The following is a 57329-nucleotide window of genomic DNA, read 5'->3' on the forward strand; positions in this document are numbered from 1 at the left end:
GAGGTGGTCTACGACGGTGAAGTCGAGGGCGCCATCGCGCTGGTGGACGCGTGATCCTCGACTGGCTGGGCGCGGTGCCGGCGTTCGCCGTCGCCGTGCTGATCGTCTTCGGTCCCGGTCTTCTCGCCCTCGCCGGCGTGGGTCTGCGGGGTCTCGCCCTGGTCGCCTACGCGCCGTTGTTCAGCATCGCCGCGACGGCGATCGCCGCGCTGGCCTTCGGCGCCGTCGGGGTGGCGTGGACACCTCTCGCCTGGTGCGGTGCGATGGTCGTCCTGATCGCCCTCGCCTGGATCGTCGGCCGTGTGACGCGCGTCGAGAGCGTGCGGGAGAGCTTCCCGCTGCGATCTGTCCTGGTGGTCGGGCTGGCGCTCGGAATCGCCTTCGGCGTGTGGCGCATCGTGTCGTACATCGGCGATCCCGCGGGGATCTCGCAGACCAACGACGCGATCTTCCACATGAACGCCCTGCGCTACATCCTCGAGACGCAGGATGCATCCTCGCTGCACGTCAACGCCGTGATCGGCGGACGCAGCTTCTATCCGGCCGCATGGCATGGGATCGCATCGCTCGTCGCCATCGCCAGCGGAGCGGGCATCCCCGTTGCCGCGAATGTGCTGAGCGTCGTGATCGGCGCGGTCATCTGGCCGCTCGGTCTCGCGTGGCTCGCCCGCACGGTGTTCCGATCGAACGTGATCGCGGCGTACGCGGCCGTGCTGGCGTCCGCACTCCAGGCGTTCCCGCTGCTGATGTTCCAGTGGGGCGTGCTGTTCCCGAACGCGCTCTCGACGGCGATCCTGCCGGCGGGGATCACGGCGGTCATCGTCTTCACGCGGCGTCTCGCCGACTCCCGCGCCTGGCAGGATGCCGTGCGCCTCGCGCTCTTCACTGCGGTGACCGTCGCGGCGATCCTGCTCGCGCAGCCCGCTGCCATCCTGGCGTGGGGTGCGATCTGCGCCGTGTGGCTGACGTTCTTCGCGTTCTCGGCGCGGAGCGGGCTGTCGAGGGTCTGGGCCGCCGTGACGAGCGCCGTCCTCTGGATCGCTCTCGCTCTGTCGTGGGTCTATCTGTCGAGCGGCACGTCCGGCTCGCACTGGCCCGCCTTCCGCGGCAAGCTCGAGGTGCTCGTCGACGTGCTCCTGAACGGCCAGGTGCGGATCCCCGTCGCCGTCGGGGTGAGTGCGCTGATGATCGTGGGTCTCGTCATCGCCGTCCGACGTGTCGAGCTGCGGTGGTTCGCCGTCGCGTGGCTGGGTATCTCCGGACTGTACGTGCTCGTCGCCGCGATCGGAAACCCCTGGGTGCGCGAGACGATCCTGGGCGCCTGGTACGCGGATCCCTACCGCATCACCGCGCTCGCGCCCCTCGTGGTGATCCCGCTCGCCGCGCTCGGGCTCGATGTGCTGGTCCGCCTCGGGGCGCGGGTCCTGGGAAGAGACGGGGACTCCGCCGCCGTCTCCGCGACAGGCCTCGTACTCGCGGCCGTGGGCATGGTCGTCCTGATCCTGCTGCGCGGTGTGGCGATGCCGGCGTTCCTCGAGGGCACGTACGACCGGGAATCCCGCTACACGGCCGCGGCCGACTCCGACCTCAACCCCGATGAGCGGGCGCTGCTGGAAGCTCTTCCCGGTCTCGTGGAGGCCGATGCGCGGGTCTTGGGCAACCCCTCGACCGGAGCCGCGTTCGGGTACTTCCTCAGCGGCATCGACGTATACCCGCGCACCTGGTCGCCTCCGAAGACGGAGCCGTGGGAGGTCATCTCCGAGCAGCTCCGAGACGCGGCTACGGAGCCCGCGGTGTGCGAGGCGCTGGAGATCTACGGCGACCCCGAGTACGTCCTCGACTTCGGGCCGAGCGACGTCGGGTCGGGCAAGTTCCCGGCCCCGGGTATGACCGGCTTCGCGAGCAAACCCGGGTTCGAGCTCGTCGCGGAGGACGGTGCGGCCTCACTGTGGCGCATCACGGCGTGCGCACGGTGAGCTCTGCGGAAAAGTCGGTAGGATTCGAGGCGATGCGCCAGGTTGATCGATCCGTTCTCGTCGTCCTCCCGGCGCTGAACGAGCAGGATTCCGTCGCGGACGTCGTCCGCGAGGTCTGCTCCACGGTGCCGGACGCGCTGTGCCTGGTCGTCGACGACGGGTCGACCGACCGCACAGGGGAGCGCGCGAGGGCGGCGGGTGCCGAGGTGCTCACCCTTCCGTACAACCTCGGAGTCGGCGGGGCGATGCGCGCAGGCTTCCGCTTCGCCCGGGATCGCGGCTACCGCGTCGTCATCCAGGTGGATGCCGACGGCCAGCACGACCCCGGGGCGTTGCGCGAGTTGATCGACGGACTGTACGCCGGCGCGGACCTGGTGATCGGCGCCCGCTTCGCGGGGCGGGGTGACTACGGGGTGCGCGGGCCGCGTCGGTGGGCCATGAAGATCCTCGCGGTCGTCCTGAGCGGCGTCGCGAAGACGCGGCTGACCGACGTGACGAGCGGCTTCAAGGCGGCAGGCCCACGGGCGATCGACCTCTTCGCGGACAACTTCCCCGCGGAGTACCTGGGCGACACGATCGAGGCCCTCGTCATCGCGGCACGATCCGGTCTCACGATCCGTCAGGTTCCCGTCGCGATGAAGCAGCGGCAGGGCGGCACGCCCTCGCATCATCCGTTCAAGGCCGCGGTGTACCTGGTGCGGGCATGCGCGGCGTTCGCACTGGCCATGTTGCGCCCGCGCGACAAGGTGGAGGCGATATGAGCACCGCGACCTACATCTTCGGCATCGTCGCCGCGCTCCTGGCCCTCTACGCGATCGTCGAGCTCATGCGCCGCGGAACGCTGCGCGAGCGCCACGCCGTGTGGTGGTTCGTCGGCGGTGTCCTCGCCCTCGTGATCGCGGTGTTCCCGCAGACGCTCAGCTGGGCTGCTCGGGCGGTGGGGATCACGATCCCCGCGAACCTCGTGTTCTTCATCGCGATCGGTCTCCTCTTCCTCGTGAGCCTTCAGTACGGCGCGGAGCTCACGCGGATCGAAGCCAAGATGCGGGTGCTCGCCGAGCGCTCGGCGTTCCACGAGCACCGCCTGGAGGAGCTCGAATCGGAGATCCGCGCGAGAAGGCAGCGCGACGAGACGGGCGACGCGCAATCCGAGGCTCCCCAGTGAACGCGGCGCGGCGTGTGGTGATCGCGTCGAGGCTGTTCCCGCCGGAGGTGAGCGCCGGAGCCTTCCGCCTCGGGGCGCTCGCACGCGCGTCGACCCGTCGCGGCGACGCCGTGCGGGTCCTGACGACCGTGCCGCCCCCGCATGCTCCGCAGATCGACGACCACGACGGCGTCGACGTGTCGCGCTGGCCCGTGCTCCGCGACGCCGGCGGCAACGTGCGCGGATACGTGCAGTACATGAGCTACGACGTGCCGCTGCTGGTTCGGCTGCTCGGGACGCGCTTCGACGTCCTCGTGGCGGAGTCACCGCCGACGACCGGCCTCGTCGCGGTCGTCGTCGCCGCGCTCAAGCGCCGCCCCGTGGTCTACTACGCCGCGGATGTCTGGACCGACGGGGTCATCTCGATGGGGGCGCCGCGCTTCGTGGTCGCCGTCATGCGATGGATGGAACGAGCGGTGCTACGCCGTGCGCGCGCGATCATCTCGGTCTCGGACGAGGTCACCGAACGACTCGAGCTCCTCGGGGCGGACTCCGCCCGCATCACCACGGTGGGCAACGGCATCGCGACCGACGTCTTCGCGCCCGACGTGGTGCCGGTGCAGGCCGATGCTCCGTACTTCGTCTACACCGGCACGATGTCGGAGTGGCAGCAGCCCGATGTCTTCGTGCGCGCACTGCATCTCCTCGCGGATGAGGCGCCCGACGTGCGGATCGCCTTCTTCGGTCAGGGCTCGGTCGTGCCCGCGCTGCGCGCGCTCGCGGAGGAGATCGTGCCGGGCCGGGTCGACTTCGGCGGCGTCATCCCACCGGCGGACTCGGCGCGGTGGATCCGCGGTGCGGTGGGTTCGCTCGTGAGCATCGTGCCCGGGATCGGCTACGACTTCGCCCGACCGACCAAGACCTTCGCCGCGGCGTCGGTCGGCACGCCCGTGATCTTCGCGGGACCGCGCACGGGGGCAGCCCTCGTCGAAGGCGCCGATCTCGGGATCGCGACCGCGTTCTCCCCGGAAGCGGTGGCCGATGCCATGCGCGCTCTCCTCCGACAGGCCGAGGACGGCACGACCGAGCGGAAGCGACCGGAGCGTTCGTCCTGGGCGCGGGACACCGTGTCGCTGGATGCGGTGGCCGAGCGGGTGGCTCAGGTCGTCACGGACGTCGCGCGCGACTGACCGGGGGAGACGCCGCGCACACGTCAGGCGCCGTCGTCGACGATGCCGGTGTCAGCCGGCGGAGAGGTCGTCCAGCACGCGGCGCAGACGCTCGCCGGTGCCCGAGGCGGATGCATGCTCGAGCGCCCAGTCGCGACCTCTCCGCGCCTGCGCGGCGAGGTCCTGCGGCGCGCTGAGCAGTCGCTCGAGAGATTCGGCGAGGTCATCGGCGCGGGCGACCACCCAGGCATCCGACGCATCCGTCAGCTCGGTCTCGACCTCGGGATCCGCGCTGCAGACCATCACGCACTGCGCGGCCATCGCCTCGATCCCGAAGACACCCGGGATGTATGAGTGGAACTGGTTGAGGGCGATGTGCGCTCCGCGCAGGGCGGCGAGCACCTCGGTGTTGTCGGCGCCCGTCAATTCGCGGTACTCGAGCTCGGGATGCCGCGCCTGCACCTGTTCGATCGCCGCGCGGACCGCCGCCGTCCCCTTGATCACAGGCCGGGAGGGCGCGTGGATCACGATGATCCGGCTGAGGTCGTCGAACTTCGTCGTGTCGTCGACGAAGCGCTCATCGGGGTAGAGGTACGGGAAGGCGTGGGTCGCGCTCGTCATGTACGACAACTGGTCGACGCGGGCCGTGAAGATCGCCGATGCACGTCGGTCTGCGACGGCTGCGCGGCGGCGGCGCACCTGTTCGTAGTGCTCCGTGTCGTAGGGGGCACCTGATGCGTGGAGGATCGAGCCGATGTTCTCGAAGCCCGTCTCGGCCGCGAGCTCGGTCAGCAGCGCGGGGGAGCGGATGTCGCTGCCCGTGAAGATGATCACCGGGTGCCGGCGCCGAGCGCGGATGAAGGCGAGCTCCCAGTCGCGCTCGTCGACCGTGTGCTGCAGGAACCCCTCATGCCCCACGTACACGACTCCGCGCGCTCGCGGCAGGGCCCACCCGAGCACCATCGGGGCGAGGAACCAGCGGCGCAGGCGCGCGAACCGGGCACCGGGTCGTGAGATGACGATGTCGGCGCTGATGTCGTAGAACGGATGCTTCTCGGTGACGACGGTGAGGGAGCCGGGGATCGCCGCGCCGATCTGCTCGAGCATGGAGGCGACCTCCTGCACGCCGACGATCCACGAGATCCGGCGTCCGATGCCGCGGAACGGCCAGCACACCGCATATGTGGCCCAGAGGAGGACCTTCTGGGCGAGGAACAGGCGCGGGTTCATCCGATCGTCACGAGACGGATGCCGTGAGCGCCTCGGCCACGGTGTCCAGGTCGCCGTCGGTCAGCTGCGGATACAGCGGCAGCGTGAGAGCCTGCCGATGCGCGGCAGTGGCAGCGGGAAGCGCTGCCTCTTGCGATCCGAACCTTTCGACGAAGACGGGCTGCAGGTGCATGCCGTACGTGCCGAGCGTGGTCTCGACGTCGTGCTCCCGCATGCGTCGGATGACCCCGTCGCGGTCGATCGACGGGTCGAGGGTGACCACGTACGACTGGAACGAGTGCTCGAGGCCCTGCGGAGTGACCGGGGCGTGCACTCCGTCGATCGCGCTCACGCGCTCCGACAGCGATGCCGCGAGGCTGCGGCGACGCTCGAGGATCCAGTCGAGCTTCGTCAGCTGGGCAAGGCCGATCGCGGCGTGCACGTCGCTCATGCGGTAGTTGAAGCCGACGTCGACGAACTCCATGAAGAGGTCGCCGCGCACCGCTCCGTGCGTACGCAGCACCTGCAGACGCTCCGCGAGAGCCGTGTCGTCGGTCGTGATCATCCCGCCTTCACCGGTCGTGATGATCTTCCGCGGGTGGAAGGAGAACACACCTGCCGTTGCGAGAGAGCCCGCCGCGCGTCCGTGGTACGTGGCGCCGAGCGCGCACGCCGCATCCTCGATCACCGGGAGCCCGTGCCTGCGGGCGACCTCGTTCACGGCATCCATGTCGGCTGTCAGACCGAACGCGTGCACCGGCATGATCGCGCGGGTGCGTGGCGTGATCGCCGCCTCGATGAGGGCGGGGTCGATGTTGAAGGTGTCAGGGCGGATGTCGACGAAGACCGGCACCGCGCCCTGCTGCGCAACGGCGTTCGCGGTGGCCGGGAAGCTGAAAGCGGGCATGATGACCTCGTCGCCTGCTTCGACGCCCAGGGCCACCAGAGTGAGATGGAGACCCGTGGTCGCGGAGCTCACCGCGTATCCGTGGGCGGACGTCGTGACGGCCGTGATGCCCTTCTCGAACTCGGCGGCGCGCGGCCCCTGCGTGAGGTAGCCGCTCTCGAGCACCGTGCGGACGGCGTCCAGCTCGTCGGCCCCGGTGAGGGGGACGTTCAGTCTCACTGGAACAGCCCCCGGTACCAGTCGACGATCTCTTCGAGAGCCGCATCCGTGAGGGTGGGCGTCTGGTGCGGCATCACCTTCTGCAGACGCGAGACGTCGGCGAGATGGGTGCGGACGTCTCCCGGACGCTCGGCACCGTGGATCACCGGGTGGTCGGGGGCGCCGAGCGCGTCGAGCAGACGACGGACGAGCTCGTTGATCGAGGTTCCGGTGCCGGTCGCGAGGTTGAGGACCTCGCCGCGGGCGGCGGGCGTGTCGTGGATCTGCACGACGAGGTCGGCCGTGTCGCGCACGAAGATGAAGTCGCGAGTCTGCTCGCCGTCGCCGAAGATCTCGATGGGCTCACCCGCCAGCACCTTGCGGATCACGATCGGCACGATGCCGGCGTAGGAGCCGGGGTTCTGTCGGGGACCGATGTTGTTGAAGGGGCGGATGACGGTGGCGTCGATGCCGAACGTCTGGACGTAGGACTCGATGATGTGATCCGCCGCCGACTTGCTGGCGGCGTAGGGGGTGATCGCGTCGTGCGGGTGCTCCTCGTCCATCGGCGTGTAGCGCGCGGAGCCGTAGGCCTCGGAGCTCGAGAGGTGCACCAGTCGATCGGCGAGTCCGCGGCGCACGATCTCGCAGAACGTGGTCGCGATGCCCACGTTGGTCTGCACTGTCCACGCCGGGTACGTCAGCGACGTGGGCAGCGGCACGACCGCGAGGTCGAAGATGGTGTCGATCTCGTTCGCCGTGACGACGTCCTGCATCGCCGCGAGGTCGGAGGCGTCGAGGCGGATGATCTCGATGTCGGGACGGGCCGCGCGCGCGGCGTCGAGGTTCGTCTCGTTGCCGAGGAAGAAATTGTCCACGACCGTGATCTTGCGAGGATCGTCGGCGATCAGGCGGTCGACGAGGTGACTCCCGATGAAGCCGGCGCCGCCGGTGACGAGGACGGACTTGGAGGTGACAGACATGCTTACGTAGCCCCGGTTTCGTGTCGTTCGGATGTCAGCGACGGTCATCCCGTGCCAGGATACTGATGCTATCAACCCCGCCCTGAGGAGCCGGTCATGCACGACCCCGAGCCGCACCCCGTCGCATCGCCGCTGCCGCCGAATCCGTACCACCCGCTCGCCTGGATCGTCGGCGAGCCCGTGATCGGCGACGATGTGTGGATCGGCGCCTTCACCGTGATCGACGGCAGCGGCGGGCTGACGATCGGGCGCGGATGCGACATCGCCGCCGGTGCTCAGATCTACACCCACTCCACCGTGGCCCGCTGCGTGAGCGATCGGGCGAGGGAGATCGAGCGGGTCTCGACGCGGATCGGCGACAACGTGCACGTCGGGGCGAACGCCGTCATCCTCATGGGGGCCGATATCGGGGCGCACAGCATCGTCGCCGCCGGTGCGGTCGTGAAGGAGGGCACTCGGGCGCCCGCCTATAGCGCACTCGTCGGCGTGCCGGCGCGCATCATCCCGGACGGCGCGCGCAAGTTCGCTGAGGGGTCGCCCAGCGACTGAGGGATAGACTGACTGACCGTTGAGTCTCCGCCGCCCGCGGAGCGATCCGAGGAGCTTCTGAGTGACCCAGCATTCGCGCGCACGCGTGGTCGATTCCGCCGACGTGTCCCCGAACGCCGTCATCGGTGACGGTTCGTCCATCTGGCATCTCGCGCAGGTCCGCGAGGACGCCCGTCTCGGTGAGAACTGCATCGTGGGGCGCGGCGCCTACATCGGCACCGGCGTCGTGATGGGCGACAACTGCAAGGTGCAGAACTACGCCCTCGTATACGAGCCGGCGAAGCTGGGCGACGGCGTCTTCATCGGCCCCGCCGTGGTGCTGACCAACGACACCTATCCGCGTGCGATCAACGCCGACGGCACGATCAAGAGCGCGCACGACTGGGAGCCGGTCGGCGTGACCGTCGAGCGCGGTGCCGCGATCGGCGCCCGAGCGACCTGTGTCGCTCCCGTGACCATCGGCGCCTGGGCGACGGTCGCCGCCGGCGCCGTCGTGGTGAAGGACGTCCCCGCCTATGCGCTGGTCGCCGGCGTGCCGGCCAAGCGCATCGGCTGGGTGGGGGAGTCCGGCGTCCCCCTCGCCGCCGGCGACGTCCCCGGCACCTGGACGTGCCCCGCCACGGGCGATCGCTTCATCGAGACTGACGGAACACTGAGCAAGGAGACCGCGTGAGCGAGTTCATTCCCCCCGCAAAGCCCATCATCGGCGACGAGGAGCGCGAAGCCGTCGACCGCGTACTCCGCAGCGGCATGGTCGCCCAGGGACCCGAGGTCGCCGCATTCGAGCAGGAGTTCTCGGCGCACTTCGTGCCCGGACGCCCCTCGGTCGCCGTGAACTCCGGCACCGCGGGGCTGCACCTCGGTCTTCTCGCGGCCGGAGTCGGCGCGGGTGACGAGGTCATCGTGCCCTCGTTCACGTTCGCAGCCACCGGCAACTCGGTCGCGCTCACAGGCGGCACTCCGGTGTTCGTCGACATCGAGCCCGAGACCTTCACCCTCGACCCCGAGGCCGTCGCCGCGGCGATCACGCCGCGCACCAAGGGCATCCTCCCCGTGCACCTGTACGGCCACCCCGCCCGGATGCGCGAGCTCGAGGCCCTGGCTGCAGAGCGCGGCGTGGCGCTGTACGAGGATGCCGCACAGGCGCACGGCGCAGCTCTCGACGGCCGCCCGGTGGGGTCGTTCGGCGACTTCGCGATGTTCAGCCTCTACCCGACGAAGAACATGACCAGCGGCGAGGGCGGCATGGTCACGACCGCGACCGACGAGATCGCGCGCCGGGTCAAGCTGCTGCGCAACCAGGGCATGGGGCGCCAGTACGAGAACGAGGTCATCGGCTTCAACGCGCGCATGACCGACATCCATGCCGCGATCGGCCGTGTGCAGCTCACCAAGGTCGACGCCTGGACGAAGACCCGCCAGCAGAACGCGGCGTTCCTCGACGCGAACCTGCAGGGCGTCGTGGTTCCGCCGGTCGCCGACGGCGCCGTGCACGTCTACCACCAGTACACGGTGCGCGTGCCCGAGGACCGCGACGGCTTCGTGGCGGCGCTCAAGAGCGAGCACAACGTCGGTGCGGGCGTGTACTACCCCATCCCGAACCACCGTCTGCCGTCGCTCACGCACTTCGCTCCGGGTCTCGACCTGCCCGAGACCGAGCGCGCCGCGCGCGAGGTCGCATCGCTCCCCGTGCACCCGTCCCTGAGCCAGAACGACCTCGAGCGCATCGTCGAGGCCGTCAACGCCGTCGCGAAGGCAGGCGCCTGATGGCGTTGCGCGCCGGCCTCCTCGGCGTGGGAATGATGGGACGCCACCACGCCCGTGTCCTCCGTGAGCTCGACGGCGTCGACCTGGTCGCGATCGCCGACCCCGGGGGAGACCCGCACGGGGTCGCGGGTGACCTCGACGTGCTGCCCGACATCGACGCGCTGATCGGCGCGGGGATCGACATCGCCGTGGTCGCCGTTCCCACCCGCTTCCACGAGGACGCGGCGCTCAAGCTCGCGGCCGCCGGCGTGCACACGCTCGTCGAGAAGCCGATCGCTCACACGCTCGAGGCGGGTCAGCGCATGGTCGACGCGTTCGCTGCGGCGGGGCTCGTCGGTGCCGTCGGGCACATCGAGCGGTTCAACCCGGCACTGCAGGAGCTGCGCCGTCGCATCGAGGCCGGGGAGCTCGGCAACGTCTACCAGGTGGCGACCCGCCGCCAGGGGCCGTTCCCGTCGCGTATCGCCGACGTCGGCGTGGCGAAGGACCTCGCGTCGCACGACGTCGACCTCACGGCGTGGGTCGTGCAGAGCAACTACGAGCGCGTGTTCGCGCAGACCGCCTTCAAGAGCGGTCGCGAGCACGAGGACATGATCACGATCACCGGCCGCACGGCCTCCGGTGTGATCGTGAACAACATCGTGAACTGGCTGTCTCCGATGAAGGAGCGCCTCACGGTCGTGACGGGGGAGAAGGGCGCTTTCGTCGCCGATACGTCCACCGGCGACCTCACCTTCTACGCCAACGGCACGATCCCCCTGGAATGGGAGTCGGTGTCGTCGTTCCGCGGGGTCTCCGAAGGAGACGTCACGCGCTACGCGTTCGCCAAGCGCGAGCCGCTGCGCGTCGAGCATGAGGCCTTCCGCGATGCCGTGCTCGGGCATGAGACCGACGTCGTGACCATGGAGCAGGGACAGCGCACTCTCGCGGTCGTCGAGTGCGCGCTGCGGTCGGCGCGCGACGGCGTCGCCATCGCTCTCTGACCTCATGGCGCATATCTTCCGCACCCTCCGGCGGCTGCTGCCGTTCCTGCCGGCGTCTGCGCGCACGTTCCTGATCGTGTTCGGCGTCGTGAGCTCGGCGCTCGCCGTCGTCGACGTGGTGGCGCTCATGCTGCTCGCCCTCACGCTCGCGGCCAGTGTCTCGGGACAGGACATCGTGCTGCCCGTGATCGGCACGATCGCCGCAGATCAGGTGTTGGCTCTGATCCTCATCCTCGCGGTCGTGGTGATCGCGAAGTCCGCGGCGAACGTGTGGCTGCAGTGGATCGCCACGCGGCGATTCGCCTCCTACGAGCTGGCTGTGGGGCAGGAGCTCTTCGGCGCCTACATCCGCTCGTCGTGGACCGACCGGATCTCGCGGAACAGCGCGCAGATCGTGCAGATGTCCGACAGCGGCATCGCGAACGTGATCGCGGGTTTCCTCCTTCCGGTCACGACGCTGCCGGGTCTGCTGGTGACCTCGGTGGGAGTGGTCGCGGTCATCGTCGTGGCGCAGCCGGTGACGGCCCTGGTGACGATCGTCTATCTCGGCGGGATCGCCGTGCTCCAGTACTTCGTGCTGAGCGGCAAGACCCGGCAGGCTGCGCGCGTCGCGAGGGATTCGTCGCTCCGCGTGGCGACGCTGATCTCGGGCATGGTCGCCTCGCTCAAGGAGATCACCCTTCGCGGAAAGGCCGACGAGGTCAGCGAGGTGATCCGGGTCAACCGGCGCCACACCGCGCAGGCACGCGCGAACGCCGGATTCCTCGCGGCTGTCCCGCGCTTCATCTTCGACGCGGCGATCATCGGCGGGTTCGTGATCGTCGGCGGGGCGGCGTTCTTCGTCGGCGGCATGGACCAGGCGATCTCCGCGGTCGCGCTCTTCGGCATCGCGGGGTTCCGGCTGGTGCCGTCACTCACCGGATTCCAGTCCGTCCTGACCAGGACGATCACGTCGTCTCCGTACGTCGACGCGGTCATCGCCGACGTCGAGGCGTCGAAGAAGTTCCTCGCCGATCGGGAGGAGCTGGGCAAGGAGCCCCTGCCGGGTGCTCCGCGTCTCCTCGAGCTCTCAGGAGTGGAGTTCACCTTCCCCGGTGGCGAGGTGCCGGCGGTACGTGACGTGAACCTGCGGATTCCGATCGGCACGACCGTGGGCATCGCCGGAGCCTCGGGCGCCGGGAAGTCGACGCTGGTCGATCTGCTCCTCGGTCTGCTGAGTCCGACGGCCGGTTCGATCCGGATCGACGGCCGCCGGCTGGAGGACGTCCTCGAGGCGTGGCGCACCCACGTGGGCTACGTGCCTCAGGAGGTGACGCTCTTCGACGGGTCCATCGCTCAGAACATCGCGCTCAAGTGGGGCGCGGAGGTCGATCTGGCCAGGGTCGAGGACGCAGCCCGCCGTGCCCAGCTGTGGGACGTCATCGAACAGCGCGCGGACGGCTTGCAGACGCAGGTGGGCGAGCGCGGCCTGACGCTCTCCGGCGGGCAGCGCCAGCGGCTCGGCATCGCGCGGGCGCTGTACAGCGACCCGCTGATCCTCGTGCTCGACGAGGCGACGAGTGCTCTGGACACCAAGACCGAGGCCGATGTCTCTGCGGCGATCCGCAGTCTCCGCGGCGACGTGACGGTCATCGCGGTCGCGCACCGGCTGAGCACCATCATGGAGTCGGATCAGATCCTCTTCATGCAGGACGGGACCGTGGCGGCGAACGGCACCTTCGCCGAGGTCGTCGCTGCGAACCCGGCGTTCGCCGCGCAGGCGAAGCTCGCGGGTCTCGCGTGAGGGCGGCCCGATGAGCCTGCGCAGACGTCTCCTCGGAGCTGCGCGCGCCATGACGGGTCTCGTGCCCGATGGACTTCTCGCCCGGGTGCTCCCCGGTCCGCTGCGATGGGATCAGGCGCGGATGCGGGCGTCGACGCCGCCGCAGGAGCCCGTTCGACTCCTCATCGCGCCGACGAACTCCGCGGGCCAGGCTCACCTGTGGGCGACGGCCGCGGCGACGCACCTCGACGGAGTGGGCGCGGTCAACCTCATGACCACGAACGACCGCACAGAGCGGTTCGCCTTCCCTGCCGATGTCGCGGTTCCCGAGAGCGGGTACCTGTTCGCCCGCGGGTGGCAGTCTCGACAGCGACGTGCGATCCTCGAGGGATTCAGCCACGTGCTGCTCGAGTCGGGCAGATACCTCTACGGGCCCGTGCCCTGGCGTTCGCCGCTCGACGTCCTCGACGGCCTCGCGGCCCGCGGCGTGCGCATCGGACTCCTATGGCACGGCAGCGACATCCGGGTGCCGAGCGCGCATGCCTCATGGGAGGCAGACTCGCCCTTCGGGGAGCGCGGCGCCTACCCGGCATCCTCGACCGCGGTGCTCGAGGCGAACGCCCGGGAGCGTCGTCAGATGATCGCCGAATCCGACTACCCGGTGTTCGTGTCGACCCCCGGCCTGCTCGACGTACCGAGGTCGCAGTGGCTTCCGGTCGTCGTCGACCCCGAGCGCTGGCGGTCGGACACGCCTCCGTTCTCAGGGGAGGTGCCGGTCGTGGCGTACGTCCCCAGCAACTCCGCGATGAAGGGCGACGACTCCGTCGACCGTCAACTCGACGTGCTCCAGCGCGAGGGCGTCATCCGTTATCGGCGCCTCGAGGGCATCCCCGCCGCCGACATGCCCGACGTCTACCGGAGCGCCGACATCGTGCTCGACCAGTTCCGGCTGGGGGATTACGGCGTCGCAGCGTGTGAGGCGATGGCGGCAGGCCGTGTCGTGATCGGTCACGTCCACGACGATGTCCGAGCGCGAGTACTCGCGCAGACCGGCGCCGAGCTGCCGATCGTCGAATCCCGCTTCGATCGGGTGGGCGAGACCGTCAGAGAACTCGTGATCGACCGCGAGAGCGCGAGGCACCGGGCCGCCGGCGGACCGGCCTTCATCGCACGCGTCCACGACGGGCGACTGTCCGCGAGCGTTCTCGCGGATTTCCTCGGAGCTGCGGCTCCCACCTTCGGACTGGAGAGCTCCCATGACTGAGACGCGTCGTCCCCGCATCCTGTGCATCTCGTTCTCCGACATCACCTCGGACTCCCGTGTGCTTCGCCAGCTCGACGTCTTGGCCGATTTCGGCGAGGTGACGACCCTGTCGTACGGCGATCGCCCTGCGGCGGCGGACGACCACATCGAGATCCCCCGGCACCTGCCGTCGCTGGCGCAGACACCCGTCGGCGTCCTCAAGCTCGCCCTGCGCCTCTACCGCTCGGTCGAGGTTCAGGCTCCGGCCCTCGCCGAGGCGCTGCGGCTGCTCGGCGATCGTGAGTTCGACATCGTCGTGGCGAACGAGGCACGAGCCCTGCCGCTCGCCTTCCGCGTTCACGGCGCGCCGCGTATCTGGTGCGACCTGCACGAGTGGGCTCCCGAGGAGCGCACCCACGTGCTCTCGTGGAAGCTGCTCGTCTCGCCCTTCATGCGCTGGGTGTGCGCGGAGTATCTGCCCCGGGTCGACGCCTCGACGACGATCAACGACTCGATCGCCACGATGTACTCGGATGAGTTCGGCACGATGCCCGAGGTCGTCCGCAACGCCATCGCGTACCGCCCCGATCTCGCTCCCTCGCCGCGCAGCGAGGGCACTGTCCGTCTCGTGCACAGCGGCGGCGCGGTCCCCGGACGCAACATCGAGGCGATCATCGACGCCGTCGACCTGCTCGGCGACGGATACACACTCGATCTGTATCTGATCCCCTCGCGTCAGGGCGATGCCTACTGGAGAGATCTCCAGGCCAGGATCGACGCGAGTCCGCGCACGACGTTGCACCCGCCGGTGGCCCCGGACGAGTTGCCGCAGACGCTCAACCCCCACGACCTCGGCGTGTTCATCCTGCCTCCGCTCACACCGAACCATCGCTACATGCTGCCGAACAAGTTCTTCGACTTCGTTCAGGCGAGGCTCGGCATGGTGTTCGGTCCTTCGGTGGAGACGGATCGCCTGATCGCGGACGAGCGGCTCGGGGTGATCACGCCCGGCTACACAGGTGAAGACGTCGCGGCGACGATCAGGCGACTCGACTCGGACGACATCGACGCTTTCAAGACTGCGGCGAACGACGCGGCTGAGCGATTGTCGTCGTCGCGCGACGTCGACGTCGAGCGGGGCATCCTGGACAGGCTGCTCGACGCCCCGCGCTGAGCCGGAGAAGATTGCGCCGCCGCTGCTGCTGTTGCTGCTGCCGCTGCCGCTGTGCGGCTAGCCGCGGCCCTCGCGCGCTCTCTGAGACGTGAGCAGCGCGCGGGCCGGGGCGAGGCCGAACACTCCTCGTGCCCCTGTTCGACCCCAACGGCGCAGAGCGGTCCATGCGGCCAGCACGGCGTCCCGCTCCAACGCGACGATGAGGTCGGCATCCGCTACCGCAGCCCGGAACGCGGGATTGCGACGCGCGGCGGCAGCGAAGCGAAACCCGCCGTCGAGCGGCGTGAGCCGCTTGGCCGTGCGTCCGATCACGGAGCGCTCGAGAGTGGCCGAGAGCCGGTTGCGCCGCGGAAGCGCGCCGGCACCGAGTCGCAGAACGGGGAATTCGAGGTCGGCATCGCTTCCTGAGGCCGAGACACCGGTCGCGCTGTCCGCGGAACCGTCGATCCCGAGCGAGTCGAGCGACGTCGCGAACGATCCGGCGGGGGACAGCAGGAGTATCTTCACTTCGTCGACTCTCCTTGTGTGTGCGATCCCCGACGCTCCGTCCACGACCGGATTCGCGGCTCGAGCTGAGCATTCCGAGAGTACTGCTCCGCTTGGCGTCGCGCGTCCGCTCGTTGCGACGGGGTCTGAGAGAGGGCGTACTCGGCAGTCGCGATGAAGGCGTCGGCGATCGCCTCTGTGGTCATGGCCGCGGCTCCGTGCCAGCCGGGGTAGGGTGCCAGCGTGCGGGATGTCTCGTTGGCCGGATCGTGCACTGAGACGATAGGCAGCCCCGTGGAAGCGTACTCGTACACCTTGCCACCCGTGATGAAACGTCCTGCTCCGAAGGTGAGGACCAGCGCGTCGAACGTGGCATACGTCGATGCGATCTCTCCGCGCCCCACGGGGCCCAGGTAACGGATGTCGTTCGCGGCGAACTGATCCATGGCGCGTACCATGTTCTTCCCCGGGACGCCGAAGTGATCGAGGTAGCCGTAGAGATCCATCCGCGCGCGTCGGACGAGTGGGCTCCGCTCCCTCGCGAGCGCCCATCCGGCGACGAGTTCTTCCATGGGGACGGCGCCCGAGATGGTGCCGATGTATCCGAAGACGAGCACATCCTCCGGTTCGCGCTGGCGGGGCGCGAAGGTCAGTGCCTGGTCATAGCCGTTCTCGACCACGAGGAATCTCTCGGCGTGGTCAGGATACTGTTGCGCGTACCAATCGCGGATCGGGCGGTTGACGAACCAGACTTCCTCGGCATTCTCGACGAGACGGCGCTCCCACCGACCGGCACGGCTCGCAGGATCGATGACACGGCGACCCGAATAGATGTCGACCGCCCAGGCGTCGCGGTGATCCATGACTGCCGGCACGCCGAACTCCGTGCTCAGAACGTACCCGGGGATGAAATCGACGTTCGGGTTGGCCGTCCCGATCGTGAGGTCGACGGGGTCTTCCCGGTGGATGCGGCGAGCGGCCTCCTCGAGGATGGGGCGCCAGCCACCGTAGTTCCGCTCAGGGAACGCTCGTCGGCCCCGCCATGCCTGGATCGTGTTCCAGATCTCCGGCGCGTGGGCGCGCAGCCACGACCAGTCGCTCAAGTCGTTCGCGAACGCCCCCGACGTGAACGGCACTCGCACGATCCGGATCGAGGGGTCGACCTGCGCCTCGAGCGTGAGGTCGACGCCGGTGGACATCTCGAAGACCTCTCGCGGCACCGTGAGGACGGTGACCTTCCATCCGGCACGAGCGAACGCGTTCGCCGTGGCCCATGCGCGGTAGACGCCGCTGCCGCGCGAGGGCGGGTACCCCCATGCCACGTAGAGGAGGTGCGGTTGAGTGGTGCTCACTTCTTCTCCGACTCTCGGGTCTTGGGGTGCGGTGCCGCGGCGGTCGATGCCCGGCGGGCGACGATGCCGTTCTGCCACGATCGCAGTCGTCGTTCGACGGGTCGCTCGACGAGTACGTGCAGAGCCCACGCGAGTACGATCGACGCCGCGAGCAGGAGCAGGATCCAGGCCACGCCCGCCCACCCGTGCTGAGGGCCGAGAGCTCCGAGGACGATGTAGATGAGCGTCGCATGGATGAGGTAGAACGCGTACGACCATTCGCCGAGAGCGACGAGCGGACGGAGTCGGCTCACCCGCGTCCGTCCTGCGAGATCTGCTGCGGCGAAGGCACAGATCAACAGTGCGAACAGCGCCGTCATGATCTCGCTCACGTAGGAGGTCGCGAGGAAGAGCACGAACTCGAGCCGAGGAACGCGCTCCAGCACCTGGAGCCCGAGGAGGAAGGCTGCGAGCAGTGCGACGGGGACCCAGACCGGGACACGGGGACGCCAGCCCAGACGGATCGCCCAGGCGAGGCACATACCGATGATGAATTCATTGATGCGCAGGATCGGCCAGGGGAGACCGGCCAGCCATCCGCCCGGGTCGACCACCATCACTGTGCGTGCGACCAGACTCAGCGCGAGCACGCCGATCGCGGTCCACAGAGCACCGCGGCTGCTGAGCAGGCGAAGCACCCGGGTGATGAACGGGTGCATGGCGTAGAAGAACATCTCGGCGGTGAGAGTCCATGCGGCCGGGTTGCCCGCGAAGAGCACGGCGGGATCACGCGACCACCCCTGCAGGAGGAGCAGGCACAGGACGAGGACAGCCACGTCGAACGGCTTCACCCAGGTCTGGGCCGGATCGGGCGAAAGACTGTAGAAGACCGGGATGGCGATGATGAGCGTGACGACGTGCAGAGGATAGATCCTCGCGAAACGGCGCCAGTAGAACGTGCCGATCCCGATTGTCGGTCGCCACGACCACGTCAGCACGAACCCCGAGAGGATGAAGAAGAACGCCACTCCGAAGTTTCCATAGCCGGCGATCTCTCCGAGGGGTGCCGGCAGCGGGACCACGTTGCGGATGTGGAAGAAGAAGACCGCGAGAGCGGCCCACCACCGCAGGCTGGTCAGGGAGTCCAGTCGGGGCGTCCGCGCGTCGGAGACGAGTGCGCTGACCATAGGCTTCCCATTGTAGGTGTCTCGGTCGACGCGCATGGCCCGTAAACTCTCCCATCGTGAAGATCGTCAGCGTCGTGGGCGCGCGCCCGCAGTTCGTCAAGCTCGCTCCCATCCACAAGGCGGCGGTCGCCGCCGGTGTCGACCACGTGATCGTGCACACCGGGCAGCACTACGACCCGATGCTCTCGGATGTGTTCTTCGAGGAGCTCGGGATCGGGGCCCCGCACGTGCACCTCGGAGTGGGCAGCGGCTCGCACGGAGTGCAGACCGGTGCGATGCTCGCAGCCCTCGATGCCGTGTTCGACGAGCACCGGCCCGACTGGGTCCTCGTCTACGGCGACACGAATTCGACCGTCGCCGCCGCCCTGAGCGCCGTGAAGATGCACATCCCGGTCGCGCACCTCGAAGCCGGGCTGCGCAGCTTCAACCGCCGGATGCCGGAGGAGCACAACCGGGTGATGACCGATCACGCCGCCGACCTCCTGCTCGCGCCCACGCAGGTGGCGGTCGATCATCTCGCGACCGAGGGACTCGCCGAGCGCACGGTCCTGGTCGGCGACGTCATGACCGACGTGCTGCTCGAGGTCCGCGACGAAGTCGCCGACACCCCGTCCGCTCTGCTCGAGGAGCTGAACCTGCCGATCGGCGGCTATTACCTCGCCACGATCCACCGCGCGGAGAACACCGACGACCCCGCGCGCCTCGCCGACGTCGCCGCGGGGCTGGCCGCGCTCGACAAGCCGGTCGTCCTGCTCGCGCACCCCCGGGTCGTCGCGAAGGCGGCCGCCCACGGGATCGAGCTCACTCAGGGATCGCTGATCGCGCACGCTCCGCTCGCATACGCCGACCTGATCGCCGCTGCGCTGTCGAGCGCCGGAGTGGTCACCGACAGCGGGGGTCTGCAGAAGGAGGCGTTCCTCCTGCGCGTGCCCTGCACGACCGTGCGCACGGAGACCGAGTGGGTCGAGACGATCGACCTGGGCTGGAACGTGCTCGCGAACACGGCCGAGGAGATCGCGGCGGCTGCGACCCGGCCGCGTCCCGAGGAGACCGACGCCGCGCCCTACGGCGACGGGCAGGCGGCCCGTCGGGTCGTCGAGGTGCTCTCCGCCGCGACCGCCTGAGCGCGCTGGCGCCGCTCGGCGATCGTCCGGTCTCGGCCCCATAGACTGGATACCATGCGTATCGCCGTCGTGGCCCTCGGAAAGATCGGGCTCCCTCTCGCCGTCCAGTTCGCCTCCTCCGGTCACGACGTCATCGGCGTCGACGTCAACCAGAAGGCGGTCGACTCCATCAACGCAGCCCGTGAGCCCTTCCCCGGCGAGGCCGAACTGCAGGAGCGCCTCGAGGAGCTGATCCCGGCTGGCCGCCTCCGCGCGACCACCGACTACGCCGAGGCGATCCCCGGGGCCGATGCGGTGGTCCTGGTCGCCCCGGTCTTCGTGGACGACGAGACGTGGGAGCCCGACTTCAAATACATGGATGCCGCGACGCGGTCTCTCGCCGAGCACCTGACGCCCGGCACGCTCGTGTCGTACGAGACGACGCTTCCGGTCGGTACGACCCGCACCCGCTGGAAGCCGATGCTCGAAGAGGGCTCGGGACTCACCGAGGGCGAGGACTTCTTCCTCGCCTACTCGCCCGAGCGGGTGCTCACCGGGCGCGTCTTCGCCGACCTGCGCAAGTACCCCAAGCTCATCGGCGCGCTCTCGGACGAGGGCAACCGTCGTGCACGCGAGTTCTACGAGGCGGTGCTCCAGTTCGACGAGCGCCCGGACCTCGCGCAGCCGAACGGCGTGTGGGATCTCGGCAGCACCGAGGCGTCCGAGATGGCGAAACTGGCCGAGACGACCTATCGTGACGTCAACATCGGCCTGGCGAACCAGTTCGGTCTCTTCGCCGCCTCGCACGGCATCGACGTGTACAAGGTCATCGACGCGTGCAACTCGCAGCCCTACAGCCACATCCACCGACCGGGTATCGCGGTCGGCGGGCATTGCATCCCCGTCTATCCGCGTCTGTACCTCTCGACCGACGGGGATGCCGACATCGTGCGCGTCGCCCGCCAGCTCAACGCCTCCATGCCGGAGCGCCTCGTCGACCAGGCGGCCGGTCTGCTCGGCGACCTCGCCGGGCAGAAGGCTGTGGTGCTCGGTGCCGCATACCGCGGTGGTGTGAAGGAGACCGCGTTCTCCGGCGTCTTCCCGACCGTCAAGGCGCTCAAGGAGCGCGGTGCCGAGGTCGTCGTGCACGACCCGCTCTACACGGGTGAAGAGCTGCGCCGGCTCGGTTTCGAGCCGTACGAGATCGGCGGTCCCGTCGATCTCGCGATCCTGCAGACCGACCACTCGGACTACCGCGACCTCGGTCCGGAGCAGCTCCCCGGTGTCAAGCTCCTGGTCGACGGACGAGCGGCGACAGACGCCGAGCGTTGGGCCGGCGTGCCCCGGCTGGTCGTCGGGCAGGGCTGATGTCCTGGCTCGACCAAGGGGGAACCTTCGTTCTCGCCTCGGTCGTGCTGTTCGTACCGGGGGCAGCGGCCGCGCTGACTCTGCGTCTGCGCGGGTTCACCGTCCTTGCCGTGGCTGCTCCGCTGTCGCTGGCCATCCTCGCGGCGGCCGGTCTCATGAACGTGGTCGTCCCGTTCCGCTGGAACGCGGCCGCGTGGGTGGTCAGCGCCGTGCTGCTCGTCGTCGCCGCCTTCGCCGTGCGGGTCGTGATCGCCCGGGCGATCCGTCGGGGGAGCATCTCGGCTCCTGAGCGCACCGGTCGCGGTGGCTGGACGGAGGCCGTGCCGTTCATCGTGCTCGGCGTTGTCGCGATCCTCTCCGGTGCGCGGCTGGCTGCCGCCTTCGGGGCGCCGTCGCACATCTCCCAGACGTTCGACAACATCTACCATCTGAACGCGGTGCGGCAGATGATGGACGACGGCGTCATCGCCCCAACGCGGCAGCTCCTCCCCGGTTTCTACCCCGATCTCTGGCACATCGTCGTCTCGACGGTCTCGCAGCTCAGCGGCGCCGGCGTCGCCGAGTCCGTGAACGTCGTGAGCATCGTGCTCGGCGCCGTCGTCTGGCCGGTCTCCTGCATCTGGCTGACACGCACCGTGGTCGGGGCGCACATGGGCGCGACGATCGCGGCGGGAGCCCTCGCGGTGGGGATGACGGCGTTCCCGCTGCTCATGCTCGACTTCGGTGTGCTGTACCCGAACGTGCTCTCGATCGCTCTCCTGCCCTCGGCCATCGCCGCGGTCGTCCTCGTCACCGGAGTGGGGCGCGGCGATCGACCGGACCCGATCGTGCGCTGGGTGCTCCTCATCGCCGTCGTGCCGACCATGGCGCTGGCGCATCCGAGCACGCTGATGGCGTTCTTCCTGCCGGCGTTCCTCCTCGCGTTCACGGGTCTCGCGCTGTGGTGGCGCTCCGAGGTCGTCGCGCAGCGGGCGCGGGCGCGTCGCGGCTGGTCGTTCGTCGCCGTGCTCGGAGCGTTCCTCCTCGCGGTGACGCTGTTCGTCGTGGCGCGCCCGACGCCCGAGCTGGCGTTCTGGCCCCCCTCCGCCACCGTCCAGGTCGCGTTGACCCATGTGGTCTCCGGGGGCCTCGTGTGGCGGCCAGCGGCATGCATCGTCTCCGTCATCGCCGCGATCGGCGTCCTCACGATCGTGATCGTCCGACGCTGGCGACGTCAGTGGTGGCTCGTGGGCTCGGTGCTCGGGCTGATCGTGCTGTACATCGTGTGCGTCTCTTTCCCCATGAGCGGATTCCGTTACGGTCTCACCGGCACCTGGTACCAGGACGTCTATCGCATCGCCGCGCTGTTCCCCGCCATCGTCGTGCCGCTCGGGGCGATGGGCGTCGTGGGCATCGCCGGCGTCGCATCCGCTGCCCTCTCGCGAGGTGCGTCCGGTGTCGGTCGGGTCGTCCCCGTCGCGCTCGGCGCCCTGGTCGCGGTGGCTCTTCTCGTGGTCACACAGACCGGTGAGGCGATGGCGGTCGAGACGCGGAACACCGCTGCCGTGTACCGCCAAGGTCCCGATTCGCCGCTGGTCACGGACGACGAGCGCGCGCTCCTCGAACGGCTGCCCGACACGGTGCCCGCCGACGAGACGATCGTCGGCAACCCGTGGACCGGCACGTCGCTGAGCTTCGCGCTCGCCGACCGGCGTGCCCTGATCCCGCACATCTTCCAGGAGCTCTCGCCCGACATGCGGATGATCACCGAGCGTCTGGACCAGGCCGGCTCGGACCCCGCGGTGTGCGCGGCTCTCACGCGCACGTCCACGCGCTGGGTGCTCGACTTCGGCACCGCGGAGATCCACGGCGGCGATCACGCGTACCCCGGTCTGTCCGACATCGGCGCCGTCGCGCGGCTCGTCGACCAGGTCGGCGACGCCCGCCTGTACGAGATCACCGCCTGCGACTGATCGGTGTGTGGCCCGGGTGCGTCCGATGCCGGGTCATTCGACGGGGGCGAACGGCTTCCGATCCGGCGTGTCGGGAGTCGCCTGGATGTCGAGCTGCAGGGCGGCGAGGAGCATCTGGAACCCGAGCATCAACGGCAGTGCTGCCAGCATCACCGTGGCGGCGGTCGCGACGACCGATGCAGCGATCTGGAACATCACCCAGACCGCGATGCCGAGGCCGATGACCGTGAAGAGCAGTCCGGCGAACAGCAGCAGGGCTATGGGGGAGAACGACCACAGAACGTAGCGGTACCAGATGCGCGACCAATAGCCGACCGTGAGGCGGTGGAGCAGCTCAGGGATGACCTTTCGCAAGCGGATGCTGGAGACCTCGTCGCCGTAGACGGCAGGGATCGGCACATCCGTCGCAGACACCTGGGCGATGTTGAGCCGGATCAGCAGATCGTTCTCGAAGCTGTACCGCCGGGCGACGCGGTCGAGCGAGATGCGTCGCAGGACGTCCGTGCGCACGGCCGTATAGCCGTTCTGCGGGTCGAAGAGGTTCCAGTACCCCGAAGACATCTTGGTGAAGAACGACAACACGATGTTCCCGAACACGCGATGCCCCGGCATCCCGCGGAACGATTCGGGGGAGTAGAAGCGATTGGCCTTCGCGAACCCGAAGCCGCCGTCGGTCACCTGGTCGAGTAGGGCGGGAAGGTACGCGGGGTCCATCTGCGCGTCACCGGCCATGACGACGTCGACATCCGCCCCCAGCTCCATCGCCGCGCGATGCGCCGTGATGATCGCGCCGCCCACACCCTGGTTCTCCTCGTGGCGAATCAGCGTCACGCGCGGATCGTGCAGATCGGTCACCACGCGGCTGGTCTCGTCGGGGCTGCAGTCGTCGACGATCACGATGTGGTCGACGAACGCCGGCATCGTGGCGACCACGGTCGCGATCATCCGCTCTTCTTTGTACGCGGGGACGACGGCGGCGATCACGGCGTTCTTATACATCTCGCCTCCCGGGTCGTCTCTCGCTGAACACCCAGTGACGATACGCGAAGTAGTTCCAGACCGTCGTAGCCACGACGGCGATCACCTTGCCCGTCAGCCAGCCGGCGCCGAGGGCATCGACGGCCCAGACGATCCCTGTCGTCGCCACGGTGTTGAACGCCACCAGGGCGGTGTACCTTGCGACGCTCGGGACGACCCGGGAGTCGGACGCGAACGCGATCACTCGCTGCGCCGTGTAGGTCACCGCGAAGGACGCGAGGAACGCCACCGTCGTCGCGATGGGGAGGGGCACGCCGAGAACGTCGTGCGCGAGCCAGAGCAGGAACACGTCGACGACGAAGCAGAAGCCGCCGACCATCAGGTAGCGGACGGCGTCGTGCTTCCAGAGTCGTCCCGCGACCCGACTCACGAGATTCGGCATGGTGACAGTCTCGCAGACCGTTTGCACAGGTCCCGCGTGCGCGCGCCGATACGATAGAGCACATGGATCTTCTCGTCGTCGGATCGGGCTTCTTCGGTCTCACCATCGCAGAGCGGGCGGCGAACGCCGGCCGCAAGGTCACGGTCATCGACCGTCGTCACCACATCGGCGGCAACGCCTACAGCGAGGCGGAGAAGGAGACGGGCATCGAGGTGCACCGTTACGGCGCGCACCTGTTCCACACCTCGAACGCGACCGTGTGGGAGTACGTCAACCGCTTCACGACCTTCACGAACTACGTGCACCGCGTGTACACGACCCACAAGGGCACCGTGTTCCCGATGCCGGTGAACCTCGGCACGATCAACCAGTTCTTCCAGTCGGCGTACACACCCGATCAGGCGCGCGCCCTCGTGCGCGAGCAGGCGGGGGAGTTCGACGTGAAGTCTGCGGCGAACTTCGAGGAGAAGGGCATCGCGCTCGTCGGCCGCCCGCTCTTCGAGGCATTCTTCCGCGACTACACGGCGAAGCAGTGGCAGACCGATCCGCACAAGCTCTCGGGCGACATCATCAGCCGGCTGCCGGTGCGGTACACGTACGACAACCGCTACTTCAACGACACGTGGGAGGGCCTGCCCACCGACGGCTACACCGCGTGGATCGAGCGCATGGCCGATCACCCGAACATCGAGGTGAAGCTCGGCGTCGACTTCTTCGACGAGTCGCAGCCGCTGAACAAGAACGCGATGGTCGGACAGGTGCCGATCGTGTATACGGGTCCGGTCGACCGCTACTTCGACTACACCGAGGGCGCTCTGAGCTGGCGCACTCTCGACTTCGAGCAGGAGGTGCTGCCGATCGGCGACTTCCAGGGCACGAGCGTCATGAACTACCCCGACATGGACGTACCGTATACGCGCATCCACGAGTTCAAGCACTTCCACCCGGAGCGCAAGGACGTCTACGAGTCCGACAAGACGGTCATCATGCGGGAGTTCTCGCGCTTCGCCGAGCGCGAGGACGAGCCGTACTACCCCGTGAACACCTCGGCCGATCGCGAGGGCCTGCTGGCGTATCGCGACCTCGCCAAGGGTGAGAAGGACGTGCACTTCGGCGGACGCCTCGGCACGTACCAGTACCTCGACATGCACATGGCCATCGGCTCGGCGCTGTCGCTGTGGAACAACACTCTCTCCTAGACTCATCATCGTGAGTCACGCTGCTGTCGGGGCGCCCGGGACGCCCCGGCGCTATCTGCATTCGCTCTGGTTGCTCTCGGCGCGCGACCTGAAGGTCCGCTACTCGACGAGCTTCCTGGGCTATCTGTGGTCGGTGCTGGATCCGCTCGTGATGAGCGCGATCTACTGGTTCGTGTTCACGCAGATCTTCCATCGGGATGTCGGCGAGGAGCCGTACATCATCTTCCTGATCAGCGCCCTGCTGCCGTGGGTCTGGTTCAACTCCTCGGTGTCGGACTTCACACGCGCGTTCAAGAAGGACGCCAGACTCGTGCGCTCCACCGCGATCCCGCGATCCATCTGGGTCAACCGGATCGTGCTCAGCAAGGGCATGGAGTACCTGTTCTCGCTTCCGGTGCTCGTGCTCTTCATCATCGTGAACCTCATCGTCGAGTCGAATCCCGACCAGACCGTGCAGATCGGGTGGGGAGTGCTGTGGCTGCCTGTCGCGATGTTTCTCCAGGCCGTGCTCCTCGTCGGCCTCGGGCTCCTCGTCGCCCCGCTGTGCGTCATGTACGTCGACCTCGAACGCACGACGGCCCTCATCCTGCGCGCGATGTTCTACGCCACGCCGATCATCTACAACGTGACCGACCTGCCGGGCTTCGCGCAGACCCTCGGCGCGTTCAACCCGCTCGCGGGGATCTTCATGCTGTACCGGATGCCGTTCTTTCCCGACCAGTGGAACTCCTTCACCCTGATCGTGAGCGTCGTGATGACCGCCGTGATCCTCGGACTCGGCGTGTGGACCTTCCGTGCGCTCGAGCGCCCCGTGCTGAAGGAGCTGTGATGAGCGCGGCCATCGACGTGCAGGGACTCGGCGTCCACTTCCGACGCAACCGGCGGGGGAGGCGCAGCTTCAAAGACCTCTTCGCGGGCGCCTCCCGCAGGTCGCGTCCCGGAGAGTTCTGGGCGCTGCGCGACGTCTCCTTCTCGGTGCAGCAGGGCGAGTCGATCGGCGTCGTCGGTCGCAACGGGCAGGGCAAGTCGACGTTGCTGCGTCTCGTCGCCGGAGTGCTGCTCCCCGACGAGGGGCACGTGCGCGTCTCGGGCGGCGTCGCGCCGCTGATCGAGATCACCGGCGGGTTCGTGGGCGATCTCACCGTCCGGGAGAACGTGCGGCTCACCGCGGGCCTGCACGGCATGTCGCGCGACGAGGTGTCGCGCCGCTACGACGACATCATCGCGTTCGCCGAGCTGGCCGGCTTCGAGGACACTCCCTACAAGCATCTGTCGAACGGCATGAAGGTGCGGCTCGCGTTCTCCGTGGTGTCGCAGCTCGACGAGCCGATCCTGCTGGTCGACGAGGTGCTCGCGGTGGGAGACAAGGCCTTCCGCGACAAGTGCTACAAGCGCATCGACGAGCTCCTCGCCGAGGGACGCACGCTGTTCTTCGTCAGCCACAACGAGCGCGACCTGCGGCGCTTCTGCACGCGCGGGCTCTACCTCGACAAGGGCGGCCTGCTGCTCGACGCCCCGATCGCCGACGTGCTCGATCGCTACAACGCCGACTACAACTCCTAGAGACGGCGACTCCGATGGGGCGACGTACGGCGCCCCATCGGAGTGCGGCTCACAGGCCGATCAGAGCCTTCAGGGCCGTGAGGGAGCGCGCGGCGGAGTCGACGGCCGTCGCGATGTCGCCGCCGGACTCGACGGCCGAACGCACGGCGTTGAGATCGTCCGAGTAACGCAGCATCGCGGTCTCCCACTCTGCGGCGATCGACGACGGCGGAGGAGTGTCGGCGACGTTCTGCAGATCCTGCTGGAGCGTGTCGACGACCGGAAGCGCATCCGGCCCGGCCGCCGAACGCACGATGTCGAGACCGCGGCCGGCGTCCTGCAGGCGCGGGCCCACCTGGCCGCTGAACGCCTCGACGCTCGGATCGGGCACCGGGGGTGCCTCGGTCTGCACGGGCGGCTCGGGGGTCGGAGTCGGGGTCGGCGTCGCGGTGGGCGTTGCCGTGGGGGTCGGCGTCGCGGTCTGCTCCGGCGCCTGACCCGCCCCGCGCGGGAGCAGGAAGAACAGGAGCAGGCCGATCACGACGATGCCGGCGGCGACGAGCCCGACGATCAGCCAGACACGCCCGCGGTTGCGGGGCTTCGGCTCGAGCGGTGCCCAGCGCAGCTCAGGCTGCGGTTCTTCAGTCATCCTCGTCATCCCTCCAGCGGTGCCATGGGCTTCCAGGAGCGATCACGACCGAGTCGGCCGCCCTCCTTGAGGCCCCGGAACAGGTTGCTCGTGCCGCGAACCGTGCGCTCTACGAACACCAGGCGGATGAGCTCCTTCGCGAAGGTCATGGCCGTGCCGAGGCCGAAGAGCACGGGGTTGTACACCCCGTGCACGCGGTAGTACTGCTTGATGAAGGCGCGGTTGCGCATGATGTAGAACCGGTACGCGTTGCTCGAGGCGTTCATGTGGCGGATGCCCATATCCCACTGCCGGATCTCCCGGGTGCGCCGCAGTACGAACTCGTCCACGATCACCGCGGTGGTCCTCCTCGACGCGAGCCACCCGTACATCTGGTCGTCCCAGTAGATGAAGAACCGCGGGTCGGGAAGCCCGATCTGAGCGACGATCGAGCGGTGGATGAACATGCCCTCGAAGCACCCGCTGTTCATCTCCTTGAAACCCGACGCGTCGAAGCCCGACGGCGCGAACGGGATCGGGATGCCCATGCGCTCCGCGATGCGGTACTGCCAGTAGAACTCGCTGCCGTCGTAGTCGTAGCGGCGCCCCTGGATGCTCTTGAACCGCGGAGCCCACGACCCCATCTTCGCCAGACCGTCGGGGATGACCTCGACGTCGTCGTCCATCATCCAGATCCACTCCGAGCCGAGCTCGTACGCCGTGCGCATGCCCTCGCTGAAGCCGCCCGAGCCGCCGGTGTTCGTCTCGAGACGTCGGTACACGAGCTCGGTGCCCAGTCGCGGGCGGAACGACTCGACGACGTCGGTCGTGTCGTCGGACGACGCGTTGTCGATCACGACGACGTGCCCGGGCTTCGGGTCCATCGCCGAGATGCTCTCCAGCAGTCCCGTGAGCAGGTGCGATCGATTGAACGTGACGATGACGATGGTGGCCGTCGCCGGATCGAATGCAGCGGGCGCCGCGGTCATGCCTTCTCCTCGAAGATGTTCTGCCAGGACTCGGGGGACACCAGCTCGGGGAGTGCCTCGCGGTACTCCTTCTGGAGCTCGGGCCACCGCCGACGGAGCTCCGCGTGGAGGCGGATGGTCTCGCGCAGCATCCGGCGGTACTTGCGGCGATCGCGCGTGTAGATGTTCTTTCCCGAACCGTCGGCAGCACTGACGAGCGCGCTGTCGAAGGCGGGGACGCGCCACCAGTGCGCATCCTCCTTGCCGAGCTCGACCTCGGGCTGAGCGATGTTCTCGGGGGCAGGACGGTGCACCCAGTGCGACAGGAGGGTGGAGAGCGTGAACCAGCGCAGGGCGAGTCCGCTCGGGCTGTCGAAGTCGTTCTTCGACATGACCTTGTAGACCTGGCGTCCGCGCCGCGAGTGCAGGATCGTCGACGGATCGCGGTGCACGACGGTCTCGGGGTATTCGGCCGCGAGCGCGCGTGCTGCGGGCATCGCCGTCGCGAGGTTGCGCCGCATGTGCGCAGGCCCCGACAGCACGTCGCGCAGAGCCCGGGCACGCAGCTCGACCGGGTAGTACTGCATCATCATCAGGTGCTTGAGGTCGACACGACGGCTGTGCGTCAGCAGACGCCCGCCGCGCGGCGCATTCGAGTGCAGGAGACCGGCGACGATGCGATTGCGGGCGTGGAAGTACGCCTGCCAGTCGATCGTGTCGTCCTTGTTCACCCACGAGACGTGCCACAGCGCGACGCCGGGCATCGACACGGTCGGGAAGCCGGCCGCGCCGGCGCGCAGGCAGAACTCGGCGTCGTCCCACTTGATGAACGCGGGCAGCGCGAGGCCCACCTCGCGGACGGCGTCGAGGGGGATGAGGCACATCCACCAGCCGTTGTAATCGGCGTCCATGCGCATGTGCAGAAGGGTGGACTGCCTCAGGTTGGAGACGCCGAAATCGTGGGGCATCTTGTCCTGGTAGAGGTTGCGCCACATGAACGGGTTCTCATCGACCACCTCGGCCCAGCCGTGGAGCTTGGGGCGGTCGAGGAGATCGAACATGTGGCCGCCCACGAGAACGGGGTTGGTGGCGTACTGGCCGAAGACGATCGATCGGCGCAGCGACTCGGGCTCCAGACGGACGTCGTCGTCGAGCAGCTGGACGAAGTCGCTCTCCGGTCGCTGCAGCGACTCGTGCATCGCGCGCGCGAAACCGCCGGATCCTCCGAGGTTGGGCTGCCGGATCACCTGGAGGGTCTCGCCCAGGCGGGCAGCGACGTCGTCGTAGCCCTCCTGCTCCGAGACGACCTGGGTGCCCTGGTCGACCAGGAAGATGCGGTCGACGAACTCCAGCGCGTCGGGGGAGGCCGCGAGCGCGCGCAGCGTCTCGACGCAGTAGTCGGGCTTGTTGTAGGTCGTGATCCCCAACGACGCCTTGCCGGTCCTGCTGGGCTCCTGCTCGGTCGTCCACTCCGCGCCTTCGAGGACGGTCGGCTTCTCGTCGGCGACGACGTCGAACCAGATCCACCCGCCGTCGCTGTACTGCGTGAGATCGAGGTCGAAAGACGTCGTCGCCTCTCCCGTGACCTCGCGGGTGTCGACGCGCTGGCGGATGCCGGAGCCGTTGGAGCGGTACACGAGGATCGTCGCCGGACCGTTGGTGCGGACGGTCAGCCGCACCTCGCGCACACTCGTCCAGTGCTGCCAGTACGACGCGGGGAAGGCATTGAAGTATGTCCCGAGGGAGACCCGGCGACCCGCCACGATGCGTGCGCGGTGACGACCGAGGATGTTGCCCAGGTGCGCACGGTTGGATACGCGCACGGGCTGTTCGTCGATGACGGACCACGTCTCGGGGTCGGCGTAGAGGGGGAGGAGGTCGGGGTCGCGATCAAGCGGGAAGACGATGTTCTGAAGGACGTGGGTCACTACGAGATTCTCCGTTGGTGAGCCGCGGACCGGTACGAAGAGGCCGGAGCGGGATTCGACGAGCACTGGACAGCCTACAGTCCGGGTCCTACGGATCTGCGGAGAGGCCCCGCCCTGACAGCGGTCCGGCGATCAGCGTTCCGGGTGCAGGGTGGGGATGGCCCCGGTGTGCGCCGCGTCGATGTTCTCGCGCCACGACCGCGACTGGCCGGCGCGCAGCGCGCACAGCACGAGCAGGAACCACCCGGCGCCGTCGAGCGTGAAGCTCTCGAACATCGAGTCGACGGCGAGCGTCACCAGCATGAGCGGGGTCCAGGCGTAGACGACCGACCGCCGTACGCTGGCGACCAGCCACGACCTGATCGTGGCCGCGCCGCCCAGGGCGAGGAACAGCACGAGCCCGGCCCAGCCGAGCTGCAGCATCACGTCGAAGTACGCGTTGAGCCCGCTCTGATGGTGGTCGTCGAGCATGAAGTTGATGTACGTGAAGGGATACTCGCCGCGCGCCCACGGACCGAACCAGCCCCAGCCGGTGATCGGTTTCAGCGACACGAAGTCGAGCATCGTGTTCCACAACGTCGCCCTGATCGAGAAGTCCGAGCCCGCGTCGAGGAGGGCGATGATCGCATGCCGCAGCGCGAACGCGGCGGCGAGGGCGAGGGCGACCAGGATGCCGAGCACCCACTGCACGAGGCTCCGCCGCTCCGGGGGCGCGTGTCGCACGATCGTGAGCGCGACCGCGACGATCCCGACGGCCGCGGCGAGCACGATGACGGTGGGGGAGGACGACAGGAACGCGAGCAGCGCGGCGAGGGCGACCGAGGGGATCGCGAGCGGCGCGGTGACCGACTGCGAACGCCACTCGATCACGAACGTGATCAGGGCGATCACGGCGACGAAGCCGAGCATGTTGCGACTGCCGAAGATCCCCTGCACCGGTCCGCCCGCCGCGAGGTTGCCCTGGATGCCGAGGAATCCGAACGGCATGTCGAACAGGATGCCGGAGAGGATCTCGAGGCCGAGGGAGATCACCAGGAGGATCCGCAGCGTGTCGCCGAGTGCGCGGACCGTCTGCAACGTGTCGCGAATGTGTCCGACCGTGATCGCGAGGAACGCGAAACCGAACAGGGCCATCCAGCCGAACAGCGTGTCGGATCTGTCCGTGGTCCAGACGAGGCTGACGAGCGCCCAGGCGAGGAACGCGACGAGAGATGACGGTGCGAGTCGCAGCAGCGACAGCTCCTCGCGTCGCACCCACAGCACGCACGCGCCGATGCCGCACAGGATCGCGATGATGGTGGCGAGCGTCACCTGCGACGTCATCCGCTCGATCGTGAACGCCGCGAACACGGCGCTCAGCACCGCGATCGTGAAGGCGCGAGCGAATTCGGCTGAGCCGAGGAGGTCGACGAGGCGCCTGCCGGACGTCACGGAACCCGCCGTGCCTTCTCGCCGTGCTCGATCACGCGATCGCGTTCGCCGATGCCGACCAGCGGCACGGACTTGAGCTTGAACGAGAGCATCACCAGCAGCATCCAGCCCCACAGCATGATGGGCGTGGACTCGGTGAGGCCCTGGACGAGCAGGACGACCGTGAAGAGGCTCGGCAGCAGGGTGATCGGGGAGTACGGGCGATCGGACGTCAGGTCCCAGCGCGGTCGGTCGACCGCGAAGAACCACGAGCGCCAGAGCAGGCTCAGGTAGGCGAGGCCCATGAGCACGACCCCGACCGCACCGAGTTGCATGAGCACGTCGAGCCACATGTTGTGGGCGTGGAAGACCGTGATGCCGTGGTCGACGATCCACCCGTCGAATGCCGGGTCGAACGGGATCCACGGACTCGAGAACCCGTTGCCGAAGACGGGATGCTCGGCGGCGCGCTCGAGCACCTTCGCCCAGATCTTGTCGGAGCGCCCGGTCAGATCGCCGCTGCGCCCGAGCAGGGACAGCAGGGGCTCGCGCAGGAGCCAGGCGGCGGCGACCAGCACCGCGCCCCCGCCGAAGAACACGACGTAGAGCCGGGTGCGCGCGCCCGGCGTGCGCGTCCGGCGCATCAGCAGCGCCACGATCAGCACCACTCCGGCGGCGGCCGCGCAGAGGTAGGCGGTGGCGGATCCGGCCCGCAGCAGGAAGTACGCGGCGAGCAGCGCCCAGAGTGCGAGGGTCGTGCGCCAGCGCGCTCGTGCGGCGAACCGGACGCCGAACGTGATGATCGCGAACAGGCTGATGATGGCGAGCAGGTTCGAGTTGCCGACGATGCCCTGGATGCGGTCTCCGTCGAAGAGGTTGCCGCGCACCCAGTACCAGTGCGCGTTCAGCTCCTCGCCCTCGGGGCGGACGAAGAAGTTCGGCAGGATCGGTCCGTGCACGACCAGGGCGACCCAGAGCTCGATCGCGAGCGACAGGCCGAGGATCCACTTGAACGCGGATGCGAGCGCCCGCACGATCTCGTTCCACGACAGCACGTGCACGATGAACAGGGCGTTCACGGTCACGGTGGCCAGGAGCACCCACGTGAGGAGGGTCGACCCCCGCCACTGCGACCAGATCACCGAGGCCAGGGCGAGAACCGTGTACGCGGTGGCGGCCCACGGCAGACGTCGCCACGCGAAGCGCTGCGGCCGCTCCCGGGCGACCATCGGGATGCCGATCGCCAGCGTCGTGACGAGGAAGCCGGCGAGCACGGCCATCGCGCCGTACTCGCCGACGAGGTTGTAGACCGCGGCGTGCGCGAACGTCGCGAAGAGGACGAGGATGATGTATCCGCGCAGCAGAAGATGCCCCGTCGACTCACGCTCGGGGGCCTGGGGCGGAGCCGCCGCCGGATGCTTGGTGTACTGCGCCATCGCGTTCAGGCTACCGCGCGCACCCGGGCGCGCACCTGATGCGACGCGCCTGGCCGACGCCGTCGCCTGTCGCGACGCGGCATCCGATCCCCCTACCCTGGTGACATGCTGCTGAGCCTGACGAACGTCCCGCGCGACTACGCCTGGGGGTCGCAGACCCTTCTGTCCGAGCTCGAGGGGAGGGCTCCGTCGACCGTGCCGGAGGCGGAGGTGTGGTTCGGAGACCACCCGGGCGACCCGGCCGACGTCGCCGGCGGTGGCACGCTCGACGCCGTGACCGGTGGCGGGCTGCCGTACCTTCTCAAGCTCCTCGCCGCCGCGTCGCCGCTGTCGATCCAGGTGCATCCGACGATCGCGCAGGCGAAGGACGGATGGGCGCGGGAGTCGACGCTCGCCGCCGATGACCCGAACCGCAACTATCGCGACGACAACCACAAGCCGGAGCTCATCGTCGCGCTGAGCGATCGCTTCGAGTCGCTGAGCGGTCTGCGTCCGGTCGCCGCGACGATCGAGCTCCTGGAGCACCTGGGAGACGGCGTCGGGGTCACCACGCTCGCGGACCGTCTGCGCGGAGAGGGCGATGTGCTGCGCGGCACGATCGGATGGCTGCTGTCGGGCCGCGCCCAGGCCGAGGTCGACGACGTGATCGCCGCCGTGCGGTCGGCGGCGTCTGTCGAGACGGGGGAGTGGGCCGCGACGCTGCGTGCGGTCGCCGCGATCTCGGACACCTACCCCGGCGACCCCGGTGTGGTCGTCGCTCTCCTGATGAACCACGTCGTGCTGCGCCGTGGCGAGGGCATCTTCCTGCGTGCGGGGCTCCTCCACGCGTACATCTCCGGGCTGGGCGTCGAGATCATGGCGGCGAGCGACAACGTGCTGCGCGGCGGCCTCACCCCCAAGCGCATCGATGTGCCCGAGCTCCTGTCGATCCTCGACACGGCTCCGGGCGAGGTCCCGGTGCTGCGCCCCGAGCCCCGAGGCGCGGTGACCGAGTACGCCGTGCCGATCGCGGACTTCGCGCTGCGCAGGGCAGATCTCAGCGGGGACGAGCTCGCGGTTCCGGTGACCGGTCCCACGATGGTGCTCGCGACGTCGGGGGCGATCACCGCCTCGGGGGCCGACGGCGTCGCGCGGGAGATCCCGGTCGGCACCGTCGCGTTCGCGGGCCCGGATGAGGGCCGCATCGTCCTCGCGGGGCACGGCGAGGCGTTCATCGCATCTCCCGGTGCGCGGCGGACCGCGCACTGATCCCCGCGGTCCCTCCGACCCGCCGCGACACGCCGACACACTCTCATGAACCTTCAATCGATGATTGAGGGTTTACGATCCGCGACTTGACCGGAGCGAATCACACGGGTGTAATTAGGTGAGCACGGCCCGCCGAGGGGGCGGAACAAAGGGTTGGAGATCGAGATGACGGGTTACCGTTCGGACGTACCGGAGAACTGGTTCGTCGATCCGATCAACCTCGGTGTTCCCGGGGTTCGAAAGGTGGAGGGCGACGACGACAACGCACTGGCGTGGCAGACCGACGCCTTGTGCTCGCAGACGGATCCGGAGGCCTTCTTCCCCGAGAAGGGCGGATCCACCCGCGACGCCAAGCGCATCTGCACGACGTGCGACGTCCGTGGCGAATGCCTCGAGTACGCGCTCAACAACGACGAGCGCTTCGGCATCTGGGGCGGCCTGTCGGAGCGCGAGCGCCGCAAGCTGAAGCGCCGCGCGAGCTGATCCGCCGCTTCGCGGCCACGCCGCACGGGCTGCCGCCGACCTCGACGCCGCCCGCTTAGGCTGACCACGTCATGCCAGCCCGAGTTCATGCCATCATCGTGGCGCGCCCCGGTTCCTCCGCCCGCGCGCAGCTGCTCCGCACGCTGGACGCACTGCGTTCCCAGACCACTCCTCCCGTCGCGATCACGCTCGTGATGTGCGGCGACGCGACGACCGCGCGCGAGAGCGCGACCGTCGCGTCGTCGGTGGAGGGGATCATCGAGGCTCGCGGCGGCACGTCGTTCGCGGAGGCCGTCGAACTCGCCCGGCCCCGAGTCGCCGCCGGGAGCGCGGTCTGGTTGCTCGCGCACGACACCGCGCCGCACCCGCGCGCTCTCGAACGCCTCATCGGGACGCTCGAGCGTTCACCGTCGGCCGCGATCGCCGCGCCCAAACTCGTGCACACCGACGACGACCGCGAGATCGTCTCGCTCGGCGTCAGCATGACGAGTCTCGGGCGTTCGGTCGAGCTCGCGGCCGACGAGCTCGATCAGGGCCAGCACGACGGCCGCGACGACGTGCTGGGTGCGGATGTCCGGGGCATGCTGATCCGCTCCGAGGTGCGCGACGCCCTGCGCCCCGACCCGGCGCTCGCCGGCGCCGACGAAGGACTCGACCTGGGGGTGCGCGCCAGGCTCGGCGGGGGCCGTGTGGTCCTCGCCCCGGCAGCCCGTGTCTCGGTCTCGCCCGACGGCCCCGCAGCGCTCCCGGTCGGACGCAGCCGTCGTGCCTTCGCGACCCGCCTCGCACAGCTGCACCGCCGCCTCGCGTACGCGCCGGCGTTCGCGGTCCCGCTGCACTGGCTCACTCTGCTCCCGCTCGCCCTGTGGCGGTCGGTGACGCATCTGATCGGCAAGCGCCCCGAGGCCGTGGCGCCCGAGTGGGCGGCGGCGGTCATGGCGATGGTGCGCATCCCCTCGGTCACGAGGTCTCGCGAACGCATCCGCTCGTTCCGCACCTCGAGCTGGTCGAGCATCGCGCCGCTGCGCGTGTCCCGATCCGATCTGCGCCGTCGACTCGACGACGGCCATGGCAGCGAGCACGGTGCCGTGAGCGAGATCCGCTTCTTCTCGGGCGGCGGAGCGTGGGCGGTGCTCGCAGCGCTCGTCGTGAGCATCGCGTCGTTCACGACGCTCCTCGCGTGGCCGGTTCTCGGCGGCGGCGCTCTGCTGCCGTTGCGCACCACGGTCGGCGCCCTCTGGGAGGACGCGGCCTGGGGGCTGCGCGGTCTCGGCGTCGGCGTCATCGGCCCTGCCGACCCGTTCGCCGCGGTGATCGCGGTGCTCGGCTCGCTCTGGCCGGCAGGCCCGTCGTTCTCCCTCGTGCTCCTGTGGATCCTCGCGCTCCCGCTCGCCGTGCTCGGCGGCTGGTTCGCCGCCACGCGGGTGACCGACCGCTCGGGGTTGAGGATCTTCGCGGGCATCGTGTGGGCCCTTGCGCCGACCTTCCTCACCGCGCTCGTCGACGGCCGCCCCGCCGCCGTCCTCGTGCACCTGCTGCTGCCGTGGCTGTTCCACACCGCTGTGGTCGCGCACCGCTCCTGGGGCGCCACGGGCGCGGCCTCTCTGGTGTTCGCCGCGGTGGTGGCCTGCGCCCCCTCGCTCGCACCCGCGCTCCTCCTGCTCTGGGTGGTGGCGGTCGGGGTGAGTCTCGCCGGCGCTCGCCTGCGCGGAGCCGTGCGCCTGCTCTGGGTACTCGTGCCGGCCGTCGCGATGTTCGCCCCGCTCGTGATCTGGCAGCTGCGACACGGCGACCTCGTGTCGGTGCTCGCCGACCCCGGATTCCTGTGGGCGGGGCCTCAGGCCACGGCGGATGCCGCAGGCCGACTCGACCTGGTCTCCGGCTTCCCTGCGCCCGACATCGCGAGGTGGGCGACGGTCGTGGGGCCGGACCTCGCGTCGTGGGCCGGTGTGCTCCTCGCGCCGCTCGCCGTGCTCGCCCTCGTCTCGGCGGTCTCCCCGCGTTGGCGTGCCGGCATCGTGCTGCTGCTCGTGGCGGCGGCGGGTCTCACGACGGCGTTGCTGGCCGTGGGGGTGACGGTCGCCTTCGCGCAGGGCGTCGCGGTCGCGATCTGGCCGGGCAGCGCATTGAGCCTCGCGTGGATCGGTGTCCTCGGTGCGGCGCTCGTCACTCTCGACAGCGCGATGACGCTGCCTCGACTGCGCGTGCTGAGCGCGGCCGTGGCCGGGCTCGCAGTCGCGGTCTGCGCCGTCCCGGCGATCGCCGCGTTCCACACCGGACGCACCGTGCTCACCGACGGTCCCGCGTCGACCCTGCCGGCCTATGTGGCGGCGCAGGCCGGCGGCGATCGGCCGCTCGGCACACTCGTGCTCACTCCGCAGAACGACGGCGGACTCGCGGCCGAGGTCGCCTGGGGAGCGAGCGAGACGCTCGGCGCCCAGACGACGATGCTGTCGACCGCGACAAGTTTGCAGGGCGAGGACATCACGACGCTCTCGGTCGATCTGCTGTCGGCACGGGACTTCGACGCGGCTGCCGAGCTCGGCGAGGTCGGCATCTCGTACGTGCTGCTCGCGCAGGTCTCTGACGACGAATCCGATCGCGCCCGCACGCTGCGCACGGCCGCCGTCACCGCCCTCGATCAGCGGGCGGGCTTCGTGCAGGCCGGAACCACGGATCGCGGCGTGCTGTACCGGCTCGAGGCCGACGCCGAGCCGCGCACGTCGCTGTCGGCGACCGAGCAGACGACCGCTCACCTGGTGGTCACCCTCCAACTCGTCCTGGTGCTGGCGGCACTGCTGCTGTCGATCCCGACGCGCGCGTCGCGACGGGCGGCACGGGCCACGTCGCGGATCGTGGGACTCGCGCCCGAGGAGCGCATGGTGCTCCCGCGGCACGCCGAAGACGCCGAACACGCGCCGTCCACGCCCGAGATCCACACGCACGCGGACGCCGAACCGGACCCGGATCGGGACCCGGACGAGGATCGGGACCCGGACGCGGAGGGCGCACCGGGGGCGGACGGCGACCCGGATCCGGATGCCGACGCCGAACACCCCGGGGACGATGCCGTGCCCGCATCCGACGAGGCGACTGCATCCGACGACGAGCCGGCACCGGCATCCGCCGAGGCGCATGCCGCGGAGGACGCGACTGCATCCGACGACGAGCCGGCACCGGCATCCGCCGAGGCGCATGCCGCGGAGGACGCGACCGCATCCGACGACCGCCGTGAGGAGGACACCCGATGAACGGCACCCGTGCCTTCCGCGTGGCCGCGACGAGTGCCCGAGTGCTCACGGGGGCCCTCGTCGCCGCCGCGTGCGTCGCCGGCGCCGCGCTGGCGATCACCGCGCCCTGGCCGACGGTCTCGCATGAACCGGCGCAGGCCGACGTGACCCCGCTGCCCGGCGACACCGTGCTCGTGTGCAACGGCGATTTCCGCGCCATCGGCCGCGACCCCTCCAATCCGCTGGAGATGGTCTCGGCGGCATCGCCACGGGTCACGGTCGGCGGCTCGGACGGCGCCCCCGACTCCACGTCGATCACGGTCGACGACCTCGTCGACGGGGGAGACGTGCGCCGATTCGTCGGCGAGGTCGACGGGAGGTCCGCGCCGATCCTCGGGGCCACCGAGTCGATGTCCCTCTCGGAGGACGACCTGTTCGGATTCGCCGCGGCGCCGTGCCGACCGGCGAGCACGGAGTCGTGGCTCCTCGGAGGAACCGTGGAGACGGGCGCGGAAGACCTCATCGTGCTCACCAACCCGGGAGCCGTGCCCTCCACCGTCGCGCTGTCGGTCTTCGGCACCGTCCGATCCTCGACGTCGGTGATCGTTCCCGCCGGGACCCAGGTCGCGCTTCCGCTCACGTCGATCGCCAGCGGATCGGAGATCCCGATCGTCAAGGTCACGGCCACCGGTTCGCCCGTGCGCGCCGTGCTGCAGTCGTCGCTCACGCGCACGCTCGATCCCGCCGGTGCCGACCTGCAGGATGCCGTGGCGGCACCCCAACGGCATCCGGTGATCCCCGGTGTGCAGATGTTCGAGAGCCCCGCAGACGGCAGCGAGATGGCCGTCGTCCGACTGATGTCGCCGGAGTCCGACGCCCAGGCCGTGGTGACGGTGCGGCGTGTGGGCGAGTCGGCAGCGGTCGTGGAGCTGCCGATCCCGCTGACCGCCGACGAGCCGACCGAGCTGTCGCTGTCGGCCGTGCCGCCCGGCGAGTACACCGTGCAGGTCGATGCCGACGTTCCGGTGCTCGCGGGAGTGCGCGAGCAGGACGGTTCGGGGCCGCAGACCGATTTCGCCTGGCTCATGCCCGCTCCGGAGTTCGACTCGGAGGTGCTGGTCGCCGTGCCGGACGGGCCGGATCCGCGACTCGTCCTCGTGAACGACGAGGATCAGGATGCCGAGGTCGAGGTCGTGGCGCAGGGCGACGACGACGGCACCACGGTGACCGTGCCGGCGGGGTCGTCCGCCGCGATCGACCTGGATCCGAGGACGGTCTACTCCGTGACGCCGTCGGCGGCTGTGCATGCCTCGATGACGATGACCGCCGCGGGTGGTCTGGCCGGGTGGCCGATCTGGCCGGCGGCGGGTGCGCAGCAGAGCATCACCGTCTACCCCTGATCACGTCGTCGGCTGCAGCGAGTGCCGTCTCAGTGCTCGTAGCCCAGATCCCACGGCTCCTTGCCGACATACTCGGCGGCGGCACGGAACACCGCGCTCTCGATAGCCATCCGCCGATGAGCGCCGTCGTCGTGCCCCGGCGGCAGCAGCCGCTCGATCGGGAGACGGAACAGCACGATGCGCCGGTTCTGGCGATCGAGGTACCAGCGGGGGACGTCGTCGCCGCTCTCGAACGCGGGCATCGCGCCGATCTCGAACCGTACGTCCTCCAGCTCGGGCCAGGTGCCGCGCAGGAACTCCACGGCGGTGCCCACGGTGAGGTCGAATCGGTCGATGCGTCCCTCGAGCGGTGCGAGCGGAGGGCGGACGACCTCGCTGCGCCCGAGGCGCCCGTGCCGACCGTGGCGAGCGCCTCGGCGCGGTGCGGCGGAGGGGCGTGCGCGACGAGGCATAGCGAAAGTCTAGGCCGAACTCCGCGCGGCTCGGCGGCGCGGCATCCCGCTCCACCGCGTTCGTGGTCGTAGCCTGGCGGGGATGGACGGAAGACTCTGCTCGAAGGTCGGCTGCGCGCGCGAGGCCGTGGCGACGCTCACCTACGACTACGGCGATCAGATGGCCGCGCTGGGACCCCTCGGCGCCGCGAACCACCCGCACGCGCACGATCTCTGCGCGCCGCACGCCGACCGCCTCTCCGTGCCCGCGGGGTGGCTCGTGGTCCGCCACGAGGCGCTGCGCGCCTGAATCCGGTCAGACGCCGACGCGGCGCCCGGTGAGCTTCTCGGCGCGCCGATCGGCGTTCTCGAGCGCTCGACGCTCGCGTTCGCGGCGGAGCACGGTGATGCCCATCAGTACCTCCTCGGCCGGAACCGGGGGAACGGGGGAGACGAACGCGGCCGCCTCGGCGAGCAGATCGTTCGCGACCCGGGCGCGAGCGGCCGGCATCATGCGCGGGGCGCTCTGCAGGAACTGCGAGATGCGCCGTGCGAGACGGTCGGGCAGTCGTGCGACGTCGGCGATCTGCGCCCAGCCGACCAGGGCGGGAGGGAGAACCGGGATCGACGGCACGAGCCGCGCCGCCCGCACTCGCTGGCTGTAGGTGCCTGCGACCATGTCGCCGAGACGCTGCGATCGGGAGCTGAACACGCCGCTGAGCACAGCGACGCTGCCGAGTGTCATGTAGATCTCGAGGACGCCGATCAGCGCGCGGATGAAGGCATGACGGAACCCGGTCGCGCCGCCGTCGATGCGCACGATGCGCCCGCCGACGGCGAGCTTGCCGAGACTGCGCCCGCGCAGCGCGACCTCCATCGTGATCGGCAGCACGACGAAGCTCACCACGAGCGCGCTCACGGTCGCGATCCGATCGGTCGCCTCGTCGAGGATTCCGGCGTCGAACAGCCAGATGCGCAGAAAGATCCAGAACAGGAAGACCCCGAAGCCCACGAGCATGTCGATCAGGGCGCCGGCGGCGCGCAGTACGAACCCGATCGGCTGCACGTCGATCGCGACGGCCTCTCCGGAGAGCACCTCGTCGGACGTATCGAGCGGGGCAGACATGAGTACAGTAAATCAGGTGGATGCCGATGCGCTGACCGATGCCCGCCGCGCCGAATGGGAGCGGCTGGAGCAGTTGAGCCGCGCGCGCCTCGACGGCGCGGGTGTCGACGAACTGATCGTGCGCTACCGCGCGGCATCCGCCGACCTCGCCGAGCTGAAGACCTCGGTGGGGGAGTCGCCCCAGGGGTCGTACCTGTCGACGATCCTGGTGAGGGCGCGACTGCGCCTGACCGGAGCGTCCGACAGCATCCTCACGCAGACCTCGCGGTTCTTCACCCGGCAGTTGCCGGCCGCGCTGTACCGGCTGCGATGGACGACGCTGGTGATCGCGGTCGCGTTCATCGCGGTCGCCGTGGGCACGGCTGCATGGATCTCGTCGGACCCGGCGCTCATCGCGACGTTGGGGCCGCCCGACGCGCTCGCCCAGTACGCCGATGAGAGCTTCACGGGGTACTACACCGAGAACCCCGCTGCCGTGTTCATGGGGATGGTGTGGACCAACAACGCGTGGATCGCCCTGCAGTGCGTGCTGTTCGGGGTGACCGGCATCTGGCCGGTCTACGCTCTCGTGCAGAACGCCATGGGTCTCGGCACCGCGGGGGCGGTCATGGCGGCCCATGACAAGGCCGACATCATGGTGCTGTACATCCTGCCGCACGGGATGCTGGAGATGACGTGCATCTTCGTCGCCGCGGCGGGTGGTCTGCACCTCTTCTGGTCGTGGGTGGCGCCCGGGAACCGTTTGCGGGCGGAGTCGCTCGCCGCGGAGGGACGATCGCTCGCCACGGTCGCGATAGGACTCGTCTTCGCGCTGTTCCTCGCGGGTCTCGTCGAGGGGTTCGTGACCGGATGGGCGCTGCCATGGCCGATCAAGATCGGGATCGGAGCCGCGGCGCTCGCGGTCTTCCTCATCTATATGCTCGTGATCGGCGGGCGGGCGCAGCGGCGCGGAGAGACCGGGGACCTGGTCGAGTACGAGGCCGGAACGCCGCGACTCGTCGCCGGCTGAGCGAACGCCGGCACCGACGGAGAACGGGCGTCGTGGCCGCGTCGTGCGCTCGGCGTCAGAGCCGGCCCGCGGCCTTCAGCTCCAGGTAGCGGTCGGCGATGCGCGGCGGCATGGTCTCGGGGTCGGCGGCGATCGCCTCGCCGCCTGCTCGCCGGATGGCGTCCGCCACGATCTCCGCGTCGCGCATGGTGCGCTCGGCGGCCGCGGCGAGGTAGATGTCCTCGCGCGACCCCCGCCCGCGCGCGAGCTCCGCGACGCCGTCGTCCGTCACGGAACCGACGAGGATCGAGGTGGCTCGGCCGGCATCGGGGAACCCACCGAGGAAGCCGCGTGCCGACTCGGCCGCATCCTGTGCCGTGAGCACCACGATCAGCGACGGACGGGTCGTGAGCGTCCGCACGGCGGCGAACGCTCCCGTCCAGTCGGTGTCGACGAGTCGGGCGTGCACGGGGGCCATGGCGTCGGTCATTGCCGGAAGGAGGGCAGCGCCCTCGACACCGGAGACCCGCGCACGGGCCACGCGGTCGTACATGAGCAGGTGCACGTGGTCGCCGGCCCGGGAGGCGAGCGCGGCGAGCAGCAGCGAGGCCTCGAGCGCGGCGTCGACCCGCGTCCCGTCGCCCACGCGCGCTGCGGCCGTGCGCCCCGTGTCGATGATGATGACCACATGGCGGTCGCGCTCGGGTCGCCACGTGCGCAGCATGGTGGAGCCTGCGCGCGCCGTCGCGCGCCAGTCGATCGAGCGCACGTCGTCTCCGCGGACGTACTCGCGCAACGAGTCGAACTCGGTGCCCTGACCGCGCACCTGGATGCTGGTGTTGCCGTCGAGTTCACGCAGACGCGCGAGCCGGGAGGGCAGGTGCTTGCGTGACGAGAACGCCGGCAGGACGCGCACGGCGCCGCGCACCCGGTGGCGCGCCTGGCGTCCGGCGACTCCGAGCGGGCCGCGTGACCGGATCATCACGAACTGGCTCACGAGTTCGCCCCGGCGACGGGGCAGCAACGGGATCTCGATCCGTCGTCGCTCGCCCGGCGGCACGTCCAGCCTGCGGCGGGCGTCGCCGGCCCCGGCGGTCGGCTGCCAGGCATCGCGGATGAGCGCGTGGAGGGTCCGCGAACCGTTGTTCTGCAGCGCCACGCTCACCGGCACGAGCTCGCCCAGCCGTGCCCGCGTCGGCACGCGCCTGCTCACGACGACGGTCCGCGGACTGGGCGCGAGCAGCACGTCGAGACCGACGAGAGCGGCGCACAGCGCGACCCAGATCCCCAACGCGGCGTACGGCGGAAACCCCGCGAGTCCGGACAGCACGATGGGCACGACGCCGACGGCGACCGCGATGGCGAGACGACCGGTGACGAACACCTAGATCGGCACCCGGGTCTGCTGCACGACGGAGGTCAGTACGGCATCGGCCGAGACGCCCTCCATCTGTGCGTCGGGGCGCAGCTGCAGGCGGTGGCGCCAGACCGGCACGAGCATCGTCTGCACGTGATCGGGCGTCACGGCGGATGACGCGTTCAGCCACGCCCATGCCTTCGCCGCCGCCAACAGCGCGGTCGATGCACGCGGACTCGCACCGAGCTCGACCGAGGGCGACTGCCGGGTCGCGCGGGCGAGGTCGACGACGTATCCGAGCACGTCGTCGGTGACCTCGACGCGCGCCGCGGCATCCTGCGCCGCGCGGATCTCGTCTGCGGTGACGGTCGCCTGGACCCCGGTGAGCTCGCGCGGCGAGAAACCCGACGCGTGCCGGCGCAGCACCGAGACCTCGGCCTCGCGCTCCGGCATCCCCACGACGAGCTTCATGAGGAAACGGTCGAGCTGCGCCTCGGGCAGCGAGTACGTGCCCTCGTGCTCGATCGGGTTCTGCGTCGCGGCGACGAGGAACGGGTCGGGCAGAGCGCGGCTCTCGCCGTCGGCCGAGACCTGTCGCTCCTCCATGGCCTCCAGCAGTGCCGCCTGCGTCTTGGGCGGCGTGCGGTTGATCTCGTCGGCGAGCAGGATGTTCGTGAACACCGGCCCCGCACGGAAGTCGAACTCGCCGGTGCGCGCGTCGTACACCAGCGACCCCGTGACGTCGCCGGGCATGAGGTCGGGCGTGAACTGCACACGCTTGGTGTCGAGTCCGAGCGCACGGGCGAACGAGCGCACGACGAGCGTCTTCGCGACGCCCGGCACGCCCTCGAGCAGGACGTGACCGCGCGCGAGCAGCGCGACGAGCAGACCGGTGACGGTGCCCGCCTGGCCGACCACGGCCTTGTCGACCTCGGCGCGCACCCGGTGCATGGCCTGTCGCAGCTCGGCGTCCGAGGCGTGCGCGGTCGCTGTCGCGGGCACGGCGTCGGCGGATGACGCGTGTGTGGGTGAGTCGGTGGTCACGGGGTGTCCTCTGCTTCCGGTCGTCGGCTGGTGAGAGTGTCTCGGGGCGTGGTGCGTCGGATGCGGGTCATCCCGGATCCCTCATCTCGCGCGTCGTCTCGTCGACGGCGGACTCGAGCTCCTGCAATCGGCGCGCGTACTCGACGAGCGCCGGATCGTCGGACGGCAGCGGGCCCGCGAGCAGCGTCTGCAGTGTGCCTCGCGGCACGCGCAGGCGGTCTGATGCCGCATCCGCGACCTCGTCGGCGGTCGCGTTCACCGCGAGTCCGAGGCGGCGTGCGAGGCGGCGACGAGCGCCGGCGCGGAGTGCCTCGGCGGCATGCGCGGCATCTCCCGCCTTCGCGGTCAGCCGGGCGCGGCCGTGCATGGTCTCGGACGCGCGCACCGTCACAGGGAGGGTCTCGGCCACGAGCGGTCCGAAACGCTGACCGCGCCACAGAGCCGCGGCGAGACCCGCGAGCAGGAGGACGAGGATCGCCGGTGTCACCCACCCGGGCGTGAGCGTGCCGAGCGTGTCGGGGGACTGCGCCTCGATGTCGGTGTCCTCGAAGCTCGGGACGTACCAGACGACCCGTTCGGTCTGGCCGAGAAGCGCGAGTCCGAGAGCGGCGTTGCCGTTCTCGGACAGGTAGTCGTTGCTGAACAGGCGTGTGCCCTCCACGACGACTCGGGTCTGGTCGTCGGTCTCGTCGACCAGCACGGCTGCCGCGTCGTCCCTCCCGAAGCATCCCTCGACCCCGTCGGCGGGGTGGAAGAGCCGGTCGGGGCGGATCGTGCCGACCTCGGCGAACTCGGCCGTGTCGCATGACGGGCCGACGGCCGTGGAATCCGCCGCAGCGTTGTCGCCCATGTCGAGCAGCGACAGCAGATGCGTGTTGGCCGAGAGGAACACCACGCGCTCGGCCGGCGCGATCAGATCGAGGATGCCCTCGTCGGTCAGCGTGTACGGGTTCGAGAGCGCGAGTGTCGCGCCCTCGCCGATCGCGGTTCGAGCCTCGGGCCGCGTGCGCGCGACGTCGACCTCGACGCCCTGATCGCGCAGGATCTCGGCGAGCGCCATCGCTCCCGAGTCGCCGACGCCCTCCGGATCGAGCGCGCCCCGACTGCTCGGCATCTGCACGCTGACCTGCATCGCGATGAACGCGCCGAGCAGCACCAGCGCGACGACGACCGCCCAGCCGCCCAGTGCACGCATCCGCCGGCCGGGACGCTGCACCTCGGCGGTCGATGCGGCGGCGGATTCTGCGACCGCGGTCATGCGCTCACCAGGTCGGGGCGACGCGTGCGCAGACGCTCATCGGTCGCGGCGAGCTCTGCGTAGCTGTCGGCCGTGGCCGGATGACGCAGATATCGGACGTCGTCGAACGATACGGCGGCGGCGCGCACCGCGGCGGCCTCCTGCGGGAACACCGTCGAGACGTCGCGGGCGATCGCCTGCGCGGTGGCTCCGGGGGAGGGATCGATCACGTCGCGTTCGAGCAGATCCCGCGCGATTGCACGGAAGCGCAGGATCGTCGCGGCGTCCCAGTCGCCGGCGCGGGCGCTGCGTTCCGCGTCGGATCTCAGCTCGGCGGCGCTGCGGTCGTCATCGGCGCCGAGCAGCCCGGAGAGCGGTCGGCGCACGGCCTGCGACCGGCGAGGGCGCCCCCACACGATCAGCGCGACGACGAGGGCGGCGACGATGATCACGCACACCACGACGAGCGCGACAGGGCCCACGGACGTGCCGGTGTCGGTGCTGAACAGGTCGCTGAGGAACCGGGCGATGTCGCGCATCAGGAGGTCGAACCAGGTCGGCTTGGCGTCGGCGTAACGGGGGTTCGAAAGCTCCTCCTCGGCCCACCGCCTGGCCTCGTCCCCATCGGGGGCGAACACGTCGAGCGGAACGATCATGCCGTGCTCGCGCCGGGCCCCGACGAGTCCCCGCCCTCCGCGACCGGAGCGGATGCCGGCGGCGGCGTGTATGCGGGTGGCGCCGCCGGCGGCTGCGGGGGAGCTGCAGGGGACGGGGGCTGCTGCTGTGCGTACGGCGGCTGCTGAGGCGCCTGATACGGCGGCGGGGACGGCTGTGTCTGCGCGTAGGGCGGCTGCGGAGCCTGGTAGTGCTGCTGCGCGTACTGCTGCTGCGCGTACGGGTAGGGCTGCGGCTGCGCACTCGGGTACGGCTGCTGACCCTGATATTGCTGACCCTGATACTGCTGACCGGGGTACGGCTGAACGGCGTAGGCCGCGCCGGCCGCCCACTCGGGCGTCTGCTTCGGCGGCGGTGCGCTGGTCACGGCGCGGCCGGGGTCCACGACGAACGGATCGCCGAGCTGCTCCTCGGTCCACCCGAGGTCGCGGCGCTCGACGTGGCTGATCAGTGCCTGATCGAGGCCTTCATACCGCATGCGGCAGTCGAGGTAGATCAGCGTCCCGGCCGAGCTCTGCACGACCAGCGTGATCGCCTGCAGCACCAGGAGGAGAATCTGCGGGGCGAGCAACGCGAACACGAACGCGAGGATCGAGCCGGCATCCGGCGATCCCGTCGGCGCGACCACGGAGCCGAGCATGGTTCCCAGCAGAGCCACCGGCAGGTTCACGACCTGCATCGCGAGGCCCATGATGATGCCGATCAGGATGGTCACGCCGAAGGCGACCCAGAATCGGCCGCGGGTCAGGCGCCATGAGCGCACGAGGGCCGCGCGGAAGCGCGCACGCTCGAGCACGAGGATCGACGGCACCAGGAGGAGCTTGGTCGAGAGCCAGATGACGAGGGGGATCATCGCGAGGAAAAGCAGGATCACGATGATCGCGAGGCCGCTGATCGCCTCGACCGATCCTCCCAGGCCGCCGGCGATGGCCCCGGCGACGACGAGGAACAGGATCAGCATCACGCCGAACACGAAGGCGACGAAGAGCGATGCGAAGCCCACGAGACGCCAGAAGGCGGGGATCATCTTCTTCCACAGCGCGCCCAGCGACGCCTTGACGCCGAGTGCCGCATTGCCGATCTCGGCGGCCACGATCCCCTGCATGAGCGCGGTGAAGGCGATCGAGGCGAGCCCGACGACGATGCCGGCCACGAGGTTCATCCCGATCGTGCCCGCGAACACGGCCTCGAAGTCGGGGGACGACGGCGAGAGCGACTCGAGTCTCGCGAAGGTCGTGGCGAACACGAACGCCATCACGGCGGTGCTCAGGATCAACACGGCGAGTTGGATCACCACGCCGAACCCGAACAGGACCTTCGGGTTGTGACGCAATGCTGAGAACGAACGCCCGAGCAGCATCCCGAATGTCAGCGGATGCAGGGGGATGATGCCCTTCTTCGGGGCAGGGGTCCACGTCTGGCCGGTCACCGGCACTCCCTCCGTCGTGCGCTCCCATCGTGTCATAACACACCTCGCCAGCGCAGACGTGGGGCCGTGGTACTCAGTGCCATAAGGTAACAGTTATGACCTCACGCATCCTTGTGGTCGACGACGACACCGCGCTCGCCGAGATGATCGGCATCGTGCTGCGCACGGAGGGCTTCGAGCCGGTGTTCTGCGCCGACGGCGCGAAGGCCGTCGAGGAATGGCGCACGCAGCGGCCCGACCTGGTGCTGCTCGATCTCATGCTGCCGGGCATGGACGGCATCGAGATCTGCACCCGCATCCGTGCCGAGTCCGGCGTGCCCATCATCATGCTCACGGCGCGCAGCGACACGGCGGACGTGGTTCGCGGGCTCGAGGTCGGCGCCGACGACTACATCGTCAAGCCCTTCAACCCGAAGGAGCTCGTCGCCCGCATCCGCACCCGCCTGCGCCCCGCTCCCACGACGGTGGGGGAGCAGCTGCGGGTCGGCGATCTCACGGTCGACGTCGACGCGCACGAGGTGCGGCGGGGAACGACGCCGATCGCGCTGACGCCCCTGGAGTTCCAGCTGCTCGTGGCCCTCGCCTCGAAGCCGCAGCAGGTGTTCTCGCGCGAGATGCTGCTCGAGCAGGTCTGGGGCTACCACTACAAGGCCGACACGCGACTCGTGAACGTGCACGTGCAGCGTCTGCGCGCCAAGGTGGAGCTCGACCCCGACAACCCGAAGATCGTCATGACGGTGCGCGGCGTCGGCTACCGGGCCGGGAGCCCGGGCTAGGCGCACGATGGCCGCGACGACAGCGACCACGACCGCGATCGCTGTCCTGCGCGACTGGCGTGGCTGGCCCGATGTGCTCGGCGCCCTGTGGCGCCGGTCGCTGCGGTTCCGCACACTCACGATCACCCTGCTCCTGACCTCGACGGCGATCCTCATCACGTGCGTGACGATGGCCCTCGTGATCCAGAGCGACCTCTTCGAGTCGCGCAAGAACGAGGCGCTCGAAGACGCCCGCCGCGCCGTCGACCAGGCGCAGACGACCCTCGACTCGGCCGCGCTCGGCGACAGCCCCAGCGCTCTTCCCGAGCTCTGGGAGAGCGTCCAGGAGGAGCTCGGGCGACTCTCCACGGCCGAGGGCATCGCCGGCGTGCGGGTTCAGCAGGACGTCGAGATCTCGATCAGCGGTTTCACCGCGGGTCTCAGCGCCAACAACATCAGCACCGCATTGCACAACCGCGTTCAGGAGTTCGACGACCGCCAGGCGTGGCAGTCGGTGTCTCTCGACATCGGCGGACGCGGTGTTCCGGGAGTGATCGTCGGTCAGCAGCTGCAGGTGCCGGAGGCGGGGCCCTTCGAGATCTACTTCGCGTACGACTTCGCGGATGCCGACAACACGCTCACCTTCGTGCAGCGCACCCTGTGGATCGCCGGCATCGGCCTCGTCGCGATCGTTGCGGCGATCTCGTTCGTCGTGCTCCGCACGGTCTCGACTCCGATCGTCGAGGCGGCGGAGACCAGCGCGCGCCTGGCATCGGGAGACCTCGCGGTGCGCATCGACGTGCACGGCGAGGACGAGATCGCGACGCTCGGCCGCTCCTTCAACGCCATGGCCGACAGCATCGAGGCGCAGATCAAGGAGCTCGGGGAGCTGTCTCTCGTGCAGCAGCGCTTCGTCTCCGACGTCTCGCACGAGCTGCGCACCCCGCTCACGACCATCAGGCTCGCGGCCGACATGCTCAACGATCAGCGCGCGGAGTTCGATCCGACCACGGCCCGCACGACCGAGCTGCTCCACACGCAGGTGCAGCGCTTCGAGACGCTCCTGTCCGACCTCCTGGAGATCAGCCGCTACGACGCGGGCTCGGTGCAGCTCGAGCTCGAGGCGACGAGCCTCGCGCATCTCGCGGAAGACGTGATCGAGCAGATGAAGCCGCTCGCCGACGGGCGGGGGAGCGAGCTGCGTCTCGTCGCCCCCGGAGGGTATTCACCGGTCGACATGGATCCGCGGCGCGTGCGCCGGGTGCTGCGCAACCTCATCGGCAACGCGATCGAGCACGGTGAGGGACGTCCCATCGTGGTGACCGTCGACAGCAATCAGCACGCAGTGGCAGCCGGCGTGCGCGATTTCGGTCTCGGCATGGACCCTGCCGACGCCGAGCGCGTGTTCGACCGCTTCTGGCGGGCCGACCCCTCACGGCAGCGCACGATCGGCGGCACGGGACTCGGGCTGTCGATCGCGTTGGGCGACGCGACGCTGCACGGGGGGACGCTCGCGGTGTGGTCGGAGCTCGGCGTCGGCACCCACTTCGTGCTCACCCTGCCGCGCGGCGAGGAGCTCGACGGCCCGTCGCCCATCATGGTCGAGCCGCAGGAGGCGTTGTCCGACATCGGGGATGCGACGCAGCCCATCCAGCTCGCCGATCTCCCGGCCGAGCTCTTCGATCCGAGGGGGCTCGAATGATCCGGCGCGCACGCCGTTCGCTCGGCGCTCTCGCCGCCGTCGTGGTCGCAGCACTGCTCCTCGCGGGCTGCACCGGGCTGCCGACCTCGGGCGACGTGCAGCCCGGCCTGGCGCTGGGCGCATCGCCGGACGACCCCGACTTCCTCCCGCTGGCGTCCGGCCCCGCCGACGGCGTCGGCCCCGCGACCATCGTCGAGGGGTTCATGGAGGCCGCGATCACGCCCGCCGAGAACTGGGACACGGCACGCAAGTTCCTCACACCCGAGATGGCCGCACGGTGGCGGCCGTCGACAGGGGTCTCGATCGACGCGAGCGCGTCGACCCGCTCGTTCGCGTCCAGCATCGACGACGACGACGCGGATGCGCCCGAGGGCGAGCAGGCCGACGTACGGGTGACGTTCGACCAGATCGCGAGCGTCGACGGCACGGGAGCGTACTCCGAATCCATCGCCTCCTCGAACTCGGCGTTCGTGGTGGTCAAGACCGACGGGCAGTGGCGCATCTCGGAGGCCCCGGACGGCGTCGTCCTCGACGAGTCGCGGTTCGCCCGCGTCTACGACGACTACGCGCTGCAGTACTACGACCTGAGCTGGGAGCGCCTGGTCCCCGACGTGCGCTGGTTCCCGCGTCGGGCGACGGTGGCCACGAGCATCGCGCAGGCGCTGATCGGGGGTGCTCCCAGCGCCTGGCTCGACCCCGCGGTGCAGAGTGCCTTCCCCGCCGGGGTTCAGCTCGCCAGGGACGCCGTGCCGATCGACGCCGATCAGGTCGCCGAGGTGGCACTCAACGGGGCGGCCATCGGTCTCGACGCCGTCACGCTCGCCCGCATGCGCACGCAGTTGCAGGAGACCTTCGCTGCGGCGAGGCTACAGGTGAGCCAGGTGCGCTTCACGGTCGACGGACGCACGCTCGATGCCGGAGTGGTCAAGCTCGTCGAGGATGTGCCGGACGGCGGGAGCCTCGTATTGGCGGACGGCACGTTCGGGAGCCTCGTGGGCGGCGAGGTCACGCCTCTTCCCGGGGTCACGGAGGAGATCCTCGCGATCACTCAGCCGATCCTCGCGATCGACGTCTCGACCGACGGGGCGCACGCAGCAGTGCTGCTCGCGGACGGGCACGTGTACATCGCGGGCGACGGCCGGTTCGACGAGCTCGACCAACGGACACAACTCGTGCGGCCGTCGATGGACTCCTTCGGATACACCTGGTCGGTGCCGGTCTCCGCACCGTCGACGCTGAAGGCGATCAGCACCGACGTCACCCCGATCGACGTGGCGTCGGCGTGGCCCGGAGCCTCCGAGGTCTCGGCGATCCGCGTCTCGGCCGACGGCGCACGGATCGCGGCCGTGATCGTGGTCGGCGGCGAGCGCTGGGTCGTGGTCTCCGCCGTGATCCGCGACGAATCCGGCGCGCCGGTCGAGCTGGGGCCGACCAGGGAGGTGACGCAGCTCGACGGTCCGGCGGTCGGCGTGGTCTGGCTCGGATCCGACCGCGTCGGTGTGCTCGCCGACACCGACGACCGCGTCGTGCTCACGCAGATCGTGGGCGGCACAGGCACGGTCGAGGCCGCTCCGACGAACGCCGTGTCGATCGCGGGGTCGCGTTCGAGCTCCGGTATCCGCGTCCTCAGCTCGGACGGCTCGGTCTTCGCCCGCAGCGGATCCGCGTGGAGCGAGGCCGCGGACGGCGTGCTGCTTCTCGCGACGCGGGCCGGTCACTGACTGCGGCGGATCCCTTTCTCCGCACTCCTTCTGCACGGACGCGCTGCAGGGTCATCCTGTCCACACGGCCGCAGCCCAGCGGCCCTCCTCACGGCGCCCGGCGGGCACGACCGTGAGGATGGACGGATGCCGTCATCCGCTCCTCCCGGCCTCCTCTCGATCGCGAGCTCGATCGGGTCCGAGATCCTCGCGCTCGTCCTCGCGGCGACCTGCGCCGGCTGCGGTGCTGTCGAGACGCTTCTGTGCGACCGGTGTCGTGCGGCTCTCGCACCCGAGCCGTTCGACCTCCGCACGCCGGCCGGACTCCCTGTGCGCGCCGCGTTCTGGTTCGACGGGGTGCCTGCGACGTGCATCCGCCGGTTCAAGGACGACGGCGAGACGCTGCTCGCGAGGCCCGTCGGCGCTGCCCTCCAGAGCGTTCTCCCGGCTGCCCGTGACCGACATGCCGATCTCGTGCCGGTTCCGACCTCGGGGCGATCACTGCGTCGGCGCGGATACCGGGTGCCCGAGATGCTCCTCCGACGTGCCGGCGCTCGCCCGGTGAGCGCGCTCGCCGCGACACGCGGGCGGCGGGATCAGCGCGGCCTCGACGTCGCGCACCGCGCCGACAACGTCCGCGGCGGCATGCGCGCGCGACGAGAGGGCTCAGGGCGCCGCGCGGTCGTCGTGGACGACGTCATGACCACGGGGGCGACCCTCGACGAGGCGGCGCGAACGCTCGAGAGCGCCGGATATCTCGTGGTCTCCGCTGTCGTGCTCGCCGCCACGCCGCGTCACAGCGGACCCAGAGCGGATGCATCGGCGACACGGAGGAAATGACCCGTGACATCTGTCGTCGGGCGGACTACCGTGGGGGGTCACAAGGCGACCACGGTCCGCCCTTGGCCGGGAGGACCGGGACAAGGAGGCAGCAATGGAAACGAGCATCGTCGGCGTCGGAGTGGGTATCACCGATCGCTTCCGGTCCGTTGTCGAGGAGAAGATCGCCAGGATCCAGACGCTCGCCGCTCGAGCGCAGCGGCTGGACGTCAAGGTCACCCACCGGGTGTATCGCAACGGCCAGGTTCCTGAAGAGACCGTGGAGCTCACGCTCGTCGGCAAGGGGCCGGTCGTCCGCGCGGAGGCCACAGACGGCGACAAGTTCGTCGCCCTCGACCTCTCCGTCGACAAGATGGCGGAGCAGCTCCGCCGCGCCAAGGAGAAGCGCGTCGACGGCCGACAGCATCCTCGCGGGGCGCACTTCGAGAAGGGCAGCGGCGCACTCGAAGGCATCGACGTGCAGCCCGCGTCCGCCGATGTGCTGCGTGCCGTCGCGACCGGCAGCGTCCCGGTGCAGAACGATGAGGACGAGGTCTACTCGCCCGTGGTCATCCGCACCAAGAGCTTCGACGCCGAGTGGATGACGGTCGAGGAGGCCGTCGACCGCATGGAACTCGTGGGGCACGACTTCTTCCTGTTCGTCGATGCCAGCACCGACCACCCGAGCGTCGTGTACCGCCGCAAGGGCTGGGACTACGGCGTGATCGCGCTCGACACGCAGGCTCCGCCCGCGGAGGCGCTCGCCTCCTGACCGCAGGAACGGAACGGCCCGCCCCCGATGGGGCGGGCCGTTCCTCGTCTGTCCGGGCCGTGCGCCGGATCCCGGCGCGTCAGTCGAAGATGCCGTCGAGCAGGCTGCCGATCACGAGCCCGCCGAGGATGCCGGAGGCGATGTCACCGCCGCCGCCACCGCGTCGTCCGCCGCCCCAGCCGCCGCCACCGCCCCAGCCGTCGCCCCCGCCCCAGCCCTGATCCTGGGGGCGGGACGAGTCGATGTCGCGCTGCGCGAGCTGCAGCGCCTCGGCCGCGAGGTGCGCGACCCGGCGCGCGCTCGCGAGCGCCTGGTCGCGAGTGTCCTCGGCGGGCAGCAGATCGGCGAGGTCGACGCGCAGACGCTCGGCCTCGGCGAGCCGCGTCCGAGCGTCGGCACCGATCCAGCCGCGGTGGCCCGAGATGAGACCGCGGGCGACGCCGAGCTGCCGGTCGGCATCGTCGATCGCGTGCTGCACCTGGGCGATGCTGGGCAGCGGATGCTCCGCGCGATGCCGTGCCTTGGCGATCGCGTCGTCGAGAGCGGTGTTGGCCTCGCGCAGACGCGAGAGCTCGGCGAAGGGATCGCCGGGCGTCCCCGCCGGGGAGAGGGTGCTCAGAGCGCCCTGCAGATCGGAGACCGCTGCGGCGACGGCGGGCACCTGCGGGGCCGTGCGCGCGGCGATGAGGTCGCTCCGTGAATCGGCGACGACCTCGGCGAGGGTCGACTCGGCGCGCAGCGCCTCGATCTCGAAGTCCTCGACGGCGTCGAGCAGCGCCGCCGCGCGGCGGGTCGCCTCCGTCGCGGTCTCGAGGGCGAGGTTGGCCTCTTCGTTCTGCTTGGCCTCGCGCCGTCGCTCCGACACGTCGGCGCCGTGGGTGGCGAACGCGATGAGCTGTTCGGCCTCGACGGCGCTGGCCGTGATCTGATGCATGGCCGAGTCGGAGTACCGCGCCGAGAGCCGTGTCACGGTGTCGTTGGTGTGCGGGATCCGGGTGCTCAGCGCCGCGGCATCCGCGCGCACCTGGGCGATCACCTCGGGTGCGCGTCGCACTTTCGCGATCGACTCGGCGAGGTCCGACGTCTTCTCGTCGAGGAGATCCTGCGCCCATTCGCACAGCTGGACGATGCGCGCGTTGCGGGTGCGCAGCTCCTCGTCGGTGTCGGGGATCTCGTCGTGATTCAGCTGGTGGAGCTGGAAGGCCTCGCGCAGGTGCGTCCGCACGGCGTCGAGCGCCCTCGCCAGGTCGCCCGTGAGCGAGTCGCCCAGCTCGGCCTGAGCGAACACCAGTTCGTCGGAGGTCGACCGGATGCGCTCGTCCGCGGCGACCAGCGCCTGCTCGGCGCGCCGCGCCAGATCGGCGTCCTGTGCGGCGAGTTCTTCCTTCTCGCGCTTGCGTCTGCCCCAAATACCAGCCATGCCTCAGATCCTAGTTTCCCGGGCCTCTGGGCGGGCTGTGCATCCGCTCCAGGCGAACGCGGGTTCAGACGAGCGCAGGACCTGACGTTCGCGGGCGGCCCCGCTTGGGGCGTTCGGCGGTGAGCTCCAGTGCGAGCGCGTGCTGCGGATGCGCGGCGAGACGCTCGCCGACATGGTCGAGCCAGCGGAGCTCCGCATCCGCGGCGAACATCATCGAGTCCATGACGAGCGCGTGGGCGAGGCCCTCGGCATCCGCGTCGCCGCGCTCGTCCCGCCGACGTCGCAGATCGTCGAGGCGCGCCGTGGTCTCCGCGCGCTGTCGGGCGATGACCTCCGCGGCGTCAGCGCCGGGCAGCGTCGCGGCCACGGAGATCTTGATCGCGAGCTCGTCGCGAGCCGCACCCCGCTCGACGGGGGAGAGGAGCCAGCGATCGACGTCGTCGGCTCCCTCGTCGGTGATCTCCCAGTACACATGCCCCTGCGCGTCGGGAGCGCCTCGGCGTACGAACCCGTCGCGTTCGAGGCGTTCGAGCGTGTTGTAGATCTGACCGACGTTGAGCGACCAGACGGCACCCGTGCGCCGGTCGAACTCATGGCGCAACTGGTATCCGTAGCACGGGCCCTGCGCGAGGATCGCGAGCAGGCTCTGGCGTACCGACATGGGAACCTCCTGGAGTCGTCGACCAATATATACATACCCGGAAACGCGCCGGCGGCGCGCCATGCAGGCGACGTGCAGGTCACGGGCCGGTAACATGGCGAGGTATGCCGGGCGCGACGACCGATCGACGGCGGCGCCGGACCCATCGACAGGGAGATGACATCTGTGGCCAATCCTCTTGAGAAGCTGCTGCGCGCCGGCGAGGGGCGGGTCATCCGCCGCCTGAACCAGGTGGTGAAGGCCGTCAACGCGCTGGAAGAGGACATCTCGAAGCTCACCGACGAGGAGCTCCGCAACGAGACGACCGAGCTGCGCGCCCGCTTCGAGAAGGGCGAGACGCTCGACCAGCTCATGCCCGAGGCGTTCGCGGCCGTCCGCGAGGCCGCGAAGCGCACGCTCGGCATGCGCGCCTACGACGTGCAGATCATGGGTGGAGCGGCCCTTCATCTGGGCAACATCGCCGAGATGAAGACCGGTGAGGGCAAGACCCTCGTCGCGACGTTCCCCGCGTACCTGAACGCGATCGCGGGCGAGGGCGTCCACGTCATCACCGTCAACGACTTCCTCGCGAGCTATCAGGCCGAGCTCATGGGACGCGTGTACCGCGCCCTCGGCATGACCACGGGCATCATCGTCTCGGGTCAGACCCCCGCCGTCCGTCGGGAGCAGTACGCGGCCGACATCACCTACGGCACGAACAACGAGTTCGGCTTCGACTACCTGCGCGACAACATGGCGTGGCGCAAGGACGACCTGGTGCAGCGCGAGCACTTCTTCGCGATCGTCGACGAGGTCGACTCGATCCTGATCGACGAGGCGCGGACGCCGCTCATCATCTCCGGGCCTTCGTCGGGCGAGGCGAACCGCTGGTTCGCCGAGTTCGCGAAGATCGCCCGCACGCTGGAGGCGGGCGAGGACTACGAGGTCGACGAGAAGAAGCGGACGGTCGGCGTTCTCGAGCCCGGCATCGAGAAGGTCGAGGACTACCTCGGCATCGACAACCTCTACGAGTCGGCTAACACCCCGCTGATCTCGTTCCTCAACAACTCGATCAAGGCGCTGGCGCTCTTCAAGAAGGACACCGACTACGTCGTCATGAACGACGAGGTCATGATCGTCGACGAGCACACCGGCCGCATCCTCGTGGGGCGTCGTTACAACGAGGGCATCCACCAGGCGATCGAGGCGAAAGAGGGCGTGCCGGTCAAGGCCGAGAACCAGACGCTCGCGACCGTCACGCTGCAGAACTACTTCCGCCTGTACGACAAGCTCGCGGGCATGACCGGTACCGCCGAGACCGAGGCGGCCGAGTTCATGTCGACGTACAAGCTCGGCGTGATCCCGATCCCGACCAACCGGCCCATGGTCCGCAAAGACCAGTCCGACCTCGTCTACAAGAACGAGACCGCGAAGTTCGCGCAGGTCGTCGAGGACATCGCCGAGCGCCACGCAGCCGGTCAGCCCGTGCTCGTCGGCACCGTCAGCGTCGAGAAGAGCGAGTACCTGTCGCGTCTGCTGGCCAAGAAGGGCGTCAAGCACGAGGTGCTCAACGCGAAGAACCACGCGCGTGAGGCCGAGATCGTCGCCCGCGCCGGACGTCTGGGTGCCGTGACGGTCGCCACGAACATGGCAGGTCGAGGCACCGACATCATGCTCGGCGGCAACGCCGAGTTCCTCGCCGTGCAGGAGCTCAAGAGCAAGGGTCTCGACCCCGTCGAGACTCCCGAGGAGTACGAGGTCGCCTGGGACGAAGCCTACGAGTCGATGAAGTCCGTGGTCGCCGAAGAGGCCACCAAGGTGCAGGAGGCCGGCGGCCTCTACGTCCTCGGC

The 57329-nt window shown here is 69.6% G+C and carries 52 protein-coding genes (2 of these 52 cut by a window edge); 30 read left to right on the top strand and 22 right to left on the bottom strand.

Features of this window, described 5'->3' with window-relative positions:
* The 5 genes in view from ACIPYT_RS10415 to ACIPYT_RS10435 are tightly spaced (at most 32 nt apart) and all read left to right on the top strand, a layout consistent with a single transcriptional unit that may run on beyond the window.
* Positions 1–54, top strand: partial view of an ABC transporter ATP-binding protein gene (locus ACIPYT_RS10415; protein WP_401073372.1) — the 3' portion only. It extends 684 nt beyond the left edge of the window; the window shows 54 of its 738 coding nt (coding positions 685–738); its start codon lies off the left edge, out of view; its stop codon occupies positions 52–54.
* The gene (locus ACIPYT_RS10420; protein ID WP_401073375.1) at positions 51–1976 is read left to right on the top strand and encodes a DUF6541 family protein; all 1926 of its coding nucleotides are present in this window, start codon (positions 51–53) and stop codon (positions 1974–1976) included. The genes ACIPYT_RS10415 and ACIPYT_RS10420 overlap by 4 nt, the downstream gene beginning before the upstream one ends.
* Before the next feature lie 32 nt (positions 1977–2008).
* Complete coding sequence (locus ACIPYT_RS10425) at positions 2009–2737, top strand: glycosyltransferase family 2 protein (protein WP_401073378.1); 729 nt, start codon at positions 2009–2011, stop codon at positions 2735–2737.
* Positions 2734–3141 carry a DUF2304 domain-containing protein gene (locus ACIPYT_RS10430; protein WP_401073380.1) on the top strand — a complete coding sequence of 136 codons (408 nt, stop codon included), beginning with the start codon at positions 2734–2736 and terminating at the stop codon, positions 3139–3141. The genes ACIPYT_RS10425 and ACIPYT_RS10430 overlap by 4 nt, the downstream gene beginning before the upstream one ends.
* Positions 3138–4310 carry a glycosyltransferase family 4 protein gene (locus ACIPYT_RS10435; protein WP_401073382.1) on the top strand — a complete coding sequence of 391 codons (1173 nt, stop codon included), beginning with the start codon at positions 3138–3140 and terminating at the stop codon, positions 4308–4310. The genes ACIPYT_RS10430 and ACIPYT_RS10435 overlap by 4 nt, the downstream gene beginning before the upstream one ends.
* Positions 4311–4361: 51 nt before the next feature.
* On the opposite strand, the gene ACIPYT_RS10440 is transcribed toward ACIPYT_RS10435, so the two are convergent.
* From ACIPYT_RS10440 to ACIPYT_RS10450, 3 genes are read right to left on the bottom strand one after another with little or no spacing between them, the layout of a single operon-like run.
* Positions 4362–5519: a glycosyltransferase gene (locus ACIPYT_RS10440; RefSeq protein WP_401073385.1), complete on the bottom strand. Its 1158-nt coding sequence runs from the start codon at positions 5517–5519 to the stop codon at positions 4362–4364.
* Positions 5520–5526: 7 nt separating this feature from the next.
* Complete coding sequence (locus tag ACIPYT_RS10445; RefSeq protein WP_401073388.1) at positions 5527–6624, bottom strand: DegT/DnrJ/EryC1/StrS family aminotransferase; 1098 nt, start codon at positions 6622–6624, stop codon at positions 5527–5529.
* Positions 6621–7586: a dTDP-glucose 4,6-dehydratase gene (locus ACIPYT_RS10450; protein WP_401073390.1), complete on the bottom strand. Its 966-nt coding sequence runs from the start codon at positions 7584–7586 to the stop codon at positions 6621–6623. Before ACIPYT_RS10450 ends, ACIPYT_RS10445 begins: the two co-directional genes overlap by 4 nt.
* 96 nt (positions 7587–7682) lie before the next feature.
* Between ACIPYT_RS10450 and ACIPYT_RS10455 the strand changes: the two genes are divergently transcribed.
* From ACIPYT_RS10455 to ACIPYT_RS10485, 7 genes are all read left to right on the top strand, one after another.
* The gene (locus ACIPYT_RS10455) at positions 7683–8135 is read left to right on the top strand and encodes an acyltransferase (RefSeq protein ID WP_401073393.1); all 453 of its coding nucleotides are present in this window, start codon (positions 7683–7685) and stop codon (positions 8133–8135) included.
* Between the two features lie 61 nt (positions 8136–8196).
* Positions 8197–8808: a DapH/DapD/GlmU-related protein gene (locus ACIPYT_RS10460; protein ID WP_401073396.1), complete on the top strand. Its 612-nt coding sequence runs from the start codon at positions 8197–8199 to the stop codon at positions 8806–8808.
* Positions 8805–9902 (top strand): DegT/DnrJ/EryC1/StrS family aminotransferase, encoded by a 1098-nt coding sequence (locus ACIPYT_RS10465; RefSeq protein ID WP_401073398.1) that lies wholly within the window; start codon positions 8805–8807, stop codon positions 9900–9902. Before ACIPYT_RS10460 ends, ACIPYT_RS10465 begins: the two co-directional genes overlap by 4 nt.
* On the top strand, positions 9899–10885 hold the full coding sequence (locus ACIPYT_RS10470) for a Gfo/Idh/MocA family oxidoreductase (protein WP_401074814.1): 987 nt from the start codon (positions 9899–9901) through the stop codon (positions 10883–10885). Before ACIPYT_RS10465 ends, ACIPYT_RS10470 begins: the two co-directional genes overlap by 4 nt.
* Positions 10886–10889: 4 nt before the next feature.
* Positions 10890–12668: an ABC transporter ATP-binding protein gene (locus ACIPYT_RS10475; protein ID WP_401073401.1), complete on the top strand. Its 1779-nt coding sequence runs from the start codon at positions 10890–10892 to the stop codon at positions 12666–12668.
* A 10-nt stretch (positions 12669–12678) separates the two neighbouring features.
* A complete protein-coding gene (locus tag ACIPYT_RS10480) occupies positions 12679–13911 on the top strand; it encodes a hypothetical protein (RefSeq protein WP_401073403.1) in 1233 nt (410 codons plus the stop codon).
* The gene (locus tag ACIPYT_RS10485; protein ID WP_401073405.1) at positions 13904–15064 is read left to right on the top strand and encodes a hypothetical protein; all 1161 of its coding nucleotides are present in this window, start codon (positions 13904–13906) and stop codon (positions 15062–15064) included. Before ACIPYT_RS10480 ends, ACIPYT_RS10485 begins: the two co-directional genes overlap by 8 nt.
* 57 nt (positions 15065–15121) lie before the next feature.
* Here ACIPYT_RS10485 and ACIPYT_RS10490 read toward each other — a convergent pair whose 3' ends face one another.
* From ACIPYT_RS10490 to ACIPYT_RS10500, 3 genes are read right to left on the bottom strand one after another with little or no spacing between them, the layout of a single operon-like run.
* Positions 15122–15571, bottom strand: a complete 450-nt coding sequence (locus tag ACIPYT_RS10490) for a hypothetical protein (protein WP_401073408.1) — start codon at positions 15569–15571, stop codon at positions 15122–15124.
* Positions 15568–16902 carry a glycosyl transferase gene (locus ACIPYT_RS10495; RefSeq protein ID WP_401073411.1) on the bottom strand — a complete coding sequence of 445 codons (1335 nt, stop codon included), beginning with the start codon at positions 16900–16902 and terminating at the stop codon, positions 15568–15570. The genes ACIPYT_RS10490 and ACIPYT_RS10495 overlap by 4 nt, the downstream gene beginning before the upstream one ends.
* Positions 16899–18068: an acyltransferase family protein gene (locus ACIPYT_RS10500; RefSeq protein ID WP_401073414.1), complete on the bottom strand. Its 1170-nt coding sequence runs from the start codon at positions 18066–18068 to the stop codon at positions 16899–16901. The genes ACIPYT_RS10495 and ACIPYT_RS10500 overlap by 4 nt, the downstream gene beginning before the upstream one ends.
* A 56-nt stretch (positions 18069–18124) precedes the next feature.
* On the opposite strand from ACIPYT_RS10500, the gene wecB reads away from it, so the two are divergent.
* From wecB to ACIPYT_RS10515, 3 genes are read left to right on the top strand one after another with little or no spacing between them, the layout of a single operon-like run.
* Positions 18125–19192 carry a non-hydrolyzing UDP-N-acetylglucosamine 2-epimerase gene (wecB, locus tag ACIPYT_RS10505; RefSeq protein ID WP_401073416.1) on the top strand — a complete coding sequence of 356 codons (1068 nt, stop codon included), beginning with the start codon at positions 18125–18127 and terminating at the stop codon, positions 19190–19192.
* 54 nt (positions 19193–19246) lie between these two features.
* Positions 19247–20539: a nucleotide sugar dehydrogenase gene (locus ACIPYT_RS10510; protein ID WP_401073419.1), complete on the top strand. Its 1293-nt coding sequence runs from the start codon at positions 19247–19249 to the stop codon at positions 20537–20539.
* A complete protein-coding gene (locus tag ACIPYT_RS10515; RefSeq protein WP_401073422.1) occupies positions 20539–22491 on the top strand; it encodes a DUF6541 family protein in 1953 nt (650 codons plus the stop codon). The genes ACIPYT_RS10510 and ACIPYT_RS10515 overlap by 1 nt, the downstream gene beginning before the upstream one ends.
* Positions 22492–22524: 33 nt before the next feature.
* Here the strand turns inward: ACIPYT_RS10515 and ACIPYT_RS10520 are convergent, their stop codons facing one another.
* On the bottom strand, positions 22525–23490 hold the full coding sequence (locus ACIPYT_RS10520; protein WP_401073424.1) for a glycosyltransferase family 2 protein: 966 nt from the start codon (positions 23488–23490) through the stop codon (positions 22525–22527).
* Complete coding sequence (locus ACIPYT_RS10525) at positions 23483–23911, bottom strand: GtrA family protein (protein ID WP_401073426.1); 429 nt, start codon at positions 23909–23911, stop codon at positions 23483–23485. The genes ACIPYT_RS10520 and ACIPYT_RS10525 overlap by 8 nt, the downstream gene beginning before the upstream one ends.
* Positions 23912–23973: 62 nt before the next feature.
* On the opposite strand from ACIPYT_RS10525, the gene glf reads away from it, so the two are divergent.
* Genes glf through ACIPYT_RS10540 form a run of 3 tightly spaced genes read left to right on the top strand, consistent with a single transcriptional unit; the run spans position 23974 to position 26673 of the window.
* Positions 23974–25110, top strand: a complete 1137-nt coding sequence (gene glf / locus ACIPYT_RS10530; RefSeq protein ID WP_401073429.1) for a UDP-galactopyranose mutase — start codon at positions 23974–23976, stop codon at positions 25108–25110.
* Between the two features lie 10 nt (positions 25111–25120).
* On the top strand, positions 25121–25939 hold the full coding sequence (locus ACIPYT_RS10535; protein ID WP_401073432.1) for an ABC transporter permease: 819 nt from the start codon (positions 25121–25123) through the stop codon (positions 25937–25939).
* On the top strand, positions 25939–26673 hold the full coding sequence (locus ACIPYT_RS10540) for an ABC transporter ATP-binding protein (protein WP_401073434.1): 735 nt from the start codon (positions 25939–25941) through the stop codon (positions 26671–26673). Before ACIPYT_RS10535 ends, ACIPYT_RS10540 begins: the two co-directional genes overlap by 1 nt.
* 49 nt (positions 26674–26722) lie before the next feature.
* On the opposite strand, the gene ACIPYT_RS10545 is transcribed toward ACIPYT_RS10540, so the two are convergent.
* From ACIPYT_RS10545 to ACIPYT_RS10565, 5 genes are all read right to left on the bottom strand, one after another.
* On the bottom strand, positions 26723–27301 hold the full coding sequence (locus ACIPYT_RS10545) for a hypothetical protein (protein WP_401073437.1): 579 nt from the start codon (positions 27299–27301) through the stop codon (positions 26723–26725).
* Positions 27302–27306: 5 nt separating this feature from the next.
* Entirely contained in the window at positions 27307–28269 is a 963-nt protein-coding gene (locus ACIPYT_RS10550) for a glycosyltransferase (RefSeq protein WP_401073440.1), read from the bottom strand.
* Complete coding sequence (locus ACIPYT_RS10555) at positions 28266–30176, bottom strand: glycosyltransferase (RefSeq protein ID WP_401073442.1); 1911 nt, start codon at positions 30174–30176, stop codon at positions 28266–28268. The genes ACIPYT_RS10550 and ACIPYT_RS10555 overlap by 4 nt, the downstream gene beginning before the upstream one ends.
* Before the next feature lie 132 nt (positions 30177–30308).
* Positions 30309–31607, bottom strand: a complete 1299-nt coding sequence (locus tag ACIPYT_RS10560; protein WP_401073444.1) for an O-antigen ligase family protein — start codon at positions 31605–31607, stop codon at positions 30309–30311.
* Entirely contained in the window at positions 31604–33022 is a 1419-nt protein-coding gene (locus ACIPYT_RS10565; RefSeq protein ID WP_401073447.1) for an O-antigen ligase family protein, read from the bottom strand. Before ACIPYT_RS10565 ends, ACIPYT_RS10560 begins: the two co-directional genes overlap by 4 nt.
* A gap of 105 nt (positions 33023–33127) precedes the next feature.
* Here ACIPYT_RS10565 and manA point away from each other — a divergent pair, with 105 nt between their 5' ends.
* The 4 genes from manA (at position 33128) to ACIPYT_RS10585 (ending at position 39383) form a co-directional block, all read left to right on the top strand.
* Positions 33128–34270 carry a mannose-6-phosphate isomerase, class I gene (gene manA / locus ACIPYT_RS10570; protein WP_401073450.1) on the top strand — a complete coding sequence of 381 codons (1143 nt, stop codon included), beginning with the start codon at positions 33128–33130 and terminating at the stop codon, positions 34268–34270.
* Positions 34271–34435: 165 nt separating this feature from the next.
* Positions 34436–34753, top strand: coding sequence for a WhiB family transcriptional regulator (locus tag ACIPYT_RS10575; protein ID WP_401073453.1), 318 nt, complete (start codon positions 34436–34438; stop codon positions 34751–34753).
* 71 nt (positions 34754–34824) lie between these two features.
* Complete coding sequence (locus ACIPYT_RS10580; RefSeq protein ID WP_401073456.1) at positions 34825–38004, top strand: glycosyltransferase; 3180 nt, start codon at positions 34825–34827, stop codon at positions 38002–38004.
* On the top strand, positions 38001–39383 hold the full coding sequence (locus tag ACIPYT_RS10585; protein ID WP_401073458.1) for a DUF5719 family protein: 1383 nt from the start codon (positions 38001–38003) through the stop codon (positions 39381–39383). The genes ACIPYT_RS10580 and ACIPYT_RS10585 overlap by 4 nt, the downstream gene beginning before the upstream one ends.
* Before the next feature lie 29 nt (positions 39384–39412).
* Here the strand turns inward: ACIPYT_RS10585 and ACIPYT_RS10590 are convergent, their stop codons facing one another.
* Entirely contained in the window at positions 39413–39835 is a 423-nt protein-coding gene (locus ACIPYT_RS10590) for a hypothetical protein (protein WP_401073460.1), read from the bottom strand.
* Positions 39836–39917: 82 nt separating this feature from the next.
* On the opposite strand from ACIPYT_RS10590, the gene ACIPYT_RS10595 reads away from it, so the two are divergent.
* Positions 39918–40124, top strand: a complete 207-nt coding sequence (locus tag ACIPYT_RS10595; RefSeq protein WP_050721360.1) for a DUF3499 family protein — start codon at positions 39918–39920, stop codon at positions 40122–40124.
* A gap of 6 nt (positions 40125–40130) precedes the next feature.
* Here ACIPYT_RS10595 and ACIPYT_RS10600 read toward each other — a convergent pair whose 3' ends face one another.
* Positions 40131–40940, bottom strand: a complete 810-nt coding sequence (locus ACIPYT_RS10600; protein WP_401073462.1) for an RDD family protein — start codon at positions 40938–40940, stop codon at positions 40131–40133.
* A gap of 16 nt (positions 40941–40956) precedes the next feature.
* Here ACIPYT_RS10600 and ACIPYT_RS10605 point away from each other — a divergent pair, with 16 nt between their 5' ends.
* On the top strand, positions 40957–41949 hold the full coding sequence (locus ACIPYT_RS10605; RefSeq protein WP_401074816.1) for a stage II sporulation protein M: 993 nt from the start codon (positions 40957–40959) through the stop codon (positions 41947–41949).
* A 55-nt stretch (positions 41950–42004) separates the two neighbouring features.
* Here the strand turns inward: ACIPYT_RS10605 and ACIPYT_RS10610 are convergent, their stop codons facing one another.
* From ACIPYT_RS10610 to ACIPYT_RS10630, 5 genes are all read right to left on the bottom strand, one after another.
* Positions 42005–43312: a DUF58 domain-containing protein gene (locus ACIPYT_RS10610; protein WP_401073464.1), complete on the bottom strand. Its 1308-nt coding sequence runs from the start codon at positions 43310–43312 to the stop codon at positions 42005–42007.
* Complete coding sequence (locus ACIPYT_RS10615; RefSeq protein WP_401074819.1) at positions 43313–44236, bottom strand: AAA family ATPase; 924 nt, start codon at positions 44234–44236, stop codon at positions 43313–43315.
* Between the two features lie 160 nt (positions 44237–44396).
* Complete coding sequence (locus ACIPYT_RS10620) at positions 44397–45587, bottom strand: DUF4350 domain-containing protein (protein WP_401073466.1); 1191 nt, start codon at positions 45585–45587, stop codon at positions 44397–44399.
* Complete coding sequence (locus tag ACIPYT_RS10625; protein ID WP_401073469.1) at positions 45584–46222, bottom strand: DUF4129 domain-containing protein; 639 nt, start codon at positions 46220–46222, stop codon at positions 45584–45586. The genes ACIPYT_RS10620 and ACIPYT_RS10625 overlap by 4 nt, the downstream gene beginning before the upstream one ends.
* The gene (locus ACIPYT_RS10630) at positions 46219–47670 is read right to left on the bottom strand and encodes a glycerophosphoryl diester phosphodiesterase membrane domain-containing protein (RefSeq protein ID WP_401073472.1); all 1452 of its coding nucleotides are present in this window, start codon (positions 47668–47670) and stop codon (positions 46219–46221) included. Before ACIPYT_RS10630 ends, ACIPYT_RS10625 begins: the two co-directional genes overlap by 4 nt.
* A gap of 95 nt (positions 47671–47765) precedes the next feature.
* Between ACIPYT_RS10630 and mtrA the strand changes: the two genes are divergently transcribed.
* The 5 genes from mtrA to hpf all read left to right on the top strand — a co-directional run bounded on the left by mtrA (position 47766) and on the right by hpf (position 53418).
* Complete coding sequence (gene mtrA / locus ACIPYT_RS10635; RefSeq protein WP_401073475.1) at positions 47766–48446, top strand: MtrAB system response regulator MtrA; 681 nt, start codon at positions 47766–47768, stop codon at positions 48444–48446.
* A 7-nt stretch (positions 48447–48453) separates the two neighbouring features.
* Positions 48454–50127, top strand: a complete 1674-nt coding sequence (gene mtrB / locus ACIPYT_RS10640) for an MtrAB system histidine kinase MtrB (protein WP_401073478.1) — start codon at positions 48454–48456, stop codon at positions 50125–50127.
* Positions 50124–51848 carry an LpqB family beta-propeller domain-containing protein gene (locus ACIPYT_RS10645; protein ID WP_401073481.1) on the top strand — a complete coding sequence of 575 codons (1725 nt, stop codon included), beginning with the start codon at positions 50124–50126 and terminating at the stop codon, positions 51846–51848. The genes mtrB and ACIPYT_RS10645 overlap by 4 nt, the downstream gene beginning before the upstream one ends.
* 126 nt (positions 51849–51974) lie before the next feature.
* Complete coding sequence (locus tag ACIPYT_RS10650) at positions 51975–52667, top strand: ComF family protein (protein ID WP_401073483.1); 693 nt, start codon at positions 51975–51977, stop codon at positions 52665–52667.
* Between the two features lie 94 nt (positions 52668–52761).
* The gene (hpf, locus tag ACIPYT_RS10655) at positions 52762–53418 is read left to right on the top strand and encodes a ribosome hibernation-promoting factor, HPF/YfiA family (protein WP_401073486.1); all 657 of its coding nucleotides are present in this window, start codon (positions 52762–52764) and stop codon (positions 53416–53418) included.
* A 79-nt stretch (positions 53419–53497) separates the two neighbouring features.
* Here the strand turns inward: hpf and ACIPYT_RS10660 are convergent, their stop codons facing one another.
* Complete coding sequence (locus tag ACIPYT_RS10660) at positions 53498–54838, bottom strand: hypothetical protein (RefSeq protein WP_401073489.1); 1341 nt, start codon at positions 54836–54838, stop codon at positions 53498–53500.
* 64 nt (positions 54839–54902) lie between these two features.
* Entirely contained in the window at positions 54903–55499 is a 597-nt protein-coding gene (locus tag ACIPYT_RS10665; RefSeq protein WP_401073491.1) for a PadR family transcriptional regulator, read from the bottom strand.
* A gap of 165 nt (positions 55500–55664) precedes the next feature.
* Between ACIPYT_RS10665 and secA the strand changes: the two genes are divergently transcribed.
* A protein-coding gene (gene secA / locus ACIPYT_RS10670) for a preprotein translocase subunit SecA (protein WP_401073494.1) crosses the window boundary here: on the top strand, positions 55665–57329 show its 5' portion. Its footprint extends 1146 nt past the window's final position; only the first 1665 of its 2811 coding nucleotides appear in the window; the start codon lies at positions 55665–55667; its stop codon lies off the right edge, out of view.

The sequence above is a fragment of the Microbacterium sp. NPDC089695 genome, from assembly GCF_044749085.1.
Lineage (GTDB): Bacteria > Actinomycetota > Actinomycetes > Actinomycetales > Microbacteriaceae > Microbacterium.

Coding starts and splice junctions, on each gene's coding strand:
- ACIPYT_RS10425 (WP_401073378.1), top strand. CDS start 2,009: ATGCGCCAGGTTGATCGATCCGTTCTCGTCGTCCTCCCGGCGCTGAAC.
- ACIPYT_RS10430 (WP_401073380.1), top strand. CDS start 2,734: ATGAGCACCGCGACCTACATCTTCGGCATCGTCGCCGCGCTCCTGGCC.
- ACIPYT_RS10440 (WP_401073385.1), bottom strand. CDS start 5,519: ATGAACCCGCGCCTGTTCCTCGCCCAGAAGGTCCTCCTCTGGGCCACA.
- ACIPYT_RS10450 (WP_401073390.1), bottom strand. CDS start 7,586: ATGTCTGTCACCTCCAAGTCCGTCCTCGTCACCGGCGGCGCCGGCTTC.
- ACIPYT_RS10455 (WP_401073393.1), top strand. CDS start 7,683: ATGCACGACCCCGAGCCGCACCCCGTCGCATCGCCGCTGCCGCCGAAT.
- ACIPYT_RS10475 (WP_401073401.1), top strand. CDS start 10,890: ATGGCGCATATCTTCCGCACCCTCCGGCGGCTGCTGCCGTTCCTGCCG.
- ACIPYT_RS10480 (WP_401073403.1), top strand. CDS start 12,679: ATGAGCCTGCGCAGACGTCTCCTCGGAGCTGCGCGCGCCATGACGGGT.
- ACIPYT_RS10485 (WP_401073405.1), top strand. CDS start 13,904: ATGACTGAGACGCGTCGTCCCCGCATCCTGTGCATCTCGTTCTCCGAC.
- ACIPYT_RS10500 (WP_401073414.1), bottom strand. CDS start 18,068: ATGGTCAGCGCACTCGTCTCCGACGCGCGGACGCCCCGACTGGACTCC.
- ACIPYT_RS10510 (WP_401073419.1), top strand. CDS start 19,247: ATGCGTATCGCCGTCGTGGCCCTCGGAAAGATCGGGCTCCCTCTCGCC.
- ACIPYT_RS10515 (WP_401073422.1), top strand. CDS start 20,539: ATGTCCTGGCTCGACCAAGGGGGAACCTTCGTTCTCGCCTCGGTCGTG.
- ACIPYT_RS10520 (WP_401073424.1), bottom strand. CDS start 23,490: ATGTATAAGAACGCCGTGATCGCCGCCGTCGTCCCCGCGTACAAAGAA.
- ACIPYT_RS10525 (WP_401073426.1), bottom strand. CDS start 23,911: ATGCCGAATCTCGTGAGTCGGGTCGCGGGACGACTCTGGAAGCACGAC.
- glf (WP_401073429.1), top strand. CDS start 23,974: ATGGATCTTCTCGTCGTCGGATCGGGCTTCTTCGGTCTCACCATCGCA.
- ACIPYT_RS10540 (WP_401073434.1), top strand. CDS start 25,939: ATGAGCGCGGCCATCGACGTGCAGGGACTCGGCGTCCACTTCCGACGC.
- ACIPYT_RS10545 (WP_401073437.1), bottom strand. CDS start 27,301: ATGACTGAAGAACCGCAGCCTGAGCTGCGCTGGGCACCGCTCGAGCCG.
- ACIPYT_RS10550 (WP_401073440.1), bottom strand. CDS start 28,269: ATGACCGCGGCGCCCGCTGCATTCGATCCGGCGACGGCCACCATCGTC.
- ACIPYT_RS10565 (WP_401073447.1), bottom strand. CDS start 33,022: ATGGCGCAGTACACCAAGCATCCGGCGGCGGCTCCGCCCCAGGCCCCC.
- manA (WP_401073450.1), top strand. CDS start 33,128: ATGCTGCTGAGCCTGACGAACGTCCCGCGCGACTACGCCTGGGGGTCG.
- ACIPYT_RS10575 (WP_401073453.1), top strand. CDS start 34,436: ATGACGGGTTACCGTTCGGACGTACCGGAGAACTGGTTCGTCGATCCG.
- ACIPYT_RS10580 (WP_401073456.1), top strand. CDS start 34,825: ATGCCAGCCCGAGTTCATGCCATCATCGTGGCGCGCCCCGGTTCCTCC.
- ACIPYT_RS10585 (WP_401073458.1), top strand. CDS start 38,001: ATGAACGGCACCCGTGCCTTCCGCGTGGCCGCGACGAGTGCCCGAGTG.
- ACIPYT_RS10590 (WP_401073460.1), bottom strand. CDS start 39,835: ATGCCTCGTCGCGCACGCCCCTCCGCCGCACCGCGCCGAGGCGCTCGC.
- ACIPYT_RS10595 (WP_050721360.1), top strand. CDS start 39,918: ATGGACGGAAGACTCTGCTCGAAGGTCGGCTGCGCGCGCGAGGCCGTG.
- ACIPYT_RS10600 (WP_401073462.1), bottom strand. CDS start 40,940: ATGTCTGCCCCGCTCGATACGTCCGACGAGGTGCTCTCCGGAGAGGCC.
- ACIPYT_RS10615 (WP_401074819.1), bottom strand. CDS start 44,236: ATGCACCGGGTGCGCGCCGAGGTCGACAAGGCCGTGGTCGGCCAGGCG.
- ACIPYT_RS10620 (WP_401073466.1), bottom strand. CDS start 45,587: ATGACCGCGGTCGCAGAATCCGCCGCCGCATCGACCGCCGAGGTGCAG.
- ACIPYT_RS10625 (WP_401073469.1), bottom strand. CDS start 46,222: ATGATCGTTCCGCTCGACGTGTTCGCCCCCGATGGGGACGAGGCCAGG.
- mtrA (WP_401073475.1), top strand. CDS start 47,766: ATGACCTCACGCATCCTTGTGGTCGACGACGACACCGCGCTCGCCGAG.
- mtrB (WP_401073478.1), top strand. CDS start 48,454: ATGGCCGCGACGACAGCGACCACGACCGCGATCGCTGTCCTGCGCGAC.
- ACIPYT_RS10645 (WP_401073481.1), top strand. CDS start 50,124: ATGATCCGGCGCGCACGCCGTTCGCTCGGCGCTCTCGCCGCCGTCGTG.
- ACIPYT_RS10650 (WP_401073483.1), top strand. CDS start 51,975: ATGCCGTCATCCGCTCCTCCCGGCCTCCTCTCGATCGCGAGCTCGATC.
- hpf (WP_401073486.1), top strand. CDS start 52,762: ATGGAAACGAGCATCGTCGGCGTCGGAGTGGGTATCACCGATCGCTTC.
- ACIPYT_RS10660 (WP_401073489.1), bottom strand. CDS start 54,838: ATGGCTGGTATTTGGGGCAGACGCAAGCGCGAGAAGGAAGAACTCGCC.
- ACIPYT_RS10665 (WP_401073491.1), bottom strand. CDS start 55,499: ATGTCGGTACGCCAGAGCCTGCTCGCGATCCTCGCGCAGGGCCCGTGC.